Source organism: Acinetobacter sp. SFB (assembly GCF_001647545.1).
Lineage (GTDB): Bacteria > Pseudomonadota > Gammaproteobacteria > Pseudomonadales > Moraxellaceae > Acinetobacter.
The window spans coordinates 403,699-461,369 of the sequence record NZ_LSZH01000011.1; the positions used below are offsets into that span (position 1 = coordinate 403,699).

A 57,671-nucleotide genomic window follows, 5' to 3' on the forward strand; every position below is an offset into this window, starting at 1 on the left:
ATTAGGCTCGACCAACAAGGTCTGCGACACAAAGCCATAACATACGCGTTGCACATTTAAACTTATCCGTTTGAGCTGTTCAGCATCTTCAATAAAAGGCGCAAGAATGCTTTGCCACATCTGTAGCATCATTTCATAACTCTTGCGATAACTCTCAATATTCGAAATCTGCCGTTCCAGCAAAAAGGTCTGTGCCCAGAGAAACTGCTGTGCCTGAATCTGCTTAAGCTGATAATGCATCACTTGTTTTAAATAATCATCCAAAGCCAAATTTGTGGATAACTGGTTCAGGCTATGTGCATACTTTTTTAAGTCCGCGGCATTGTTTTTTACCTGTCGGTGAATGGTCAGCGCAATCAAATCTTCCTTTTTGGAAAAATACTCATAGAACGTACCCAAGCCTACACCGGCCAAATCGGTGATGTCCCGAATGGTAATGTCATGTGCAGCGCGCTCATGCAAAAGCCGAACAAAACTTTCCTGCAAGGCTTCTTGGGTGAGCTTAGCCCTTGATTGGCGGGGCTTACGCCGTACTTGAATGTCTGAAATTTTCATCTAGGAAAGCCGAACATCCTGGGTTTACTTTTTCTTTATACTGAAGTGAAACGCCAAGAACAACAAGTAGGAAATATAGACCATGAATACATGGACAACCCATCAGATCAGCAACCAGTTTGATGAACTGCAAGATTACAACCTGTTTACAACAGATCAGGTGTTACAGGAAATTCTTTCCCATTATGGTAGTCAAGATCAGGCCACCTTGTCGCAGATGGGTAAAGTGGTGGGATCAGCTGAATATTATCAATATGCCGATTTAGCCAATCAACACACGCCCATTTTGCATGCTTTTGATGCGCGCGGACGCCGTAAAGATTTTGTGGAATTTCATCCTGCATGGCATCAATGGATGGCGTTCAACCGTGAGTTTAATAGCCATGCTCATCCTTTCAATCATCCCAATTCATCCTCGAAATGGGTAGAGTGGGCAGCGCGTTTTTACTTAAGCGGGCAGGTCGAATGTGGCAGTCTGTGCCCAACTTCAATGACCCTCGGCAGTATTCCACTCATTCAGCGTGAACCTGAACTGTGGGCTAAAGTGGGGACTAAACTTCTGTCCAGTGAGTACGATGAACGTGACTTGCCGATTGCTGAGAAGAAATCAATCTGGCTAGGGATGGGCATGACCGAAAAACAGGGTGGCTCAGACGTGCGTGCCAATGAAACTCTGGCTATTCCTGTGGCCGAATCAGGTCGTGGTAAAGCCTATTTGCTGACAGGACATAAATGGTTTTTCTCGGCACCGATGTGCGATGCGCATTTGGTCGTTGCCAAAACCGAGCAGGATGGTTTGGCCTGCTTCTTTGTGCCGCGCTGGTTAGAGGATGGCACGAAAAACAAGATTTACATTCAGCAGCTCAAAGATAAAGTCGGCAACCGCAGTAACTCCAGTTCAGAAGTAGAGTTTCAAGAAGCTTGGGGCATAATGATTGGGGAAGCAGGACGTGGCATTCCGACCATTATTGAAATGGCCAATTACACCCGTCTGACTTGTTCTGTCGGCAGTACCGCCATGCTGCGTCAGGCCTTGGTGCAATGTATTGCTTATACCCGTCAGCGCAAGGCTTTTGGTAAACATCTGGCCGAACAGCCTTTGATGCGTGCGGTGTTGGTTGATTTAGCTTTGGAAACAGAAGCAGCGATGCATTTAAGTTTTCATTTAGCCCATTGTTATGAATCAGATGATGCGTTGTCTTTGGCATGGAAACGCATCATGACTCCAGCCTCCAAGTTCTGGATTTGCAAGCGCGCAGTTGAGTTGACGGGTGAAATGATGGAGGTCTTTGGTGGAAATGGCTATGTCGACACGGGCATCATGGCACGCATTTTCAAAGAAGCACCAGTCAATACCATTTGGGAAGGTTCCGGCAATGTCATGTGCTTAGATGTATTACGTGCTATTCAACGTGAACCTGAATCTATTGAACTGCTGTTTCAAGATTTAGCTTCTACGGCCATGCAAGATGAAACCTTGCAAAATGAATTGCAGAATCTATTCAAGTTGTTCCAGCAATCAGCTGATGATTTGCAGTTTATGGGGCGGGGTCTGGTGAGCCGTCTGGTGATTTTGGCACAAGCAGTTTTGTTGAAACGGCATGCACCTGATTTTGTCACCAATGGATTTATTCAGTCCCGTTATCGTGCTTTTCATGGGCAAGTGGTGGGTATGCTCAACCCTAAGGATGTTGATGTGGAGCAATTGTTGGATAGGGCATTGGCGGTGTAATTGTGTTCTTGCTCCCTCTGGGATGAAAATATATTTCGCAACAGAGGGAGGATTTAAAAACGATCAATTGGGGTTGATATTTAAATTTGTTGTACGCTTAAAAGCACTTGAAATTTGTACCCATTAGCGCAATATAGGCTTCACATCCACTCGATGTGAAAACCTAACAGCAGGTGACTAAAATGGCGAAACAAAAACCACAGCCAGCGGTTGTGATCAATAACTTTGTGGCAAAACACATGCATGAGGTCAACAAAAGCCAAGTCTTTGTAGACCGAAAGAAAAATGCAAAACGTGGCTACGACAAGCACAAAAAAGGGAGATACTCAAATGACTATCTCCCTTTTTCTTGCCCGGTATTTGCTGTTTTATAACCCTGTTTTAAGCACCGACAATCCGTGTTGCAGATTTCACCATATCCGCCAGACCATGGGTCTTAAAGTAATACTCCATCCAGCTTTTCACGATTAATGGATTATCCATTTTCAATACATGTTCCAGCTGTTGTACTGCCTCGGTCATCGGAACATGACAAATCGCTTTTCGTACCCGCAAAATATTACTCGAACTCATCGACAGGGTATTGAAGCCCATTGCCATCAACAAAACTGCAGCCAGTGGATCACCGGCCATTTCGCCGCAAATGCTGACCGGTTTATCGTATTTATGACATTCTTTGACCAGACGGGTTAAAGCACGTAATACCGCCGGATGGAAATGCGAATAGACGTTGGCAACCCGTGGATTGTTGCGGTCAACCGCCAGTAAATACTGGGTTAAGTCATTCGAACCTACCGAGAAGAAATCGACTAGCTCGGAAAATTCTTCAATTTGTAAAAGTACGCTGGGTACTTCGACCATAATACCAATTTTTGGCTTGGTGATTTTAACCTGTTCTTCTTCTTGAACTGCTGTCCAATCGCGTTCCAGCAAATACAAAGCCTCTTCAACTTCGCTGACACTGGTCACCATCGGCAACAAGATGTGCAGGTTATTTAGACCGATACTGGCTTTTAACATGGCACGAATTTGTGATGAGAAAATTTCCGGATGATCCAAGGTAAAGCGGATGCCGCGCCAACCGAGCGCCGAGTTTTCTTCTTCAATAGAGAAATAAGGCAGATCTTTATCGGCACCAATATCCAACGTGCGCATCACCACCGGTTTGTTGGCAAAGTGACTCAGCTGCTGACGGTAAATGGCACGTTGTTCTTCTTCGCCCGGGAAGCGGTCACGCAGCATAAATGGAATTTCAGAGCGGTACAGCCCGACGCCTTTAGCACCCCGCTGTACCCCGCGGACCACATCAATCATTAAACCGGTATTAACGAACAGTTTAACCGAAACCCCATCCGGGGTAATCGCATCTTTGGTTTCGTACTGTTTTAAATCTTTGGCCAGTTGTTCTTCTTCTTTCTGAATTTCTTTATAGCGGGTACGCAAGCGCCGCGGTGGATTGATAAAGACCCGGCCCTGATGTGCATCGACAATCATCTCGACATCATCAAGTGTGTTAACCGGCAGTTCAGTTACACCGACCACGGTTGGAATGCCGAGTGCACGCGCTACAATCACCATGTGCGAGTTCATCGCGCCTTCAGTGGTGACAATGGCGGCAATTTTATCCACCGGTAATTCAACCAGCGCCGCGGTGGAAATTTCCTCACCAATCAGAATGCTTTCATCGGTTAATTCTCGATGACTGGCATCGGCTTCTTGCAAGGAGGCCAAAATACGTCGACCGAGATCTTTGAGATCTGAAACGCGTTCGCGTAGATAGCCATCTTCCATTTGTGCAAACAGGGCAATATGCTTGTCGATCACAATACGAACCGCACCTTGTGCCCAGTTGCCATCTCGAATTTCGGCTTTAATTTCGGCAGGAAGTGCATTTTCATCCAGCATGCGTAAGAACACACTAAACAGAGCACGTTCATCTGCCATTAAGGCCTCTTGCATTTTGTCATCAAGAGATTTAATTTCTTCACGTACAGAACCAATCGCGTGATCCAACAGTCCCAGTTCTTCACTGATATCATCGGCTTCACGATCCGGTACAGAAGACAAATCGGCAGGAGGATATAGGATTACAGCACGACCTAAGGCAATGCCCCCAGAACCAGACACGCCCTGGAAAGTTTTATATGCTGGCAGATTGTTGGGTTTGCGGAACACATCAATATTTCCGACCGCATGTGCGTGGGCAATCACCCCAGAAAGCTGTGCACACAAGGTGACGAGGAAAGATTCCGCCGCTTCACTAAAATCTTGCGATTCTTTATTTTGAACGACCAATACACCCATCACCTTACGGCGGTACATCACCGGAACACCCAAAAAAGAGTTGTAAATTTCTTCCCCTGTTTCAGGTAGAAATAAAAAGCGTTCGTGCTTGGGTGCATTGTCCAAGTTGACGATTTCCTCACGTTGCCCCACCAGACCGACCAAGCCTTCGCCGGTATGCAGTGAAACGTGTCCAACAGATTCTGCCTTTAAACCTTTAGAGGCCATGAGCAGGTAACGCTGGTTACGTTCGTCCAGCAGATAAATGGAGCAGACATCAACATGCATGGCATTTGCCACCTGATTGACCATAATATCGAGTGATTCATGCAAACTGGTGGACGCATTGATTTCTTGTACAATGCGTCTTAAGGTGTCCAGTTGCATATTCGACATTAAATTTGCTCCAAAAAAAGTATAAATCTGTTTTATTTATAACAACATGCTATTAAAAAATCTGCATTTTCATACGATTTTTTTATGCTTATATGGAGGGTAACTGGTTACACAGTTCCACCATCGCTTTTCGGTATACATCGCGTTTAAAATTCACGACCTGTCCTAATGGATACCAATAACTTACCCATTGCCACTGGTCAAACTCGGGTGGGTCGGACAAATCCAGCTGAATGTTTTTTACTGGCGCGGTCAGTTTGAGCAAAAACCACTTTTGTTTTTGACCAATGCACACCGGGTCTGAATCCGAGCGTATATATCGTTGAGGCAAACGATAACGTAGCCAATTTTTTGTTTGCGCTACGATTTGAACATGTTCGGGCAATAAGCCAACTTCTTCTCTCAGCTCACGATAAAGTGCCTGTTCAGGGGTTTCTCCATACTGGATACCTCCTTGTGGAAATTGCCAAGCATTGTGTCCAATGCGTTTTGCCCATAAAACTTGTCCAACATCGTTTGCCAAAATGATCCCGACATTCGGTCGGAAACCTTCTGAGTCGATCATTTGGCTACCTAAATCATATGTAATGTGTGGCTTTATATTCGGGGATTGTTATTTCTATATCCATCTCGAAAAAAAACACAGCTTAAATGTTAAAAATTGCTATGATCTTAACGAATTTCTATCGACTAGCGGAGATAGATTTACAAATTTTTTCTTAAATTACAGTTTTTACGAGTATTTTCATGAAATTGGCTTTATTTGACCTCGATCACACCTTGTTAAACACCGATTCGGATTATTCATGGGGTGAGTTTTTAGTTAACGAAGGTTTAGTCGATCCAATCCGACATCGTCAAATGAATGACAAGTTTTATCAAGACTATAAAGCAGGTCAACTTGACCCGATTGCCTATAACGAATTTGTATTTGAATTTTTAACCCAGCATAACAATGATTATTTGTCTGAATTACATGAATTATTCATGAAAAAAGTGATTCGTCCACAAATGCGTCCCAAAGGATTCGCTGCGATTCAAAAACATAAACAGGCAGGGCATGCACTGGTCGGTATTACGGCCACTTCTGATTTTATTACGGCTCCTATTTTTCATGAGTTTGGCATTACTGAAATTATTGCCACCAATGCAGAAGTGGTTGACGGTAAATATACCGGTAAAGTCATCAATACCGCGTGTTACCAAAAAGGCAAACTGGTTCGTTTAGAACAATGGCTTTCAGGACGAAATGTAGCAGAATCCTGGGCGTATTCTGATTCAATTAATGACCGTTTTTTGCTGGAAGATGCCGACCATGCGATCGCGGTCAATCCGGATGAGCGTTTAGCGGTTTTGGCCAAAGAGCAAAATTGGGAAATTCAGGACTGGTCAATTTAATTCGATTTTAAATCTTTTTTAAAATAAATACTTAAAGCATGGCTGATGAAAAGATGAGTCATGCTTTTTTAATAGGAAATAAATGGTTAAGCTCTAGTTGCTTAAATTGATTTCACGCCTTTTAAAGATTTTTAATAATGCTATGCTGATTTGAACAACCAATAATCAGTAGAGGGATGAGAATGAGTAATGTAAGACCACGAATGACTCATCTTTTTGAGCAACTTGGACTCGATTCAAGTGATGAAGCCATTGCACAGTTCATTGCCAGCCATCAGCTCAGTGCCGAGACCAAAATTACCCAAGCGAGTTACTGGACGGAATCACAACACCAGTTATTATCAGAAAAACTTAAATCAGATGGTTCTTGGGCGATTGTTGTGGATCAGTTGAATGAATCGTTGCATGAAGATTCAGTAACTCAATAAAGATCAAAGTTAAAAAGCCAATCCACAGATTGGCTTTCTTGAGAAAATGCTTTATTTAATCCGCTTCCACAGCGTGACTTGAGACAGGGTATGCTGGTATTTACGTGCTGTTTCACGAATTACGAAAGCGACATCCTGAGGTTCAGCCAGCATTTCAAAATGCGCTTTTAACAGCTCAGTAACACCATCTAACGTGCTAAAGTTTTCTCCATCTTTTTTAAAGCCACCCAGCCATTCACTACGTGCAGTATGTTCCTCTAACCAGGTATAAGGGGAGCTCAGCATTAAAATCCCGCCCAAGGTTAAGCGCTGGTGAATTTCGGCCAAAAAATCTTTTGGATGATGCAGGCGATCAATTAAATTCGCCGCCAGAATAAAATTGTAATTGGTAAAATGAGGATTTAAATTACAGGCATCGGCCTGATAAAAATCGACTCGATCTGCATGCGCATCCAAACCGAATTCTTTCAAGTTGCAGGCTTTATATTCGACCAGTTCACCTTCGATGGGCAGGGTATAACGTAACGTTTCACCTTGTGCTAACTGTACCGCTTGCTGAATAAAGCGCGCGGAAAAATCCAGTCCTGTGACCTGATCAAAATAAGCCGCCAGTTCAAAGCTGGCCCGCCCCGTGGCACAACCGAGATCCATGGCCTTATGTGTAGCAAGCTCTTTAAAATAAGGGCGTGCAATGTTCATCAGGCTGTGGACAAAATTGGGTACATTAAAATATTCGGCACCGTACTGAAATTCTAAATACTGGGAAATCAGCTGGTCAGTTTCATAGTGGGAGTGAATCTGTTTTAATTCTTGTGATGCAGCGACGTAGCGGAATCCGGCATGCTGGAAAAAATGTCGGCGGAAGGCATAACGTGCACTATGCAAAGCCTCATGGCCGGCAGAAATCCAAGAGCCGCCTTTGATTAAATTATGTTGGCCGTCAAAGGTCGGGGTGCTGAAATCATCATAGATGGGATGCACCTGAAAACCTTCAAAAGGATAAATCGGGGTTTCAGTCCATTGCCAGACATTGCCTTGAATATCAAAAAAATCACCCTGCTGAAAATGATTGACCGGACAAGGACTGGTTCCATACTTCAGTTCAATGTTGGCATGTTCCGGACTGGGCAGATCAGAATCTAAACCTGCCACATCATAGAGCCGGTACCACTCGTCTTCTGTAGGCAAGCGTATACTTTGACCGGTTTTCTCGGCTTTCCAGTTACAAAAAGCTTTGGCTTCAAGGTAATTCACTTCTACTGGCCAATCCCAAGGCATCGGAATTTCTTCCAGCATCAGACGGAGTGACCAGCTTGAATCTGTTTTTCGCCAAAAGTGGGGATGCGTTGCTTGAGAAAATTTCAGCCAGTTCCATCCTTCTGCGGTCCAGTAGCGGTCCGTTGAATAACCATTATTTTCAACAAAACTTAAGAATTCCTGATTGGACACCAGATATTGCGAGGCTGAAAAATTGGCTACTTCAGCTTGGTGTTGACCATATTCATTGTCCCAGCCATAAAAGTGACGGTCTAAACCCTTATTTAAGCTGATTTGCCCTTCAGGAACGGCAATTAAGGTGTTTTTCGGCGCAATACCGGTGATGATCTTGGCGCGCCATTGCGGATGATTTTGGACATGTTCCAGTTGCTGCTGACGAATCAATACCGATGAGGTTTCGAGATGAATCCGTTCATGTTCAATCCCCATGATGATAGACCACCATGGATTGTTCCAGTTCAAAGGTAAAGTGAGTGCTGCATGTTCAATCACGTTTAGCACTTCTGAACGAACCCGATGCCGATAAGCGCGGACCTGTTCTACACTTGGCCACTCATAATGGGCATCATTCAAATCATCCCAGCTCATTTCATCGACACCCACCGCAAAAATACTTTCTAGCTGCGGATTCACACGTTCACTGATCAGTTTGCTTAATAGCAGCTTGTTGATAAAAAAAGTCGCCGTATGACCAAAATAGAAAATCAGTGGATGCCGTAAATTAATGGGTCTGAGGGAATACGCTTCCTGATCTTTCAGGCATTCAAACAACAGTTCATAGCTGTCAAACGTATTCAGGAAATACTCACGTAATGTACGCCGTGCAGTTGCTTCGTCTGGGAAATTTAGATTCGGGGTAGGCAGTAGGGAGACATGGGCAGTTTGCCAAAGACCGGGAGTGCGCTGTGAGCTTGAAGCTAGGTTTTTCTTGCAAGTTACAGATAATGAATCCATCAACATATGGCCATACTCCGTTGAGTTTTCTTTCTAGATTTGAAACTACATTTTTGATGTGCTCTGTCTAAAAGTACTCGAAAGTAAGCTGTTTGTTCTAAGGATTTAGGTAACAAAATGCTGCATCAGCTTGGATGCAGCAATAGTAATTTAGATTTAAATCGATTGTTGCATCATGGCAACCAGTTCCTGTACTGCACGTGACTGGGTGCGTCCAGGATGCCAAACCATACCCAATTGACGGTTCATTTCAAGGTTAATATCCAGTTGTTTTAAATCATGATTGACCAGCGTTTTGGGTAATACCGACCAGCCCAGTCCAATCGAGACCAGCATCCGAATGGATTCAAGCGGATTGTTGCTCATGGTGATTTTCGGTTTAACGCCTTGCTTTTCAAACTCGGCCAGCGTGATTTGTGTGGTATAGGTTTGTGCCGCCGGCAATAGGCTTGGATATTGAATCAGATCTTGCAGTTGCAAATCTTTCCGATTGGCCAAGGGATGAAAAGGCGCTGCCACAAAAACCAGAGGATCATTCCAGATGGTGACATAACTGAGACGAGCATCGCCCTGAGGAGGAAGAGTCAAAAATGCCAGTTCCAAGTCACCGGCAAGCACTTTTTCATGTGCCTGTTCAGAATCGACAAAGTGCACATCTAGCGTTACATTCGGAAATTCCTGAACATAATGAAGCAAGTGGCTGGGTAAATGATGCAAACCAATATGATGACTGGTGCCAATTTTGAGTTTGCCCTGAACTTGTCCTTGTTCATGACTTAAGGTGTGGTGAATATCACCCAGTTCATTCAACCAGTTTTTAACTTTGGGTAAGAGCGAATGAGCGGCATGAGTCGCTTGAACGCCACGACCCGCAGATTCAAACAATTTAACTCCAAAATATTCTTCTAGACTATGAATTCGTTTGGTCACTGCCGGTTGGGTAATAAATAACAGATCGGCAGCCAGTGAAATAGAGCCGGTTTCCATGACTTTAACAAACGCTTCAAAAGCAGCAAGATTCATAGTAATAGTCTGGTTATACAATATTAAGATAATTATAAAATATTATTATATTAATAGTGAATCTAATCCTAAAATATATACATAAAAATGTATAAAGATGTAAATTTGAATCGTGGAAATAAAAAATTACTCTATAAAGGAGAGTGATTTTAATAAAGCAGAGCATACCTAAACCCAAGACTCATATAGTTTAACTTGCGTTTAACTGATTATATTCCTGCTGTCTGGTATTTTTGGCTGCTTTTGCTTCCCACACTTTTTCATGGAAAAAGAAGGCAAAGGCCTGAATGGTGGGTTCAAGTAAGCTTAGGGTTAAAGCCATCCAGATACTTCCTGTCACGAAATAGCCTACCAACATGGCAATGGTGATGTGCATAATGTAATAGCTAAAGGTTTTCTTAAACATACGCTGGTTGTTGTCAACGAATTTTTGAATATAAGCCATGGGTTAAGTCCTCAATCTTTACTCGGGATATGGCTAAATGATAATCAGTCTTATTTAATTTGTAAAAACGAATATATTGAATTTTTCAATCGGTTTTACAAATTGGAAAGTGAGTCAATTATAAAAACAAGTGCACAGTATCAATTACTGATGCATTTCTAGCAGGAGATAAATCATGGACATTAAACATATTAAATACTTGTTGGATATATTCGAGGAAGCGGTAGAAAAAAGGATGGGTGTCTACGAGCTTGCAGATGATGAAGGTGATGAAAACAGAGCCGCTGCTGAGTGTAATCAGGCTAGGGCTGAATTAGTCAAGGCGATTGAGCAACTGGCACAGAGCAAAGAGCATTCTTCTAAATAGGTGCTTGGTTAACTACGGACAAGTTTTGAAATTATTCAGTGGGTAGGTAAATTGAAGTTGCCTATGCAGCATAGACTCGATCATTTTATGCAAAGTTGAGGCTGCTCGGTAACGAAATAATCGATCTTGAGGAGTTCAAAAACCATGCGTAAATAGCGTCTTGATTTGAAAAGTATGCAGATAAAATTTTGCAAAAATGCAGCTTTATATAGACCAAGAACTAATTCCAAAAAGTTTTCAAACTAATAAAAATGATAAATTAGATTTATGCGAATACGTGGTTATAATCGAAGTTAATAAAAGCATTACCCAGTTCTATGGAGCGCGTCGACATGGCAGGCAATACCCCAAAAGCAAAGACTTTGTATGACAAATTGTGGGATGACCATTTAGTAAAACAACGAGATGATGGCTCAGCCTTACTTTATATCGATCGTCATTTATTGCATGAAGTAACCTCACCCCAAGCTTTTGAAGGTTTGCAGCTTGCAGGTCGTAAACCTTGGCGTTTAAGTGCCAATGTCGCCACTCCAGACCATAATGTACCGACCTCAAAAGCTGAACGTGATCAAGGTATTGCCGGTATTGAAGATGAAACTTCACGTATTCAGGTACAAACTTTGGATGACAACTGTGAAGCGTTCAATATCGTCGAATTTAAAATCAATGATATCCGTCAAGGGATTGCGCACGTGGTCGGCCCTGAACAGGGTTTGACTTTGCCCGGTATGACCGTGGTATGCGGTGATTCACATACGGCGACGCATGGTGCATTTGGTTGCTTGGCACACGGGATTGGTACTTCAGAAGTTGAACATGTATTGGCGACTCAATGCTTGATTCAAAAGAAAATGAAGAACATGTTGGTACGTGTTGACGGAAAGTTGGGTCAAGGCGTCACTTCAAAAGATGTGGTGTTAGCGATCATTGGTAAAATTGGTACGGCGGGTGGTACAGGTCACGCGATTGAATTCGGTGGTCAGGTATTCCGTGACATGTCAATCGAAGGTCGTATGACTGTGTGTAACATGGCGATTGAAGCCGGTGCACGTGTGGGTATGGTCGCTGTCGATGACAAAACGATTGAATATGTCAAAGGTCGTAACTACGCACCAAAAGCTGAGCAGTGGGATCAGGCAGTTGAATACTGGAATACCTTGCATTCGGATGAAGATGCACACTTTGACACTATCGTGGTGTTGCAAGGTGAAGCGATTGAACCGCAAGTGTCTTGGGGAACTTCTCCTGAGATGGTCATTCCAGTGTCTCAAGCAGTGCCAACATTGGGACAAGCTAAAGACGACGTTCAACGTAATGACTGGACACGTGCTTATAAGTACATGGGTTTGAATGAGGGTCAGGCATTGGCAGATATCCAATTAGACCGTGTGTTTATTGGTTCGTGTACCAACTCACGTATTGAAGATATTCGTGCTGCTGCTGAAGTAATTAAAGGCCGTAAAGTTGCCGGTTCAATTAAACAGGCGATGGTGGTTCCGGGTTCCGGTTTGGTGAAACAGCAAGCTGAAGCGGAAGGCTTGGATCAAGTATTTTTGGACGCTGGTTTTGAATGGCGTGAACCGGGTTGCTCCATGTGTTTGGCCATGAATGCCGACAAATTGCAACCGGGTGAACACTGTGCCTCAACCTCAAACCGTAACTTCGAAGGTCGTCAGGGTAATGGCGGTCGTACTCATTTGGTGAGCCCAGCCATGGCAGCAGCAGCAGCCATAGCCGGTCACTTTGTTGATGTACGTACGTTTTAATTTCGGCTAATAGGAGCAAAGACATGAAAAAATATACCGTTGAACAAGGTATCGTTGCACCATTAGACCGTGCCAATGTCGATACAGATTTAATTATTCCAAAACAGTTTTTAAAATCAATTAAGCGTACTGGTTTTGGCGAAAACTTGTTTGATGAATTGCGCTATCTGGATGAAGGTTATTTGGGTTTAGATAATTCTAAACGTCCAAAAAATCCAGATTTTGCTTTAAACCAGCCGCGTTACCAAGGTGCTTCAATCTTGATTTCACGTGCCAATTTTGGTTGTGGTTCAAGCCGTGAGCATGCGCCGTGGGCACTTGAAGAATACGGTTTCCGTACTGTGATTGCGCCAAGTTATGCAGATATTTTCTTTAACAACAGCTTTAAAAACGGCATGTTGCCTGTGATCTTATCTGAACAGATTGTGGATCAATTGTTTAAAGAGTGTGCTGCAACTGAAGGCTATCAACTGACGATTGACTTGCAAGCCCAAGAAGTACGTACGCCATCGGGTGAAAGCTTTAAATTTGAAGTCGATCCGTTTCGTAAACATTGTTTGTTGAATGGTTTGGATGATATTGGTTTAACCCTTCAGGCAGCAGATGATATTCGTGCCTATGAAGAAAAAACCAAGCAATCGCGTCCTTGGGTATTTCAGGAAATTCATGCTTAATTGCTTGAATTTTCAGCCCTAGTAGTATCGGAGCCTAACTCTTGCTAATATCGAGTCCATAAAAATATCTCGTTGGCTTTAATTGGTGAGGGGGACTCGAACAATGGCAAAGGTTAATGCTCGGCTTGCTGTACTTGGTTTTATGGTCGCATCATTAAGTGCATGCCAAACCATTGATACTGCACGTATTAAAAATGTGAAAGAAACAGAATCGACAGAATTGAATGCGTTGATTTTCTGTTCGGGAACAGAACAATGTGAATTTGAGCGTTTGGATCAAATTCACATTGTCGATGCACAAAGTCATCGGGTGAGTCGTGAAGCCATTCAAGAAGGTCTTGTTCGTTTAAAAGCGAAGTCGTTGAATGAGTCTAATCCTCTATTTTTGTCTGTACCGACAGGGCAGCATGAAATAGTAATTCGCTTCTATCCGATATCAAAAGATCGCGCTGAAACGCTGCATGTATTCCATAATTTTACTTCGCAGAAAACTTATACCTTTAAGATGTATCGTGACCGAATCAATCATAAAGGTAATTTGTTGAATGCTTCTGCACCTGATCCACTGTGTGTTGAGCTTCAACAAGAACAAAAAACCATTCGGCGTTTCTGCAAACCCTATAATGTCCTGAATGGCTTAGGCGAGTTTGTAGAACAAAAAAATCTAAAATCCCCATCAGTCAAATGACTGAATTGAAAAATGGAAAACCTCATGTCTAAACATATTTTGATTTTAGCTGGTGACGGCATCGGTCCTGAAATTGTTAAAGCCGCAGAGCAAGTACTCACACGAGTAAATGAAAAATTCAATTTAGGTTTGACTTGGGAACAAGGTTTATTGGGTGGTGCGGCGATTGATGCGCATGGTGCGCCATATCCTGAACAGACATCCGAACAGGCAAAAAAAGCAGATGCGATTTTACTCGGTGCGGTCGGTGGTCCTAAATGGGATACGATTGAACGTTCAATCCGTCCGGAACGCGGTCTATTGAAATTACGCAGTGAACTTAATCTTTTTGCCAACTTGCGTCCTGCAATTTTGTATCCGCAATTGGCCGATGCTTCGAGCTTAAAACCGGAAATCGTATCTGGCTTGGATATTCTGATCGTTCGTGAATTGACGGGTGGGATCTACTTCGGTCAACCTCGTGGTATTCGTGAATTAGAAAACGGTGAAAAACAAGGCTTTAATACCGACGTTTATTCAGAATCTGAAATCAAGCGTATTGCCAAAGTAGCATTTGAGCTTGCAGCTCTTCGTGGCGGCAAAGTATGTTCTGTCGATAAAGCCAATGTGCTTGAAGTGACTGAACTGTGGAAACAAACCGTGACTGCAATGAAAGAAGCGGAATATCCAGAGATTAACTTGTCACACATGTATGTTGACAATGCCGCTATGCAATTGGTACGTGCGCCTAAACAGTTTGACGTAATTGTAACCTCTAACTTGTTTGGGGACATTTTGTCGGATGAAGCAGCGATGTTGACCGGTTCAATCGGTATGCTGCCTTCTGCATCTTTAGATGAAAATGCTAAGGGCATGTATGAACCTTGCCATGGTTCGGCACCCGATATCGCAGGTCAAAACCTGGCAAACCCACTAGCAACGATTCTTTCTGTTGCGATGATGCTTCGTTATACATTCCGTGAAGAGACTGCAGCACAAGCCATTGAAGCTGCTGTAGGTAACGTATTAGATCAAGGTTTGCGTACTGCAGATATTATGTCTGAAGGCATGAACAAAGTCGGGACTGTTGAAATGGGCCAAGCTGTAGTAACAGCATTGAATTAAGCTATTGGTTTAAATAGAAAACGCAGCCAAAGAGCTGCGTTTTTTTATGGATATTTAGGTCTGATTTAGCAGGTCCGACCTGTGTAATAAACAGACTTGGCAATATTGTTTTCTAAACGAAAAACAATTTTACATTGCAAGTTCACATCATAGCTTTGTGCGCTAGGCGTAATCGGGATCGGGATAGCACCCGAATCGAGATCAGCCGGATTTTGTGCTATGGGTGCCGGAATGCTAATAGGGCGAATCACCGTATAAGTGAGTGTCTGATTATCTCGAGTCGGTGAGAAAGCTTGCTGATAACCGATACTGCTCAAATCTAGGTTTGCTTCAATACTTTGGCTGCTCTTCCCAATGAATTGCTGTAAATAGGCATCACGCTGCATAGTCGTTGTCATAGGGGTAGTGGTACACGCGGTAACTAAAGCAAAAGCGGTACAGCATCCCAAAATCAGTGTGAATTTCATGAGTTATCCTCACACCAAATAAAAACCAGTTTAAGCAAATTTCCGGCAGAAATACTGTTGTAATTTGATACACGGTACAGATGGGTCGTCATGATGAGATCAGATCTGATCATTTAAAACTTGTCACAGGATATTCTTGCTGTTTAACAAGCTCTACCGGTATAGCGAATGGATTGAACAATCTCATCTTTCAAATTAAACCATACCTGACATTTCATCTCGATGTTATACCCACCATTTGAGGGAGTCGGCATTGGTGCACCCATCGAGATACTGTGACTAATATTAGGGGTGCCCATCGGAATATTCATATCACGAAAAATGGTGTAGCCAAGCAATTCTGCTGTCTGAGTCGGTTGTTGCGTGGTTTTAAATCCCATTTTACTTAGATCAAGTTGGCTACGAACCTGATCTGCAGTTTGGCCTACATATTGTTGTAGAGACTGATCAAGACGATGATTACCACCTGTTGCGCATGCTGTGAGGAATAAGCTGGAAATCAGGGTTAAATGCTGTAGTTTTATCATTTTTTAAAAGTATCTATTTAATTTTAATTCAATAGATAGTCATGAATTTTTCGACCTCTGTCAAATTTATTTTATTGAATAATAAAAAATTAAGGCAATAAAAAAGCCACTGTAAAGTGGCTTTTGCTTTCGCTAAAACTTAGCGTGCACGATAAGTAATACGACCCTTGGTCAAATCATAAGGAGTCATTTCTACTTTAACACTGTCGCCAGTTAAAATACGAATATAGTGTTTACGCATTTTACCAGAGATGTGAGCAATCACTTCATGGCCGTTTTCTAAACGTACACGGAACATAGTATTAGGAAGCGTTTCGGTGACAACGCCTTCGAACTCGATGAGTTCCTCTTTATTGGCCATAGCCTACCTGAATGAATAAATTGGAAAGGCGCAAATTATAGTCAATTTTTTTGCATAAAACAAGGCACAATGCGGCTTTGCCCGATTATCTGTCAGTTAAATAGGCGAACCATCGGTTTAAATTATTTCTACAAAAAAGCGTATTGTTCTGTTGTCAGTTTGGTCAATCGCAGTTAATCTAAAATTAATCTTTTTAACTATAAATGAATAATATATAAGGAAGGTCTTTGCGTGGGTCAGTTAACTGATGCATCGGTTGTTTTGCGATTGGGCTACCAAGCCATTCGTCGTGCAGGTTTGCCAACTGAAGAAATTTTAACGAAAGCTGGTGTGGCCTTAAATCAGGTCGAAACGAATGATCGTACTCCGCTCAGTGCCCAATATGCATTTTGGGTGGCTGCAGAGGAGGTAAGTAAAGATCCTGACATTGGTTTGCATTTAGGTGAACACCTGCCTTTATATCGCGGACAGGTGATTGAACATCTGTTTATTTCCAGTGAAAACTTTGGGGAAGGGCTAAAACGGGCCTTGGCCTATCAACGACTGATCAGTGATGCATTTCATGCCAAACTGATTATTGAAGATGATCGTTGCTATCTCACCAATGGTGAGCAGGGCGCCTGGGCGGACAATTTGGTCAATCGTCATTTTTCTGAATGTGCGATGACTGGGGTATTGCGCTTCTTTAAATTTATTACTGAAGGGCGTTTTCAGCCCATTTATATTGATTTTAATTTTAACGAAGGTGCTTTTGACGAGGAGTATTTCCGGGTTTACGAATGTCCGGTGAGTTTAGGTCAAAAGGAAACCCGTTTATATTTTGATCCTGCTATTTTGGATTATCAGTTATGGCAAGCTGAGCCGGAGCTATTGCAGTTGCATGAGCAATTGGCGCTTGAAAAGCTGCAAGAACTTGCACGCTATGATTTGGTCGGTGAAGTTCGCCGTGCCATCGGTTCAACTTTAGAAAGTGGTGAAACCACTTTAGAAACCGTTGCAACGCATTTAAATATTACACCGCGCCGTTTGCGTACCCAGCTGAGTGAAGCCAATACCAGTTTTCAGCAGATTCTTTCAGATTATCGTTGTCGTTTGGCAAAAAAATTACTGGCCAATACTGCCGAAAGTGTGGAACGGATTGTATATCTCACCGGGTTTTCTGAGCCGAGTACTTTCTATCGTGCCTTTAAGCGCTGGACCAATGAAACGCCAGTGGAATATCGGAAGCGGAAGCAGCGTTAAATTACTAATATTATAAATTCCTCCTAAAAGGAGGAATTTTTCATTGTAATGCTTTCTAGTCCGAGTAATTTTCCGTTTTACAGGAAGGGTTAGGGGGAAGATAGAAATGCCCTTTAAAAGAAGGATTTTTATTCCAAGAAATTTTAACTATTCCGGCATATTTAACCAGTGTGGTCCAAGTGGGGCTTGGGGTAAATCAAACTGTTCTGGATAATGTGCTTGAATGAAATACAAACCATCGGGTGGGGCTGTAATGCCTGCCGCTTTACGGTCTTCAGCGGCAAAAATATGGTCAATATGCTCAATCTCGTACATGCCCTGACCAATTTCCAGCAAGCATCCCATGATGTTGCGCACCATATGGTGTAAAAAACCATCTGCCTGAATATCCAAGACTAAATAGCAGCCGTGACGGATTAAACGGCAATGGCTGACATGACGCACCGGTTGTTTCGATTGACAGGATGCAGCCCGAAAGCTTTCAAAACTATGTGTGCCTTCGAATTTCTTCGCGGCCTCAATCATCTTGTCGACATCAAGCGGGGTATATACGTGCGTCACTTGTTTATAGAGCAGTGCAGGGCGACTGGGTGAATTGTAGATGACATAGCGGTAACGGCGCGATTGCGCTTTAAAACGGGCATGGAAGTCCGTATCCATCTCTTTAATCCACTGGATGGCAATGTCTTTGGGCAACATGCTATTTGCACCCATCAGCCAGCCAAGCAGTGGACGAATGGCAGAGCTGTCAAAATGTGCCACCATATTGGTGGCATGTACGCCAGCATCTGTACGTCCAGCGCCCTGTAAAATAATGGCTTCGTTGGCAATTTTACTCAGGACGGTTTCAATGGTTTCTTGAACGCTACGCACGCCAGTTTTCTGGGTTTGCCATCCTCGATACTCAACCCCAGAAAACTCGATACCGATCGCAAAACGCTGCATATTTACCTCTATTTACACTGAATCATGCCAGTGGGCATGCCACTGATCTACGCTGTCGTATTGTAAATACATTTTCAGTGCTTTTGCATAAAGATCTGCATGTCCTAGGCAATCACTTATCATAATATGGGCATGTTGTGTCCATTCACTTACCGCATAGCGTTGATCAATCGCGCCAAAAGGGACTTGAGTGGTGAGAATAATGGCGCAGCCTTGTGTATGAATTTCATGCAGCGTATCAATGAATTCTTGATTGACCGCTAAATTGCCTGTACCAAAGCCCTGTAAAATCAGAACATGAGGTGTGTCTTGTTGCAAATTTTTTAAGTTTTTAATTTGCTGTTCTATGGCTATGGGTTGTGCCATTAAGCTTAAAAAGTTAAATGAGTGTGCCTTTTCAATATCATGTTCATGCACGACATAGCTTTGCTGATGTGTGATTAGATTCTCTTTGGCACTTAATCCAACGAATGCATCTAAATTGGTCGTATGTCGTTTCAATGCTGTTTGGGCGTGAATAAGCTGGTGATGAAAAGCTAGATATACGCCCCCAGCACTTTTTAATACCGCATCGAGGGCAAAATTAAGGTTATCGATGGCATCGGTAAATTCACGGGTATTCGTTCCATTTACGTTCAGTAACGGATATTGACTACCAGTGAGTACAACATGTGCGGATTGTCCCAGAAACCGTGCAAGTGTTGCACTGGCATAGCTGAGGGTATCAGTACCGTGAATCACGACAAAATGTTGATAATTTTTAAGTTGTAAGCCTTGGATCATCTGAATGAGTTGCAGCCAGTCAGTGGCAGTACTGGCACTGCTGTCTTTTATACTGGGTGCAATAAAACATTCGATATGAAGATGCAAAGGAAGAACGCGTTGTAATTGGGGAATAAAATTTTCAGCAGGCATGGGACTCAGTGGCTCGCCAATGCAGCCAAATGTTCCCCCCATATAAATTAAAGCTATTTTTTTCATAATAAAAAAGCAGTCAATGATGACTGCTTTATAGTAGAGCGAAATATCTTAAGAAGCTATCTGATTGCGTAACTGATCGGCCTGTTGGCGTTGTTCAGCCGTATATTCAGCTTCTTGCTCTGCTAATAATTCACGCGCCGACTCAAAAGCACCGAGTTGAATATATTGCTGGGCAAGATCTAAATTCAGGCTAATTTCATTAACTTCTATAAGTTCAGGGAAGGATTGAACCAGTGGGTCATTTTGATCTGCTTTAGATGCAGATGAGCTGATATTGCTAATATCAAAACTTACCCCTGAAGCTTTCGCTGGAACTAGCTCTACAGGCGGTTGCTCAGTTGTGGTTGGTACTACTAGATTAAAATCTAAACTTGGTCTGGTTTCCTCAACTGCAATTTTTGCTTCAGTCGGTGCAACAGTTTCTGTCGCTGAAAAATCAAAATTAAACTCAGGTTTCTCATCAAGTACAGGTTCAACAGTAATAGCTGTATCAGCTGTTGTCGTTGTTTGCTCTGCTAGAGGAGTATCTAAACTAAAAGAGAAATCTAAGGGTTTGATTTCATCTGCTAAAGGAGTCGCTTCTTGCTTGGCAGTGCTTGCTGCAGGACTCGGGTCTAAAGACAGTGTACTGAAGTCTAAAGGTTTGATTTCTTCCACAGTCGGGGCAGGTGTTTCAACTTTTATTGTGGTGTCTAAAGTAAAGGTATTAAAATCTAAGGGCTGAATTTCTTCAACTGCTTGTGCTTTCGTGGAAAGTGATTCTTGCTGCAATTGATCTAAAGATTGATGAGGTGCTGTTGCAGAGGGTGCAGCAGTATTCATGAGTGCATCAAAATCAGCCGTATTTTTTTGTGCAGTCGGTGCGGTATAAGGAGGTGTTGGAACTAAAGATTCTGGTTTGAAATCAATGGTATCTCTAGAACTTTCGATTTTATTGTCATGAACTGCTTTTTTAGCAAGCGCTTGTTCTAAAATATCGTCCAGTTCTAATGAACGCAGATGATTAATCAGTTGGCTAATTGCAAACTCATCTTTTTGTAAGATATGAATATCCAGCAACAGTAAATACAACTCATGCTGTGAATTGTCTTTATTTAAGGCCTGATTAATCTGTGCTTCAGCAGAGAAAAAGTTACGCTCAACGATGAGTGCTTCAATTTTATTGCGCACATCAGCAGATAAAGGGGTGGTTTTTTTCTTCTCAACAACCGTATTTGCCACAACTTGGGTTTTTTGTGGGGACTTTTTCGTTGAGATTGTTTTTTTAGCTTTTGCCTTGGATGTTGACGTTTGCTCTGCCTGTTTATTGGTGTCACGCTTTTTTAATACAATTGCGATCACTAATAATAATATAAACGGAATCACATAAAGCAGCATGTTGTTACCCCTTGCAGGATTGAGTTTTTATCAATGAAACTCATCCAAAAAAATCAAATTGTATAACACCTTAGTGTGTTGGCTTTTTCTCTACTTGTTGTGCTTTCAATTGTTGTTGCAATTGGGCAAGACGAGTATTCAATAATTGAATTCTGTGATCCTTGTGACGTAATGCCAATTCTAACTGTGTTACGTTTCGCTGTAATTTAACGGTTTTTTCACGTGATGTCATAACTTTTAATGACAACTCGTTCGATGTTTGGTTTTTTTCTGTGTTCTTTTTAGCAGAACCGCTGGCTGAATCTTGTTCTTTCTCTGCAACCAGACTCATCTCTGCTTGATTCAGGCGGTATTTGGCTTTGCCCGATTGGTTGGACGGTGTTTTTGCCAAGTTTACTACACTGACTTTGTTCTCTTCTTTTTGGCTATTGTTGATATTTAAATTTAATGCCGCACCACGACGTAAGCGATTCACATCGCCTTGAATAAAGGCGTGTTCATTGTTGGCCTTGATCTGTTTCATGATCTCGCCAACTGGGCGATTTTGCTCCGTTGCTACACGTGATGCGATGGCCCAAAGTGATTCATTGGATTGCACCACATGTTGAGTGGTTTGTGTTGCAGCCACAGCCTCATTTTGCTGTTTGGGTGGCTTAGGGGTAGGGGAAGGCACTTCCGATTTAGTTTTTGCAGCAGCTTGTTCTGCCGGTTTATTCGCTATTTTATTTTCGGCTATTTTTTGATTCGGTGAGGCTGCATATTTTTTCACTAACGGATCTGCAGAAAAAGCTGCACTGGCAGTCGTTTTATTCGACGTAAGAGGAGTGTCTTTGATTTCATTCTTTGTCGATATTTCTTTTGATGCAGATGTTCTAAGTTCAGTTAATGCAGTCTTATTCGCTTGTGCTGACGGCATATTCATTGATGAGATGACCACAGGTGCAGGAGCCATAGCACTTAAGCGAGGTGGCGCTGCTTTTTGTACATTTAATGGAGCTTCAAAAGATTGATACGCCGCCGATTGTGCTTTTGCAAGCTGATATTGAGTACTTTCCGGCAAGTGCAAGGCAATATCTTTTTCACTGACAATGCTGATAGGTGCTAAAGGTTTTTCGTTGCTTGCAATACGGGCCTGAGTATTGGTGTTGCCACGGGGTAGCGGTGTTTTAATATGTTGTAAACGCGTTGCATTCCCTTCCTGAATTTTAATAATAATATTCAGTTCCGCTTCAGTCAGCGGACGGGAAGAAGTGATGGTGATTACCCCATTACCCGAACCATCACGACGGGTAAAAAAATTAAGATGTCCAGGGGGTTGATGGGCTACGCCTAAAGTGGTGAGGTCTTCTGCACTGGCTAAACTGGCCTGTATTTGTGCATTGGGATCAGCTTGGCGGAAATTCATTTCCGCATAGAGTAATTCACCCGGTGCAGACTGGATTTGAATAGGATCAATAGTAATCGCATAAATAGGTTGTGAAGCGATAATGGCTAAAATGGCAATCTTTAATTTGTTATATGCGGTCATCTTAATTTTTAGCTCGGTCTTGTATCGCACTGCGAAAGTTAGAGATTAACGAGATGTTGAATAATTGTAAAATACTAACATAAAGGATACATAAAAAAGCCGATCAATTGTGACCGGCTTTTCGTTTTCTTAATTTAAAAATTAAGAATTTTTATATTCAATGAGGATGCGAAGCATACGACGTAAAGGCTCTGCAGCGCCCCAAAGCAGCTGGTCACCAACAGTGAACGCGCCCAGGTATTCTTTACCCATATTGAGTTTACGCAAACGACCGACAGGAACAGTTAAGGTACCTGTTACCGCGACAGGAGTCAGGTCAGTCATTGACGCTTCACGGGTATTTGGAACCACTTTCGCCCATGGGTTAGATTGACCAATCATGTCTTCAATTTCATCCAAAGGTACGTCTTTCTTAAGCTTTAAAGTTAAAGCTTGAGAATGACAACGCATTGCACCAATACGCACACAATGACCATCAATCGGAACGATTTGTTGGTTGCCTAGAATCTTGTTAGTTTCAACCTGTGCTTTCCACTCTTCTTTCGACTGACCATTATCCAATTGCTTGTCGATATATGGAATCAGAGAACCGGCTAAAGGCACACCAAAGTTGGCAGCAGGGAAGCCTTCACCACGTTGCAAGTCCGCAATTTTAGAGTCAATGTCTAGAATTGGAGAGCGTGGATCATCTAACAGGTCTTTGGTATTGTTATATAAATAACCCATACCTGTAATCAGCTCACGCATGTTTTGTGCGCCTGCACCTGATGCTGCCTGATACGTCATGGCAGTCATCCACTCCACCAGATTGTTTTGGTAAAGCGCGCCCATGCTCATCAGCATCAAGGAAACGGTACAGTTACCACCGACAAATGTTTTAGTGCCATTCACTAAACCATCTTTAATCACGTGCATGTTGACCGGATCAAGCACAATGATCGCTTCATCATCCATACGCAGTGTAGAGGCCGCATCAATCCAGTAACCGTTCCAGTTTTCCGCTTTTAATTTAGGAAAAACTTCAGAGGTATAATCACCACCTTGGCAGGTAATAATGACATCCATTTGCTTCAGACTGCTAATATCTGATGCATCCATAAGTGCTGGGGCCGTCTTACCGCCAAACGCAGGCGCTTCACCACCGGCATTACTGGTAGAAAAATAGAATGGCTCAAAATGAGCAAAATCATTTTCTTCAACCATACGTTGCATAAGGACAGAACCAACCATCCCGCGCCAACCGACCAGACCTACTTTCATGTCGCTTTGCCTCGGTGCGTAAAAAAATAAAAGGGGGCTTGAGTGTATCAAAAGCGACCACAACTGCAAGTACTACACAATGAAAACATCAATATTATTGAGCGAAATATCTTGTTTATGTTACATAGAAAATTGATAAAGTTATTTCATCATAGAAAAACTAAAAGTAACACAAGAGCAGAGACTTATGATTTGGGTGGAGTTAATTTCGGTTTTTGTCATCTGGCTGACATTTTGGTCATTAATTCCGCGGGATGAATGGTGGATTCGAGGGGCCGATTTTCCACGCTTGCAAATTTTAGTGTTAGGACTGATTGCTTTTGTGCTGTTATTGCTCTGGGATCAGCCATGGGATCTATGGCGTGAAATTGTCTTTATTGGGTTGATTGCAGCACTGGCTTATCAATTAAAAATGGTACTGCCTTATACTTTTATTTGGAAAAAGCAGGTTAAAAAAGTCCGTCAGCATCAACTTAATCCAGATAAGAAAATTTCTGTGATTGTTAGCAATGTACTAACGCCAAATGATAAATACCATTTGTTGATTGACCAGATTCAGAAACATCAACCTGATTTGGTCCTGACATTGGAAACGGATCTAAACTGGCAAAAAGCACTTTCCGTGATTGAAAAAGATTATCCTTATCGCGTGCCTGTGCCTTTGGATAATCTGTATGGGATGCATCTCTACAGTAAACTTGAACTGAAAGATACTGAAGTGAAATTCATTTTAAGTGATGAAATTCCTTCCATTTATACCACAGTGATTTTACGTTCCGGTCAACCGGTTCAACTCTATTGCTTGCATCCTAAACCGCCAAGCCCAACCGAAGCCAAAGATTCCACCCTCCGGGATGCGGAACTTTTAATGGTGGGCGACCAGATTAAAGATTTAGATGAAAGCTGTATTGTGATGGGGGACTTGAATGATGTGGCATGGTCAAGAACCACGCGATTATTTCAGCGGATTAGCGGTTTGCTTGATCCGCGTGTAGGGCGGCATTATATCAATACCTTCCATGCTGATTATCCGTTATTACGCTGGTCGCTGGATCATATATTTCATAGTACCGATTTTGCTTTGGTTCATATGGAACGATTGCCGCATGTCGGTTCGGATCATTTCCCCGTGTATGTAATCTTACAAACCGGTCGTGTTTTTGAGCAAGTTCAAGATGAGCTAGAACAAACTGATGCCGATGAACAAGAAGCCCAGGAGGCGATTTGCGAAGGTATTCAAAAAGCTGAGAAGGAAGAAAAGTTAGTCACCGATAAAATTGCCCAGGTTTATAAAAGTGATCCTCAGGTACCTCAAGGTAATTAGGAGAAAAGTGTACGAAATGGCTTACACGGATAGAGGTCAATTGCGAATAGTTCTTTTTCCTATTTTTACTTAAGCTAGACTCATCAGCCAAGGAGTTGGGAAAGGAAAATCCCATTATGGAAGACGATGTAGGGCTGGTTGGTGAGTCATCACGGATAGGATGCAGGAATGGATAGCAATAACATAATAAAAATATGATTTGGAAAGCACAACCTTATATACCCGAGTTTTGCAGGATGCAGGACTCGGGTTATCATTTTATGCAATATTCTAAAAATAAAAGTTCAGTTATGTATTTATTTAAATTCTAAGAATTCAAAATATATATCATTAATTTTACTGATTTATCACGTGATGCTTAACAGATCTACGCTAGGCTATTACGGTGGTTTATTGTCGCCTTTTATTATCATCGTCAGTTGAAATCAAATTTTACCCCGGGTGATGATCTCAATTGAGGCAGAATTGTTTGATGCTCGCGATGATTTAATCAATTATCGACTTTGGCGTATGGGGGGCAGGATGCACGATATGATCAATACCATTTTCTGGGCTTTGATCATTTGGTTAATGGTGAGGTCTAAAGTTTGGAAGGGGGATTTATGCTTAGAGAACAGACCGAAAAGGAAAATCACGAAATTGTAAATCAGTTACAATGTTTTATTGATTTTTATGGAAGTTTATCTTTTACAGTAATGCATTTCATCCCGTTAGGTACTAAGGCTTTATTCAACTTCGATACCTATATTTATGAAGCGATGAAAGGAACTTTAGAGTCCATTTTAGTTTTAATTGAGAATGGGCGAGTTAATGATGCATATGCTTTACTACGTAAATTTTATGATATTTCTTTAATTAATGTTTATGTAAATTTATATTTAAAAAGAGAATTTGAAATAGACAAATTTGTTGTGGTTAAAATTCAGAATTGGTTATCTGGAAAAGAAAAAATTCCTGAATACAAGGAAATTAGACAGTATATTTCAACTAGTTTATTGGAACCTATCCAAAAAGAGTTGGCTAAACTCCCATATGAAGCTATTCGAAATCGTTGTAATGATCATATGCATTACAATTTTTTCAGTCATTTATTAATGAATACCCATGTGGTTGATATTAAAAGAAATGAGAAATTAGATCAGTTTTTAAAAGATATTCGTTATGTAGTTCTACTTAATTTAAGTTATATCTTATATTTGAATCCACACTATATGACTTCGGGAGATATTTTTGACTATCATGATAGTGGAATAATACCACCTGATAATTTACAGTATGAGGTGGCACCATGTGTACAGAATATGTTTGATAGTTTAATTAAAGTAGAAGTTCCTTTAATTGCTAAACTTATAAAAAATAATTGTTCAATGAATTTAAATTAGTATCTCTTTATACAAGTTAAGCGTCTGATCACACATCTCTTTTAAGCTAAATATCGTGACTGGCTCAACGTTTTGAGGCTGATCAATATGATGCTTGATTGCATTTAATAGTGCAGATTGGTCATCGACCTCAATTAAACCTTGTGGATATACAGACGATAAAATCTCTGCCACACCGCCACGGTTCCAGCCAATCACCGGTGTACCCACCGATAATGCTTCCAATGCGGTACGACCAAAGGTTTCCGCCTGATTTGAAAGAGAAAGAACCACATCACTAAACGCCAGCCACTCACGAATATCCGAACGATGACCGACAAAAGTGATTTTGTCGCGTAAACCTTTGCTCTGAATACTTTCTTGCATTTCTTGTAAGTAAGCAGCCTTTTTCGGATCTGCTCCGCCCACCACGACCGCATGCAGATTTGGATACTGGCTTTGCAATTGCTGCATGAGTTCAATTAAAGTTTCATGGCCTTTTAAACGGGTGATACGCCCCGGAAGGCACACTAAAAACTTGTTTTCCAGTTGAGGGAAATCTTTAAAGGTTCGATTGATCCATTGTGCAGACGGTTGATAGCCGTGAGGAAACTCTTGCGGTGAAATGCCGCGATAAATTCGCACGATATTTTCAGGCGGACAGTTTTGATAATGCTCGGTAATGTATTGCACCACACTGTCCGAGACGGCAATGACTTTTTCAGCTTGCGTCATAATGGCACTATAACGATTGGTTGAATAAAAGCCATGAACCGTTGAAATGAGATGTGGACGCTTATCTGCCGGAATGCCTTTTAAGGCGAAATGAGTCAGCCATGCGGGTACGCGTGAACGAACATGCACGATATCGGGTTGATGTTGTTCAATGAGTTTACGCAAAGGGCGTATTTGCCAAAGACTGGATAAAGATTTTTTATGAATCGCTAGAGTGAGGTGTTGTGAACCTTCCGCTTCAAGTTGTGCAACCAGACGTCCACCATTTGAAACCACTAAAGATTCATGACCATCTGCAACAAGCGCACGTGCAATTTCCAGTGTGCCACGTTCAACACCACCACTGTTCAATTCAGGAAGAAGCTGCATAATTTTCATCGGTGTGATCTTCATTATTTTAAAGGGTGGGAGCAATCAATAAATTTCGTCATAGCCTTCAGGGCGCGTTTTAAAGCGACGGTGAAACCACATATATTGAGTTGGGGCAATGCGCAGTTGATTTTCAATGATCTTGTTGACGCGAGTGGCATCGTCAATTTCATCCGCACTTGGCAAGTTGTCCACAGCCGGTTCAAGCAATACATGATAGCGCGGATCTTTAATATCGCCATCACGATAAAAATACAGCGGAATTGCGGCAGCTTTGGTCATTTTAATCAAACGGCGATGTGCGGTCATCGTTGCAGCAGGTATCCCAAAAAAGGGTGCCATTACGCCTTGTTTCAGGCCATAGTCTTGGTCAGGACTATACCAAATTGCACGGCCATTTTTTAAATGACGAATCAAGCCACGCATATCATCATGATCAATTTGATTGGCATAAATGGTGGCGCGGCAGCGGTAAATCAGCATATCTAACAGCGGATTATTTTGCGGACGGTAGACGACATCTGGCTCAAAATACTGGGCACACAAATAACCACCGGCATCGAGTAATGTTGAATGCGTGCCTAGCAATAAAATCCCTTTGCCCTCAGCTTGTGCTTTTTGGAGATGTTCTAAGCCTTCAATACTGACACGACCTTTAAACCACTGCGGGCAATACCACGCGTTCAAGGTTTCAAAAATCCCAATCATTTGATCGACAAAAACCTGTCGGGTATTTTCCCGAACCTGTTCGCTGGTCCATTCTGGAAAACAGAGCTCTAAATTCCGAATCGCTGTTTTACGACGCGATTTGAGCTGATTGAATGCGACATTGCCTATAACAGTGGCTAAACGATGCTGAATGGCCCACGGTAAAATTGCCAGAATCATTAAAAATATGATTCCAATCCAAATGCCCCAATATTGTGGAAGAAGGAAAGACCATTGAAACTCACCCGGTTTGTAGTCTGGCTGTTTACTCATAATGACCGTTTATACCAAAAGTTATCTGCAGTTTAACATGAAGTTATTTTGTAAATAAAAAAGCACCTGCAAAATACTTTACAGGTGCTTTTATAACGCGACTAAATTAATCGCCTTTGCTAAGATTGTCTAATTCTTCCCAGCGTTCTAATTTTTCAAGCAATTGCTCGTCAATTTCCGTAAGGCGATTAGAAAGTTTCATCGCTTGATCAGCATCTGAAGTAAATAAAGAACCATCAGCTAATTGTGCATTGATGTGGGCTTGTTCTTTCTCAAGTGCCTCCATTTCAGTCGGTAACTGCTCTAAAGCACGTTGATCCTTATAGCTGAGTTTTACTTTTTTCGGCACAGCTGCTTCGGCTTTAGCAAAGGCTTTCTTGGCATCACTTTTCAGACCGACAGCCGTTTGATCCGGGCGTTGCTCTAGATAGTCCTGATAACCACCGATGTATTCATCAATGTGACCTTTACCGTCAAACACCCATGTTGATGTCACGACATTGTCCATAAATGCACGGTCATGCGAGATCAAAAGTAATGTACCGGTATAACCACCGAGCATTTCTTCCAGTAGCTCCAGCGTCACCATATCCAAGTCATTGGTTGGCTCATCCATCACAATTAAATTCGATGGTTTAAGGAGTAGTTTGGCAAGAAGAATACGGTTACGTTCCCCGCCAGACAACGCTTTTACCGGAGTACGGGCACGTTCAGGCGAGAACAGAAAATCTTGAAGATAACTGTAGATATGACGACGACCACCGTTCACATCAACAAAGTCCGTACCTTCAGAAATGTTATCTTTAACCGATTTTTCTAAATCCAGCGCATTACGCAGCTGGTCGAAATAAGCCACTTCCAGCTGGGTACCGGTTTTTACTGTACCGCCATGCTCAAGCTCACCTAAAATGGCTTTGATCAGGGTAGTTTTACCTACACCATTGTCGCCGACCAAGCCAATACGGTCGCCACGAAGTACCAATGCAGAGAAGTCTTTGATGATGGGTTCTTGATCGCCGAAAGCAACACTTAAATGCTCAATATCAAACACCAATTTACCCGAGCGGTTGGCATCTTGCGTTGCCATGCTGACTTTGCCCTGTTGCGAGCGACGTGCTTTCGATTCTTCACGCAAATCTTTTAGTGCACGTACACGACCTTCGTTACGGGTACGACGTGCTTTAATGCCTTGACGAATCCAGACTTCTTCTTCAGCCAAACGTTTATCGAATAAAGCATTTTGCTTTTCTTCCGCTTCCATTTGCTGCGCTTTAAGCTCAAGGTAACGTGAATAGTTGCCTTCATAACTACGCAAAGTACCGCGATCGAGTTCGACAATACGTGTTGCAATGCTGTCGACAAATGAACGGTCATGCGAAATAAATAATAAGGTTAAGTTATTTTGATCGAGCAGGAATTTTTCTAACCATTCAATACTTTCAACGTCCAGGTGATTGGTTGGTTCGTCGAGTAAAAGTACATCGGGTTGAGTGAGTAGCGCACGTGCCAATAGCACACGACGTTTACGACCACCGGATAAGTCGGCTAAATCGGCATCTGGGTCTAAACCCATTTTGCTCAAAATAGAATTTACTTTGGTTTCCAAAGCCCAACCATCGACCTGATCGAGTTTGTGCTGCAGGTTGCCCATGCGGTCGCATGCTTCCATATCACCGAGTACGCAGGCATCACTGGCTTCGTGATAGGCTCTGAGTACAGTAGCCGCTTCACCTGCGCCGTCGGCAACGATGTCTGCGACTTTACCGGAATCCATGGGTACATCTTGAGCCAGCATGGAAATGGTGATGCCATTTTGTATAGAAACTTCACCACGATCTGGCAGTAAACTTCCCTCAATGAGTTTAAGTAAAGTAGACTTACCTTCACCGTTACGGCCAATCAAACAAACTCGTTCACCGCGTTCCAAATTGAAGTTCGCGCCGTCGAGCAGGGACGGTCCGCCAAACGCGAGTTGGACATCCCTTAACGTAATATAGGCCATACTGTTTCCTGAAATCCAAAATGAGGACTTAAAATGACTAAACAAAAAAATCTTAATGATCAGGCGTCATTTTCCGCACCCATAGAAGATTTGCAAGTGCGAATTACATTTTTAGATGATTTAGTTGAACAATTAAATGAACAGGTGTCTCTGCAGCATGCCGAAATAGCTGATTTGAAAAAACAAATGCAGTTTTTGTATCAACGCATTGAGTCTGCCGATTTATCCGATGGAATTGCCAATTTTGATCCAATGGCTGATCGACCACCGCATTATTGAGTCAATTTTCACGGGTCTTATTGCTGAATTGATTTGACCTTTCCATTCAGGCTCGCTCTAATGCGGGCTCAAAGTTCCCTTACTTGTCTATTGAGATTATGTCCAATAAAGTCGTTCTTCTTGATCTTGAAAAGAATATGCCTACCGCACAATTGCTGCGAGACATCATTCAACACTACGCTGTAATTTACCTATTTAACTGCCAAGGAAAGTTTGAATACTCACTTGAAGACTTAACCGAATTTTCAAGTTGGGTCAGTAGTGGACAAGTGGTCATTTTAGAAACTGCCGAGGTCGATCAAAAAGAATTTGAATATGCGGTTGTCGTCGGGCAACTGATTGCGTTGTTAGAAACTGACACCACGATTGAAGTCATTTCTGCCATGCCAAGCAGTGAAATTCTGCTGGATATGATGCAATCCTCGGACATGACCTGTAAGCTGATTCAAATTCAGGCAGAAGAATCTTCATTCAATTCAAAATATAAAATTCCAAGTATCGAAACCATTAAGCATAAACCAGAGTTATTGTTGGTCAAAAAATATTGTGACGCTTTAAGTAAAATGAAGGGCAAACCGAACTCGATTGAGAAACTTAAAAACTCGCTGAGTAACATTTTGCAAGTTGAAACTGATCAGGCTCAGCGGCTGATTGCTTTACTAATGAATCTCAAAATTGTGAAACGTTATGAGGAGCAAATTAACTTCCGTAAAAAACTGTTGAAACAATGGGCGGAACTTGATTTAGAACCAGCAATGCCTTTGGAAACAGCAAACAACATTTCCCCAATTTTTGCTCAATTACAGACAGAATCTTGCTCAAATGAAGAGCTGGAGCATTCCGATCCGATTCAGCATGCACAAAAAGAATTATTTAAAAACTTCTCTAAAATTGATCCTGTTCAGGTCATTGTCGCGCGTAAATTGCGCGAATTAAAATCGGACAAGCCTAAAGATATTTATGCCTTGCGTGATTTGCTGGAGCAGATGTTTCCGAAATCGGATGTGAGATTATTGCTTAAGGATTTGATTGAAAAAGGATATATTTACTGGAATGGCACTGAAGTGCTGTATAGCCACGAAATGTTCTTAAATTAATTTCATCGTTGTAACTTGCGTTTTATATTGCGCTTATGCAACTCTAATAAAGGAACAGACAAGGTTGTACTATGGAAAATACCGGTATTTGGGTCGTTGGCTTCATTATTGTATTTGTTTTGGGCTCAATTTTGGGTCTTCGCGTCAGTCCGCGAGAGAAAGCATTAGGCATAATGCGTGAGAAGGCACGAAAAATGGGGCTGCACCCACGTTTAGTGGCCGCTCCCGATTGGACAAAAATTCCAATGGCCTCCTCAAGTCGTGCCAGTATGGTGGCCTATTACAGCATACTGATTCCAGATGCTCGCCTGCCTTTAATGCGTGCGCGTGTTGAAGACCAAAAGCTAAAACTTGTGCAGGGTGATGATAAGTTTAACGATTTGCCCATTGCATTAAAGGGCATTTATGCTATTGATATGCAGGCAAACTGTGTAGGACTCTATTGGGAAGAAGAATCTGACCTGCGAGCAACACAGTTAGATGACATGAAAACCTATTTACAGTCTTTGGCTGAACTTTAATTTATATACCCAACAAACAGGATTAACGGTTAACTATGGCGAACGCTCCTCGGTCTACATCCAAAAGCACCACAGCAAAATCACCGAGTGCTGCGAAAAAGCGTGCCTTAGTGATTGTGGAGTCGCCTGCAAAAGCGAAAACAATCAATAAATACCTCGGCTCAGATTACATTGTGAAATCATCCGTCGGTCACGTGCGTGACTTGCCGACCGGTGGTTCTAAAAGTACAGAAAAAAAACCTGTATCACGTGCCAAACTGACCGATGAGCAAAAAGCTGAAAAAGCACAAACGGCCTTGGTTAATCGGATGGGCGTTGACCCTGAACACGACTGGGAAGCTCACTATGAAGTGCTTCCGGGTAAGGAACACGTCGTTGCTGAACTGAAAAAACTGGCATCACAAGTCGATGAAATCTATCTCGCAACGGATATGGACCGTGAAGGGGAAGCAATTGCCTGGCATTTAAAAGAAGTGATTGGTGGAGATGATTCACGTTATCAACGTGTGGTCTTTAACGAAATTACCAAAAATGCGATTCAGGAAGCCTTTAAACAGCCATCACGCTTAGATATTGATAAGGTTAATGCACAGCAAGCACGCCGTTTCTTGGACCGCGTAGTCGGCTTTATGATTTCGCCATTGCTGTGGGAAAAGATAGCCCGCGGTTTATCGGCAGGTCGTGTGCAATCGGTTGCGGTAAAATTGGTGGTAGAACGTGAACGTGAGATTCGCGCTTTTATTCCTGAAGAATACTGGCAAGTGTTCGCAGATACCAAATCTTCAAGCGATGAGATTCGTTTAGAAGCAGTCAAACAAGGTGGCAAAACCTTAAAACTGCAAAATAAAGCACAAACGGATGCTTTATTAAAAATTTTAAATACAGCTGAATATAAAGTTACCACGCGTGAAGATAAACCGACCAAGGTTAATCCAAGTGCGCCGTATATCACCTCGACCCTGCAACAGGCTGCAAGCACACGTTTAGGTTTCTCTGTAAAGAAAACCATGACCATGGCGCAGCGTTTGTATGAAGCAGGTTTTATCACCTATATGCGTACTGACTCAACTTTTTTAAGTAATGATGCAGTCAATATGGTTCGTAATCACATTGAACTTGAGTTCGGTGAAAAGTACTTACCTGTCAAGCCCAACCTTTATGGTAATAAAGCAGGCGCGCAAGAAGCCCATGAAGCGATTCGACCTTCAAATGTGGCTTTAAAAGGTGATCAATTAGTCGGTGTCGATCGTGATGCACAGCGTTTGTATGATCTGATTTGGCGCCAGTTTGTTGCTTGTCAAATGACATCGGCAGAATACCTGTCTTCAACCATCTTAGTCGATGCCAATGGCGTGGAACTTAAAGCCAAAGGTCGTACTTTAGTTTTTGACGGTTTTACCAAAGTTCGCGCTGCCAACAAAGCTGATGATGATATTTTACTACCGGCAGTTAAAGTGGGTGAAATTCTCCAACTTGAGAAGCTTGATCCATCTCAACATTTCACCAAGCCACCGGCTCGTTTTACCGAAGCTTCATTGGTGAAAGAACTAGAGAAAAAAGGTATCGGTCGTCCATCGACTTATGCAGCAATTATTTCAACCATTCAAGATCGTGGTTATGTAAAGCTCGACAATCGTCGTCTCTATGCTGAGAAGATGGGTGAAATCGTGACAGATCGTCTCGATGAAAACTTTAACAATCTGATGAATTACGCTTTTACCGCGGATCTTGAAGGTCAGCTCGATAAAGTGGCTGACGGACAGCGTAACTGGAAAGAATTACTGGATAATTTCTACGGCGACTTTAAAAAACGCTTAACCACAGCACAGGGCGAAAACGGCATGCGTCGTAATCAACCTGTTGAAGTTGAAGCCGTACATTGTCCTGAATGTTCACGTCCAATGCAGATTCGTACCGGTACCACGGGCGTATTCTTGGGATGTTCAGGCTACAACTTACCGCCAAAAGAGCGTTGCAAGGGCACTTTGAACCTGACGCCGGTAGAGTCGCTTGCAGCTTTATCTGACGATGATGCAGCAGAAACTGCCGATTTAATGTCGAAAAAACGTTGCCCGATTTGTGAAACGGCAATGGACAGTTATGTGATTGATGGTGGTCGTAAATTGCATGTCTGTGGGAATAACCCGGACTGTGCCGGTTTTGAGCTTGAAGAAGGCGAGTTCAAAATTAAAGGTTACGATGGACCAACCATTCCATGTGACAAATGTGATGGTGAAATGCAGCTCAAGACCGGTCGTTTTGGACCCTATTTTGCCTGTACCAGCTGTGACAATACCCGTAAAGTGTTAAAGAGTGGTCAGCCTGCGCCTCCGCGTGTCGATCCAATTAGAATGGAACATTTACGTTCAACTAAACACGATGACTTTTTTGTCCTTCGTGATGGTGCAGCCGGCTTATTCCTGGCAGCCAGCAAATTTCCGAAAGTTCGTGAAACGCGTGCACCGAAAGTCGCTGAACTGCGTTCTGTAGCTGAACAGCTTGATCCGAAATATCAGTTTATTTTGCAAGCGCCAGATGTAGATCCTGAAGGTAATCCAGCATTGGTGAAATTCAGTCGTAAGAACCAGGCACAATATATTGGTTCTGAAAATGCTGAAGGCAAACAAACCAAGTGGAGTTTGGTTTACCAAGATGGAAAATGGGTTGAAGCCTAATTTTTAAGAAGTGAAAAAATGCTGACGAAAGTCGGCATTTTTTATGTGTTGATATTCCGTAGTTCAGCGGATTCTTCTCGGTATTCAATTTAATGCTTGGAGCTCATCTGTTACTTTGGTTTCGCCCAAATAAGAAACTTTAAAATATATTTTGAGTTCGCAAGAAAGGCATTTGTCATCCGCAAAACTCGTCAGATTTCTTATTTTATCTAAAAATTCGCAGAAACATTATCTATAATAATTCCGTCTGCCTCGGACAGTTACGGATGATTTTTTGTGTATCCAATTTTTGGATGGATTTTTAAAATTTTATTGCTTAATGATGAGAAGAATTAATGTGGAAAAAAATTCGGGTACTGTGTTTACTCATCATTTTATTCATCGTGGCAGTGAATGCTTACCGTGATCAAAATCAAGATTGGTCTAAGCCTATTATTGTCACGCTGCATCCTATTAATGCAGATGGGCAGGCTGTTACCCAAAACTATATTCAGTCTTTAAATTTGTCTGAATTGACTAGTGCACAAGAATACTTGAAACAGATGTCGGCAGAATATCGCGGACAACCTATTTCCATTTATTTTCAAATGGGTCGTGAACTCAAAAAGACACCTCCGAAAGTGCCTGAGCATGCAAGCATGCTGGATACCATTCTATGGAGTTTAAAGTTCCGTTTCTATGCATGGAAACAGCATGCAAGCAAAGATGGATCACCCAGTGTGACTTTGTTTTTAAACTATTATGACCCTGCACAAACGAAAGAATTAAAACATTCAACGGCCTTGCAAAAAGGGCGGATTGGTTCGGTCAATTTATTTGCGTCTAAAAAACAGTCGGAACAAAATAAAATTGTACTGGTACATGAATTACTACATGCTTTCGGTGCCACCGATAAATATGACTTGGCGACAGGACAACCGTTGTATCCAATAGGTTATGCGCACCCCAATCAAAAGCCTTTATTTCCTCAAGCCAAAGCAGAGTTAATGGCAGGACATATTCCTGTGTCACTGGATAAAAGTAAAATGCCGGATACTTTGCAACAGACATTAATTAATCAAATTACCGCGATTGAATTGGGCTGGAAAAAATAAAAAAATGTGGATAACGCTTAATTTATCCACAGCCCAACTTGCTGATGTGGATAAAAAAGTCGCATATTCATAACAGACATCTGTTTTAAAATATTGAAAAATAAACCTGTTCCTAAACAAAAGACTTGAGAATAAACATGAAAACAGTAGGAAATGATTTGATTCGACATCAACTGCATGAAAATCGAAAATGGTATTTAGGTCTGGGCATTCTGCTCATCATCTTTGGGATTGTGTTACTGGCATCTTTACCATTTGCGACTTTGTCGGTGGTCTTCCTGTTTGGTGTGCTGATGATGATCGGTGGCGTTCTACATTTCATTGCAGCATTTAAAATCTTTGATGGGGGATATCGTTGGTTGTGGGCATTGTTCGGCTTGCTTTATCTGACGGCAGGATATTATGCATTTACCACTCCTGTAAAAACGGCAATTGTTCTGACCAATATTTTAGCCATTGTTTTGATTATTGCCGGTGTGATTCGGGTGTTTAGTGCCCTGATGTTCAAGGCATATCGGGGATGGGGTTGGACACTATTTTCAGGTATTTTAACCTTGCTGACGGGGATTATTATTTTGATGTCACCCGATGCGCCGTTCTGGGTGCTGGGTCTATTCCTGGCAGTAGATATTCTGTTTCAGGGTATTAATTATCTCACTTTAGCTTCTTATATCAAACATGATGTGCCCAAAAGTTCTGCTGATGTTTAAACCCAATTCGAATAAAGAGCGCTAGATGCGCTCTTTTTTAATGTATAAAAGATTTATTCATTTCATTTTTGACAATCATGCCTAAAATTTTTGTTCTCGCTCCCGACTCCTTTAAAGAAAGCATGACTGCTGAACAAGCTTGTCAGGCAATGCAGCGTGGTATCCAGAAAGTATTTGCAGATGCACATTTTATTCATGTGCCGATGGCAGATGGTGGTGAGGGAACAGTCGAGGCCTTGGTTTCTTGCTTAAATGGACAAATAGTTGATTGTGAAGTCACAGGGCCTTTATCCACTCAAAAAGTGAAAACTTATTTTGGCTTAGTTGATAATGGTCAAACCGCTGTGATTGAAATGGCAAAAGCCAATGGCATTCATTTGCTCGATCCATCCCAGCGAAATCCCTTGCTGACGACCACTTTCGGTACAGGAGAGATGATTAAAGTGGCACTGGATTTAGGCGTGTCTAAAATCATTATAGGTTTGGGTGGCAGTGTGACCAATGATGCAGGTGCAGGTATGGCACAGGCATTGGGAGCAAAATTTTTAAATGCAGCAGATGAAACAATTCACGTCTGCGGTGGTCATTTAGATCAAATTCAAACGATTGATATTTCAGGTTTGGATCCGCGTTTAAAGCAAGTTGAAATCATAATTGCCAGTGATGTAAATAATGCTCTGATGGGAGTAAATGGGGCATCGCATGTATTTGGACCTCAAAAAGGGGCCACAGCTGCAATGGTACAACAGCTTGATCAGAACCTTTCCTATTTTGCTGAACTGGTTTCCAAACAATTAAATATAGATGCAAAAGATATTGCCGGTGCAGGTGCCGCAGGTGGATTAGGTTTTGGCTTAATGGTATTTGCCGGTGCGGGTATTCGTTCAGGTGCAGAACTGGTAATTGAACAAACTAAATTGACAGAGAAAATTGCCCAAGCTGACTATGTATTTACCGGTGAAGGCGGGATTGATTTTCAGACCAAATGGGGTAAAACCCCTTTTGGTGTAGCACAAGTGGCGAAGCGATTGAATAAACCCGTGATTGCCTGTGCAGGCCATATTGGTGATGGGGTAGAAGAACTTTATGATGCAGGCTTTAGCGCAATTTTTGGAATTATAGAGGGAGCGTGTGATTTACCAACAGCATTAGAAAATGGCGAAAAGAATCTGGAAAGAACCTGTGAAGCGATTGCTCGGACATTAGCGCTAAATTTATAACCATCACGACCAGATGCATCGAGGTAAATTTAAATATTTTTGCGTAGGTAATATCTTATTTTTCAAGGATTAAAGGGAGCACATATCCTGTGTTGAACTAATTGAATGCTAATGTTGCACAGTTCAACAGCTGACACCCATGTCGCCTTTCGGGATGACCAATATATAGGATTAGATTCAATTTTTAATCAGACCCATCTCAGATGTATGGTCAGCTCTGCTAAACTATCGCTATCCCCAAGTAGATTAGAGATTATGAGTTTAGCCGCCCTGATTGATGAATTAAACCCTCAACAAAAGCAAGCCGCAACCACCGAATCTAAGCACAGTTTGGTTCTTGCAGGCGCAGGCTGTGGCAAAACCAAAACCATTGTGGCACGTGCAGCTTATCTGATTGATCAAGGTGTACCGGCCAATCAAATCCAGATTTTGACCTTTACCCGACGTTCCGCCAGTGAAATTGTGGCACGGGTGGAGCTTGCACTGGGTGAACAGGCCAAAGGGCTTCGTGCATCGACTTTTCATACCTTCTGTATGTACTTGCTGCGTCGTATTCCCAAAGCATTTGGTCTGGAACAATTCTCGATTATTGACCGCGATGATCAGTTGATGATGTTCCGACTGATTCGGGGTAAAGATGACAAGAAAAATCCCAATACACTGCCAAAACCAAAAGAACTCTGTGATCTCTATTCTTTTGCTCGAAATACGCGGCAAAAATTAAGTCTGGCTTTAGAAAAGCAAATGCCGGAATTTCTGGAATATAAAGACCTGATTGCCGAAATCATGAAAGAGTATGAAGTCCGAAAACAGGCACGTAGCTTTCTGGATTATGATGATATTTTGGCTGTGGTGGCTTCAGCACTGGCACAATCTGAAGGTTTGGTCGATTACGTGTCTTCTATCTGTCAGCATATGCTGGTAGATGAAATGCAGGATACCAATCCATTGCAATGGGCGTTGCTTGAACCACTGAAAGATAAAACCAGCCTGTTCTGTGTCGGTGATGATGCGCAGTCCATTTACGGTTTTCGCGGTGCTGACTTTGAAAATATTCACCATTTTAAAGAGCGTGTACCCAATGCACAGATTTTTAAACTGGAAAAAAATTACCGTTCTACGCAAGAAATTCTGGATTTATCCAACTGGTTACTTGATCAAAGCCCGATTCAATATGACAAGCATTTAGACGCTTATCGGGGTGAGGGGATCAAACCACGCATGCATATTTTCCCGAATGAATTTGATGAAGCGAAATGGATAGCGATTGATATTAAAGAGCGACATTTACTGGAAGGTTCCGCATGGCATGAACATATGGTCTTGGTGCGTTCAAGTTTTGCCGCGCGGCATATTGAAGCTGCCTTCATTCAAGCCAATGTTCCTTACCGTTTTATTGGTGGCATGAAATTGCTCGAGACTGCCCATGTAAAGGATCTGCTGAGTTTGCTGCGTGTAGTTGCTAACCCATTGGATGATATTGCCTGGATGCGCTTTCTGACGTTATGGAATGGTGTGGGGGATGTTGGAGCAAGTAAACTGGCTCAACAGCTATTACTTGAGCCGGAAACTGATCGCATTTTTGAAAATTTAGAAAAATTTGGCCGTATTCCGGACAATACTTTGCTGATCATGAAACAAATGCTGGTGTTGAAAGATCAGGTACAAGCTTGTGTATCGCTGGGTATCGAGGCGTTAAAAGATCAACTTGAAGAAAATTACGCTAAAAAAGACTGGTCAAAACGCTTGGGTGATTTTGATCTGGTCAAACAATTGGCCTCGAAACACGATCAACTGAGTGAGTTTTTGGAAGAATACGTGCTCGATCCGGTGTCGATCAGTGAAATTCAAAGACAGTCACAGGATGATGTGGTTACACTCATTACCATCCATTCTGCCAAAGGTACTGAACAGAAAGTCTGTTATGTGGCGAATGTCTCGGCGGGGCAATATCCGCATGCACGGGCACAGGGTAACTTCGATGAAGTTGAAGAAGAACGCCGTGTTCTGTATGTGGCGTTAACCCGTGCCAAAAATGAATTGATTTTAACCAAGCAGAATTTGAATTTATGGGCGCGCGATCAGGTCGATGATCAGGGGCGCAAGATTGAAAGTTATTTTCTCAATGAATTAACCCGAAATTTATGTATTACCGAAACCCATTACAAGCCACGCCAACAAACCGTGAAAAGCGCTTTAATAGAACGACAGTCGATTAATTTAGATTTTGGCATTGATCTCGATTAAACTATAGCAATTGCGTTATTTTGTTTTTTATTGCGAAGTTCAAAAAGTCGAGTAGGCGAGTGCTTTTTGATGATTTTGCCTATTTTAAGGTTGTAAGATGAAAATTTTAGTTCGTAGTTTAGAACGTACAGTAACAGAAGCTGAATTGTTGAAACTATTTCAAGACTTTGGCACAGTTGAGTCATGCAAGTTGGTGCTTGATGCAACGACAGGTAAATCGAAAGGTTTTGCTTTTGTGGAAATGCCACATGCCCGTGAAGCGATCAAAGCCATTAAAGGCTTAAATACCCTTCGTTTGCACGGCCATGGTATTCGTGTAAAACAGGCTGATGATAAGCCTGAAACTGAAGGCAAAGCTGAAAAAAAATAATCAAAGGAGCGAAAGCTCCTTTTTTTTAGGGATAAAAATGAAATGAAATTTTTAGGTCCTAAATCTATTCAATTGAAATGGATCATGCATAATTTTTATTGTGAATTGACCAAAATAAAGTTTAAGCTTAAGTATGTAACAAACGCCAAAATTTAGGAATATCGCTATGTCTCGTGTTGCTCGCTTCCATGCTGACCGTACCAATCAGAAACTGTATTTTGCACGTCTTTCATGCCAACAAGCTGAGCAAACTGACAATATTCAACAGGTACAGGCACATCGTGAAGCTGCTGTATTCCATTTACATGGTGCAGTGTTGGCATTTCTACAGGAACTGGTGCGTTACTATCGTTTAAATGACTTTATGCCGACACTCAAGTCAATTGAAGACAACATGGCGGAAAAGGGACAAGTCTCTCCTGAAGTCACCGTGATGCAGCAATTGTCAAAACAAGGCTTTATTGCGGAACTAAAACGTGCCTATCGCATGTGCCAGTATGCACCGGAGCCAAGTGCACCAGAACCAGAAAATGAAACCTCATCTAACCTGATTATTAAAGTGACTCAAACGCCTCAAGCATGGTTGCCGGATACAAAAATTTTGCGAGACTGGCATCGTGATTTAACCCAGCTGATTGATGGCTTTCGTAACGAGATGGTTGAGTTTTAATCTTTTTTCTGCGCTCTTGAAGTTTTCATCATCGGCCTTATATAAATAGTCTACGTAATGCAAAGTGCAACTGCCTTTGCCACCATGTTGAACATGGAGGAACTATGTCTATAGAACAATTGAAAGAATTATTTGGTAATCAAGAAGCTATTTTAGAATTGGTTCAACTTGAAGGTGGCGAGTTGGCATTGCGAAATGCAGACTCTCAAAAAGAACCCTTGGTTAAAATTCAGTTTAATGATGAAGTGAAGTCATTATTGGGTGATCAAATGCCTGAAATTGCACAACATATGGTGCAAGCCGCTTTGTTTGCCATGATGGAAAAACAGGTCAATGAATGGCAGGCAGAGATTGTAGATGATCAACCTAAGTATTTGAGCTGATCTGTTCACAATAAAAAAACGCACTCATGAGTGCGTTTTTTTACGATGCAAGATTAATGCGTCGGTTCTTGTTGATGAGCAATCTGGATTTGATTGAGAATATGATTGGTCATATTCTTCGCCATTTCCTCTTTGGCAAAATAGACTTCGCCAATACCGTCACGACGAATCACTTCAGCTTCTTCCTTGCTTTCCGCACAGACTAAAACCTGAATTTGCGGATTCAGTGTTTTGGCAATATCCACAATTTTATGAATGTCTAAAATATCCATGGGTGACAGAACTAAGAGCCGCGCATGTTGAATATGTGCTTGAATTAATACACTCGGTTCGGTGGCATGACCGGAAACCGCTGCAATCCCTTTTTGTCGCAGTCTTTCTACGATTTCACGGTTTTCTTCGGCAATCACCACCTTAATATTTTGCGCCATTAACTCTTTGGTAATACGACGACCGACTTCACCATGTCCTACCAGCACCACTTGATCACGTAAATACTCTTGGGAGACTTCATCGGGCAGCATGGAAAGAGGATCACCGCTTCGTTCCAGTAAACGCGCCAGATGCGAGCGTTCACGAATCCATTTTTGCACCGGTTCAATAGCGGAGAATACAAATGAATTTAGTGTAATTGAAATAAGCGCACCTGCCAGAATCAGGTTTTGCCCTTCTATCGAGAGTAAATTGAGTGAGAGGCCCAAAGTAGCCAGAATAAAAGAAAACTCGCCAATTTGTGCAAGGCTGGCCCCGACCGTTAACGCAGTGTTAATCGGATAACGGAAGAACAGCACCAAAGCCATCGCTGCAATGGTCTTGCCAATCATGATGATGCCAACCACCGCAAGTACATGTAAGGGTTGTTCAATCAAAATGCGGGGGTCAAACAGCATACCAACAGAAACAAAGAATAAAATCGAAAAAATTTCACGTAATGGTAAAGTTTCTTCTTCTGCACGGTGACTGAAATCAGATTCTTTGACCACCATCCCGGCAAAGAATGCACCCAGTGCCATCGATACACCAAAGATTTTATAAGCACCAAAAGCAATGGATACTGCAGCCGCAACTACGGTCAAGGTAAACAGTTCACGCGAACCCAGCCGCGCCACAACCTGCATGATCCAGGGAACCAAGCGTTTCCCGACAATCAACATAAAGGCAATAAAGCCGGTAACTTTAAGCAGAGTCACACCTAAAGTGAGCCAGATGTTTGCATCTGGATCTGTTCCGGCAATGGGTGTACCACCCAGTAAAACTGCCGTAGCAGGGAGTAGAACCAGAACCAAGACCATGACCAGATCTTCAACCAACAGCCAACCCACGGCAATTTTACCGTTGACGGAATTCAGTAAACCGCGGTCACCTAAAGCTTTAAGTAAAACTACGGTACTGGCACAGGACAGGCTTAAGCCAAACACCAGTGCAGAACCAAAATCCCAGCCCCAGATCATGGAAACGCCTATTCCCAGTAAGGTTGCGACAGCAATTTGTAAAACCGCACCTGGTAAAGCAATTCGACGTACTTGCATCAAATCATTGAGGGAGAAGTGCATCCCAACACCAAACATCAGGAACATGACCCCGAGTTCAGCCAGTTGGTTGGCAAGATGAATATCTGCGACCACACCGGGGGTGTTCGGGCTAATCACGATTCCGGCAACGAGATAGCCGATCAGAGGGGGAAGGCGTATACGAGCTGCAATATAGCCAAAAACAAGCGCCAGTCCAAAGCCAACGGCTAATAGTATGATGAGATCTACGTCATGAGGCACTAAAAACTCCTTAAGCCTAGTTAAGGGTAAAAATACAAAAGCACAAAGAATGCCAAAAAAGTAGCTAAAGTGTAGCAAGCGGGATAAAAAAAATGCAAAAAAAAACGACCCAGAAGGTCGTTTTTTTAAGAAGGCAAAATTATTTAATTTTAGCTTCTTTAAAAATTACGTGTTGACGGATTTTTGGATCAAATTTTTTGATTTCCATTTTTTCCGGCATAGTACGTTTGTTCTTAGTGGTGGTATAGAAATAACCTGTACCAGCTGAAGAAACTAGACGAATTTTATCACGCATGATTCGAACTCCTTAGATCTTTTGACCTTGAGCACGAAGGTCAGCAACAACCTTTTCAATACCCAATTTGTCGATAATACGCATACCTTTAGTGGTTAAACGAAGACGTACGAAACGTTTTTCGGTTTCTAACCAGAAACGGTGGTGATGCAGGTTCGGCTCGAACCGGCGTTTGGTTTTGTTATTGGCGTGCGAGACGTTGTTGCCAACGACTGGACGCTTGCCGGTAACTTGGCAAACCTTAGACATGGTGAACTCCATTGCTAGACAGCACCAATTGTGCGACTAGTCATTAAAAGTAAACGGATGAAATCATTCAAGGGGCGTTTTATATCAAAAATGCGCTTAAAAGACAAGCGAATTTAATAAAAACCCGGCATGAACACGTACAATAGCTCATGCCTTGATCAGTTAGCGAAGAAGGGCCTTCGAAATCAATTTATGAATCGGCTTGTTAAATGGTGGGAGAATGAATTTTAAGCTATAGAGCTTAGGATTCGACATCACCGACCGTTCATGAGACAAACTGAAGAACCCTTCCGGACCATGATACTTGCCCATGCCTGAAGCACCTACGCCACCAAATGGTAAATCGTCTTGTGCAACATGGGTTAATACCGTGTTTTGCCCGAAATGCCCTGAATGAGTATGCTGTGCGACATAGTCAGCACGCGCCTGATCAAAGTCGAAATAGTATAAAGCAAGTGGACGCGGACGGCTATTAATAAAGTCAATAACATCGTCAATTTGATCATATTCTAGAATTGGCAGGATTGGTCCAAAGATTTCTTCTTTCATAATCCGCATTTCAGTGGTTACACCGGTTAATAAAGTCGGCGCAATTTTTCGAAGGGCAGTTAAATCTTCATGTTCAGGATTGATTTCGATGATTTTGGCGCCCTGACTACGCGCATTTTCCAAATAACCTTGCAGGCGATTATACTGTTTGTCATTAATAATTGAGGTGTAATCTTGATTATAGGCAAGATTTGGATACATCTCTTCCACATAGGCCCTAAACTGCTCGATGAATTCGGCCGTTTTACCTTTAGGCAGGAACATATAGTCAGGTGCCACACAGGTTTGACCTGCATTCCACAGTTTACCGGCAGCCAGACGTTGAGCAACATCTTGTAAATCAATAGACGGGTGAACCAGAACCGGGGACTTTCCGCCCAATTCTAAAATCACCGGCACTAAGTTTTCTGATGCAGCCGCCATCACAGTTTTACCAACTTCTGTAGAACCGGTGAAAATGATTTTATCAAAGGCTAAATGGCTAAATGCATCAGAAATCGGACCACCACCATTAATGACTGCAACCAATTCGATCGGAAAGGCTTCACTCAAGGCTTTTTCAAGGGCACGGCCAAAATTGCTCGATGCGCTGGAAATCTTAATCATGGCATTGTTGCCGGCAGCAATTGCACAAATCAGTGGACCAACCGACAATAATAAAGGATAGTTCCAGGGAGCAATAATTCCAACCACACCGAGCGGTTGATATTGAACCCAGGCTTTTGCCGGTTGATGAATAATTCCGACATGGCGTTTGGAAGGTTTCATCCAATGGGTCAAATGCTTGCTATAATATTTAATCTGTTCAAGACAGGTGAGTAATTCACCGATTTTGGTTTCGCTAATAGAACGGTTACCATAGTCTTGGTTAATTGCTTCGGCAAATTGATCTTGATATTTAACTAAGATGCGCTTTAAACGTGCTAAACGATCAATACGTTCCTTTGCTGTTGGTAAAGGATGGCGTTGATAGGCATGTTTTTGCTGTTCCAGCACATCGTGTAAGTGCGGAATATCGAAAGAATGTGGTGTCATTGAAGTTGTTTTTGTTTGACTATTCATGACCTGCTACCATTAAATAAAAGCGATTAATTTATTTTTTAGAGTAAAAGCTCTAAATAGTCAAGTTACTTTATGTGTTAGCTAGCTAACCTATTGAATGAATGGTTACTTTAGGATGTCTCACGCCAAAACGGTAAAAACCAAAGAACGTATTCTACAGCTCAGCTTACAGTTGTTTAATGAGCGCGGTGAGCGTTCAGTTACAACCAATCATATTGCAGCTGAACTGAATATGAGTCCGGGTAATTTGTATTACCACTTTCGTAATAAAAACGAAATTATCAAAGAGTTGATGGAGCAGTATCAAAAAGAAACTCTGGAAATGCTTGCATTGCCGGATGATCGCTTGCTTGATGCCAATGATAAGATTCGTTATTTCCAAGTACTGAGCAGCCAGCTTTGGGCTTATCGATTTTTGCATCGTGATGTTTATCATCTGGTTGAAAATAATGATGATTTTCGGAAAATGTATCCACGTTTTGCCGGTCAGGTGATGCAGCAAGGGCAGAAAATTTATAAAGCCTTTGTGAATGCAGGGTTAATGCACATGACGGACTCGGAAATTGAGGCCCTGATTATTAACTTGTGGATTGTGTTGACCAACTGGACCAACTTCTTATATATGTCGGGTCATATTACCGACTCAAATACTTTAGAAGAAAAGTGGGTCTGGCAGGCATTACGTCAAATGGTATTCCTGGAAGGGGCATATTTGCGTGGTGAAAGTCGTCAAACCTATGAACACCTGCTTGAAACGCTGGGGCCTTCAGAACTTTTTGAGAGTCTGTCTTCAAGTAAAAATCACGATGCGACCTAGCCTATTTAGAAAGCCTTAAAAAAGCGTTAGAATGCTCGGCTTGTTTTTCAATTTAACTGATTAGTGATATAAACCAACATGAATATGACCACTGCCAACACAGCACGCTTACTGATTACTTGCGAGGATAAACCAGGAATCGTGCAAGCTGTATCGAGCTTTTTGTATCATCAGGGAGCAAATATTACCGCACTTGATCAATACGCGACTCAAGCGCAGGGCGGGCGTTATTTCATGCGTGTTGAGTTTGAACTGGACAACTTGCAAAGCCGTAAAGAAAATTTGACTCAAACTTTTGCGACCAATGTTGCAGAGCGCTATACCATGAATTGGCGTTTGGCTTTGGTGAGCGATGTTAAAAAAGTCGGTATTCTGGTGTCTAAAGTCGATCATGCCTTGCTTGAGTTATTGTGGCGTCATGCACGTGGTGGTTTGCCTTGTGAAATTACCAAAGTAGTGTCCAATCATGAAGATTTACGTGAGTCGGTGGAGAACTTCGGTATTCCATTTGAAGTCGTGCCGGTCAATAAAGAAAACAAACGTGAAGCCTATGCAAAAATTGATGAATTAATGCAAGGTAATGATTTGTTAGTTCTTGCACGTTATATGCAAATTCTGGATGAAGAATTTGTTAAAAAATGGGAAATGAAAGTGATTAATATTCACCACTCATTCTTGCCTGCATTTGTCGGTGCAAACCCTTATAAGCAAGCTTATGAAAAAGGTGTGAAACTGATCGGTGCTACAGCGCATTATGTGACTGCGGATCTTGATCAGGGACCGATCATTGAGCAAGATGTAGAACGGGTAAATCACGATTTTACAGTCGATCAACTGCGTGAACTTGGACAAGACGTCGAACGAAACGTGTTGGCTCGTGCGGTAAAATGGCATCTTGAAGATCGTATTATTGTGGATGGCAACAAAACGGTTGTTTTCCAATAATAATTGTTAAAATAATTCATTCAAAAGGCGTGCTTTAGGCATGCCTTTTTTGTTTTCGATTCAAAAAACTCATCAAAACTTACGATTTAATAGTTGCAAATGAAAACACTTCTCATTTATTATTGCGTTGCTTTAATTGTACTAACCGATGAGCTTGATTGCTTAAATCTGTATGGATCTGCAATCGCTTTAATTAGGTAACTGATGTTAATGAGTCACTCTCCCGCTCTAAATATGCAAACTCCCAATCCGATGAAAAAGAAAATTATCACGGCGCTTATAGCCGTTGTCATCGGTCATATGGGTGTGTTGTGGGCGGTGGGAGAAATGAAAACCCCAGAACTCAAACCGATTGAAAAACAGCCTTTAAAAGTTCGTTTTGTTAAAATTCAAGAACCGCCAAAACCTTTGCCGCCGAAGCCAAAAGCTGAACCGAAAAAAGAGCAGCCAAAGCCTAAAGAAGTGAAAAAAGTTGAAATTGTAGAAAAACAACTTCCACCACCGCCGAAAAAGGTAGAGAAGGTTCAACAAGTTAAGAAAGCAGACACACCCAAATCTGTAGTAAAACCGGTTGAAGCCCCACCTAAACCGGCTGTCACTACCACGATTTCTGAAACTAAAGTTGTGAAACCGGCACCGGTAACGCCACCCGCTCCGCCAGCGCCAGTAACACCACCGGCACCTGCTGCACCGCCATCGCCAAAAAGTGTATCAATTGGTGGTTCAGGCGTGCAATGGAGTCGTTCGCCAAAACCTTCTTATAATAATAATGATTTACAAGGGCAGACGCGAACTATCGTGGTTCATATTGAAGCGAATGAAAAAGGGGTGATTACCTCAGTGCGTATTTCGCGTTCGAGTGGTGTGCCTGCTTTAGATGACAAAATTTTACGCTCAGTGCGTAGTTCCAAATTCAAACCGTACAAAGAAAATGGCGTGGCTTATCCAATTAGTGCTGACCAACCATTTGAATTGACATTGAATCCACGCGGCTAACATTTTTTAGGAGTTCGAGTATGAACTTTTCAGTTTATTGGCAACACGCCGATGCAGTGAGTAAAACACTGTATTTCGTGTTATTGGCAATGTCGATCACGACATGGACAATCTTCGTTTTACGTTTAATGGGGACTCGCCAACTGAAGCAACAAGCTTATGCTCAACTTTCTCAAGCGTTAAGCAAATTAAAGGCCAAATTGGCCCCACTCAGTTTTGAACAGCGTAAAGCTGTTGCAGAACAAGCGTTATTACGCCAAATTTCTGCTGAAAAATCGAGTGCGGAGAAAGGTGTAGCAGTTCTCGGTACTATTGCTTCACTTGCACCATTTGTGGGTTTGTTCGGTACAGTTTGGGGCATTTTCCACGCCTTGGTCGCAGTCGGGAAAAGTGGTCAAGCCGGTTTGGCACAAGTTGCGACCCCTGTGGGTGAAGCCTTGATCATGACCGGTTTAGGTTTGGCCGTGGCCATTCCTGCAGTATTGGCTTATAACATTTGTACCCGTGTAAACCGTGGTTTATCGCATGAGTTACAAGACAAGGCACACAGTCTGTTAATTGATACCATGTTGCAACAAGATAGCGCGGCTCAAGTGACTGACGCTAAAGCAACCTCGAATCATTTGGTTGGAGGTCAAGCTTAATGGGCTTTCAATTGGGCGAAGACAACGATGTAGGCATGAATGAGATGAATCTCATTCCACTGATCGATATTATGTTGGTATTGATGATCATCTTTTTGGTGACAGCTACCGTCGCTAACCCATCAATTCCATTAACCTTACCAAAAACCACGGCAGATATTATTGATTTGCCTCCTAAAAATGTCACCATCAGTATTAATGCAGATGGAAAAGTTGCCTGGAATGGCAATGTGCTCACGCTTGACGAGCTACAGACAAAATTTAACGAAGCAGGTCAGGAACAGCGTCAGCCGACCATTGTGCTGAAAGCAGATAAAGATTCACGTTATGACGCTGTTGCACAAGTGATGTCTCGTGCGAGCGAAGCCGGGCTCAGCGATATTGCTTTTGCAACTGATAACTAAGCTAAAATATAAAAAAAGCGACCGTGAGAGTCGCTTTTTTTATGTCTAAAGTTTGCTGAAAAGTAGCGTTATTCAGATTTAAGCAAATCTTGAAACTTGCTGCGTAATTTCATCAGTTTCGGTGGAATGGAAAAATTACAGTAACCTTGGGATTGGTTCCGTGCAAAGAAATTCTGGTGATATTCTTCAGCTGGGTAGAACTTGGGTGCAGGACTCAGCTCAGTCACAATATTCAGGCCTTCTGCCTTCAAATGATCAATGGCCTGTTGTGCTTGCTGTTGCTGTTCATCATTCAGGTAATAAATTACGGAACGATATTGAGTACCAATGTCATTGCCTTGACGGTTTAACGTAGTTGGATCATGCGTAGTGAAAAACACATCCAACAGCTGATCAAAGCTAATTTGTGTTTCATCATAATCAATTAAAATGACTTCTGCGTGGTTGGTGTCGCCACGGCAAATATCGTCATAACTTGGATTGTCGGTGCGGCCACCTGCATAACCACTGACCACTTTTACTACACCTTTCAGCTGTAAAAATATAGCTTCAACACACCAAAAACATCCACCACCAAATAATGCCTGTTGCATGGTTCTATCCTGTATTTGTTTATTGTTTTTAATATAGGGGCTTTTTATGAAGCTACAATGTATTTATTTAGACATTTTAAACACTAAAGCCTGAGATTTCAGGCTTTTTATTTAAGCGCTTTAACGGGGTTGAACCGGACTGGTAAATTGGATCAGAAGATTGCCATGACGATCAAGTAGCTTTAGGGTTTTGCCAAAGACTTGATAGTTTGCCACTTTGGTTAGTGCTTCATTAAATTGTGGCGATACATTGTTGCTATCCAGACATGCCATCTTGGTGCCTGCCATTGGGCCAAGAACCAAGGTATCTCGTCCCGCTTCATAGCTGCCCATAATACGATTACAACCATCTGCACCACTGACACGTTTGCTCGCAGCATCAAATTGCAAGCTTGGAATATTATGTGCACTGGCTGCGGTCTTAATTTCAGTATTGCCAATATGGGTTGCAATCCAGGTACGGTTTTGCAGTTGTACTAAATTTGCAGTTTCAATCGTCGTAGATGCGCTTGGGGTGGTTTCACAACCGCTAAAAGCAATCGTTGCACCGATAATGCCAACAGCAAATAATTTTTTTAATATCATATTGGTATTCCCATTCTTGATTTACCTTGGGTCTATATAAACAAAAAAACAGCCATTTAACTAGTTCTAAATGTATGTTTTATATATTTTTACATTTTAAATTATGGCGATTTTTGTAGTATGGGTTTAGGGAGGCCTTTGCGAATGAGGGTTGAATATTGAGTGCTGGAGATATTATTTAAGCCACTGACCCGTGGGTTGATATAGGCAACTTCATACCACTGTTTTATCGTCAAATCATGCGAAAGGGCATTTAAGTCATACAGATAATTGGGTAAATAGCCTGAAGCAAACAGGCGGTAATCGGTAGGCAAATGCCTTTTAGATATCGCTTGCCCCATATCAAAAACCAGCGTGGTGCAGTTACTGGTGAGGCTGTTATACCATTTCGGCTGATTCTTTAATTCATCGGCTTTACGCAGATATTCTTCAAACAAGGCACGTCTTTCTGCTTTGGGCATATTGATCGGAAAGAAATAGACCTGTTCGTGACGGACATTACTGCGGGTATAAATCAGATCCTTTTCATCTGCTGCAATCAGGCTGAGTTCATATTTTCTAAAAAAACCACCATAAGTGGAAAATTCTTCATTTTTTTGTTTGCGAACTTCAATCGAGAAGGTCAATGGCTTGCTATTGGCAAAATCAAAGCTGACCAAGGTATGTGCAATTTGTGGTCCCATCCAATAGGAGGTGATGATATTTACGCCAGTGATCTGATTTAAATCAAACTTGCGGGATTCCCAGCGTTCATCATAACTCCCATCTGTATGCCAATTAAAATTACGCACATTGTGCAAGGTGATCTGGTCGCCATTTTGTTCATAGGACAGCACTTGGGCCACTTCTGGATTCCATTCACGATCTTGTTTGGCTTCCAGGTTGAAATACCAAAATAAGCCCAGGAGAAAAACCAGAATATAAATCAGCACATCCGTATGGCGGTTAAAGAAATGCTGGGTGATATAAATCCCGAGAATACTTAAAGCAAACACAATCCAGATACCAATCAGTACGCGGGTCAATAACCAGCCAAAAGGTTCCTGAAACCACAAGGCAAGACACAGCCAAATAGAGGACAAAATAACGAAAATACTGAACATGGAATGGAGTAAAGTCATGCCCAGCGCAGCGAAAAATTCCCTTTTTCCAATATTATGCATATTTGACTTTATCAGTAATTATTGTCTTTATTTTCGGTAAGTTGCGAACTCAAAAGCAATCCCAGTTTTGTCGTCAATATGTTGTTCAGAGGCGACTTTTTTAAATTCGGCTGGAATTTCTGGATAATAGGCATCGCCTTGAACATCAAGCTCGACATGGGTCAATTCCAAACGGTCGGCAATGTTCATGGTCTGTTTAAAGATTTCGCCGCCACCAATTACAAAGATCGAATCTGGTTTTTCTGAAGCTTGTACATCAGTAACAGCTTGAACCAAAGCATCTTCAATAGAATTGGCCACTTTAGTCCCTTCAAATAACCAATCAGTGTCACGGGTAATGACCCAATTGACACGTTTCGGCAAGGTGCGTCCCATCGACTCTAAAGTCTTGCGTCCCATAACCACAACACCACCTTGGGTGATTTCTTTAAAATGCTTGAGGTCAGCAGAAATGTGCCAAGGCAAGTCATTATTTTTACCAATACAGCGCTGCTGATCCATGGCCACAACATGTACAACTTCTAGATTCTGGAAGGTCATAAAATTTTCCCTGTATTTTTTATATTCAGATACGCTTTCCGCCTTTAGAAAAGGCGGGAATTAAAGGGGGGATTTTAGAAATTAAACCGCAACAGGCGCTTTGATCCCTGGATGAGATTCATAGCCGACAATTTCGATATCTTCAAATTTAAAATTGAAGATATCTTTAATTTCAGGATTTAATTTAAGCTGGCAAAGTTGCATTGGCTCACGACTGAGTTGCAATTTGGCTTGTTCAAAATGGTTGACATATAAATGGGTATCACCACCCGTCCAGACAAAATCCCCTACATCCAGATCACAGACTTGCGCGATCATATGCGTGAGCAGGGCATAACTGGCAATATTGAATGGAACGCCCAAAAATACGTCCGCACTGCGTTGATACAACTGACAAGACAGTTTGCCGTTTTGGACAAAAAACTGGAACAGTGTATGGCAAGGTGGAAGGGCAACATTTCCCGCTTCATTCGGGTTCCAACCAGATACGATTAAACGACGTGAGTTTGGATTGGTTTTAATTTCATTAATCAACCATTGAATCTGGTCAAAACCATCTTGTTCATATAAGCCATTATCTTTTTTGCTTGCACCAAAGTTACGCCACTGGTGACCATAGACCGGACCCAGTTCACCCTCAGGACGACGAAAACGTGCGGTTTGTTCTGCAGTAGCCCATTCATCCCAAATTGAAACTTTGTTGTCCTGTAGATATTTAACGTTGGTATCACCTTTTAAAAACCACAACAGTTCAATTACGATGGAGCGAAAATGAACTTTTTTGGTGGTCAATAAAGGGAAACCTTTGGAAAGATCAAAGCGCATTTGATGACCGAACACTGAACGCGTCCCTGTACCGGTACGGTCGCCCTTGTCGCCACCGTTGTCGAGGATGTGTTGTAAAAGGTCTAAATACTGACGCATGTCTCTCTCATAATATTGTGAATTTCTTGTGGCACATATTAGCCTTTTTTTTACAGTGATGAAACCACAGCTTACTCAGTATAAAGAAACGGGATTAACCTGAATTTTATATTTAAACACATGAAAATTAAATAAATTTTAATGATTAGGGTAGCTGTTGAACCTATATGGGATTTCATGAGATTAAGGTTTGCGTTAAAAATTATAAGGGTAAAGAAAATGGTTAATTTTTTTCTTTCAGTATTTCTGAATTGAATAAAGCACATCGAGAATAAATTGCAAAGTATGCAATTTTCTCGATTTTCAATTTCTCAGGTTGCATATCAACAAGTCATGAATAGCGTTTGCAAGGAAATAGGCGTTTGCTGCTTATCTATGCAGCAGCGATTGAATTTATCAGCTACATGCAATTATAAAAAATAACAAAAAATAATCACTTAACTTAAGAATAAGAGATTCATTTATATTTAATTACATTTTTTACATGAAAAGTCACATATTTCAAGTTACTATCTCCGCCGTCGAAATGAGTGAAAAGCCCGTGGTTTAAGGGTTAGGAGTAGTTGTAAAGAATGGCTTATGATTATAATGTACACATGAATGAGATGTATGCACCTGTTCAGACTAATATCGTAATTCGTTCTCAATCTGGTAAAAATTCTACAAAAAATACAGCATCCAAGTCCGTTCAAAGCAGCCCAAAAAACAACATCATTGCAAGCAATGGACAGCGGATTGATATTAATAAATTCACCAATTTCTTGCAGGATATTAGCTCATATCGCAGTTCACAAAAGTGTGCCAAAAGTATCCGGCTTGCTTTGGAGTCAGCAGGGGCAAAATTTCAAAGTCATCCTGTTGCTGCGGCAGACTGGGGCAATACTTTAACGAAAATTGGTTATCGACAAATTAATCCTAAATTCGATTCCCCTAAAGAAGGTGATATTTATATCATTGATCGAACCGGCAAACATGTGTATGGACATATTGCCGGGTTTAATGGCCAGCAATGGGTATCTGACTTTAAGCAAAAAAGTTATGACGTTTATAATGAAAAAGGTCTGACCTATAAATATTACCGTCCGGGCTTTTAAAGTTAAAAAAACTTAAAACCGCCCAACATAAAATTTCATCAGAAATGTTTCTCATAAAAAAAGATGCCCGAGCGGCATCTTTTTTTATTTCACTTTTTAGCTTAAGGCAGTTGCTTAATCGGACTACCCCCTAAAGCTTGCATTAAGGTGACATAAGCATTGTATTGGCTTTGCTTGGTTTGAATTAAAGCCAGTCGTGCATTACGTGTGGTTTCTTGTGCATCTAACAGGTTTTTAAGTGCAATTGCACCGTTGCGGTAACGCACCTCAGTTAAACGTTCGGTTTTCTCGGCCAGTTGTACATTACGCTCTTGCAAAGCCACCTGTTTGTTTAATTCGGTACGTGCCGAGAGTGCATTTTCCACATCGGCAAAAGCCTGATACAGGGTTTGACGGTATTGAATAATCGATTTTTCATAATCCAGATCACTGATCGCCAAATCTTTCTTCATATCGTTATATTGCAAGAATGGCAGGCTAAGACTTGCACCCAAGGTTAAAGCCGGGTTTTGCAATAGATTGGTTAACGATGTGCTGGAAGAGCCTAAATTTCCGGTCAAGTTAATTGAAGGATAGTAACCGGCTTTGGTGGCATCTTTGTTGGCCAAAGCTTTACGCAAACGTAATTCCGAGGCCTGCAAATCTGGACGACGTGACAGCAAATCTGCCGGTAAGCCTGCTGCAATGCTCGGCAAGGCAATACGCGGTAAACGCTGCGGTTCGGCTATATTCAGTTGCTGTACAGGTTGATTCATCAAAACAGCTAAAGCCGTTCTGGTTTCCACTTTTTGCTGCTCAATCTGGCTTAATGTCGCTCTTTGACTCTGAATCGATTGTTCTGCCTGAGTTAAATCCAGTCCAGAAACTGCGCCCGCACGGTATTGCACTCGCACTAGATCATAGGTTTTTTGCGCCGTTGCCAGATTTTGCTGTACCACATTCAATCGTTCATTCAAATAGGCCAATTGCCAATAAAGCTGTGCTGTCGTTCCAATCAGACTCTGGGCAGTAGCTTGTAAATCCTGTTCAGTCGCCAAAGCTTCCCAACGAGATGCTTCAGTCTGCCGCGCCAGTCTTCCGAATAAATCCAGTTCATAACTCACACCACCACTTACAGACAAGCCACGTGAGGAGTCATCACCTGAATTTAAGTCAATCGTATGACCAGTCGATACACTGGAGCTGACACGTGGACCTTGCTGATTTTTAGCTAAACCGGCCTTTAAACGTGCTTGCTGCAAATTAATTCCGGCAACTGCCAAATCAGTATTGTTGGCCAAAACTTGCTTGACCAATTGATTCAGCTGCGTATCGCCAAATAAAGTCCACCATTGGTCGGCATAGACATCAGCATACACTTGCTGGCTCATGGCTGTACTGTTTTGGAAGTTGTTTGGAATGTTGACACTGGGTTGTTGATACGGTGTTTTCACCACCGCAGCACAACCGAACAGCGATCCACTTAAAATAAGGGCAGTGGCAAGTTTGGTAAAATTCATTTGCATTCTAGGTATCCTTATTCGCGAGAAAGTGCATCAACAGGATTGAGCTGTGCTGCATTACGGGCAGGGATAAAGCCAAAGATAATCCCAATCATGCTGGAACAGACAAAGGCGGCAATAATTGAGGTGGTTGAATAAGCCATCTGGAAAGTACTGCCGGCAAAATGACCAATCAGCTGTCCAATGCCCAAAGACAGAAGTACCCCCAAGACACCGCCTAAAATACACACCAATACCGCTTCAATCAGGAACTGCTGCAAGATGTCACTTTGACGTGCACCGACAGCCATGCGTACCCCAATTTCCTGAGTTCGTTCAGTTACCGAAACCAGCATGATGTTCATGACCCCAATACCTCCGACAATCAGTGAAATTACTGCAATCGCAGATACTAACAGGGTCATGGTTTGCGTGGTTTGTTGAATTGTTTCACGAATACTGTCTGAGTTTTGGGTAAAGACATCTTGTGCGCCGTGGCGTTGCACCAATAAATTTAAAATGGCATTTTCAGCGGCAGCACTCGGATATTCATCTTTAATCCGGACGATGATATTACGCACATTGGATTGTCCCAGCATACGGCTCATGACCGTCGAGTAGGGCAGGTAAACATTCAGGCTGTCTGAGTTACCCATCATCGATTTTTGCGCTTCAATCACACCAATAATACGACTTGGCACACTACCCAATAGAATGACCTGACCCACCGGATTGGTGCCATCGCTAAAGAAGGTGTTTTTGGTATTGTCATCAATCACCACATCTTGGGCACGTTCAGTCACACCTTCTTTGTCAAACGCTTGCCCAGATTCGAAGGTCATACCTTTGACATAGAAGAAGTCTTCACTCACGCCATTGACGGTGGCTGAGGCTTCAGTATCTTTAAACCGCGCAGTAACACTGCTAGTGACTGACGGACTGACGCCATCGACATAGGGTTGTTCAGCCAAAGCTTCAGCATCGGCAGGAACCAGTGTTTTGACTTGTGCGGTTTTGGAGTTGTCACCAAAGCCACGACCCTGATAAACCGTAATGGTATTGGTACCCAGACTACTGATATTTTCCAGAATTTGTTTCTGTGAACCATTCCCTAAAGCGACCACCGATACCACCGATGCAATCCCGATAATGATCCCGAGCATGGTCAGAAAGGTACGCATACGATGGGCATTCATGGCCAGCAGAGCCATGCGGAAAGCTTCACCCAGTCGGTCGGCTGCAGAACGCCAAGAAGGCGTTTTCTTTTGTGGGGTGCGGTCAAGCTGCTGCTTTTCCAGTATGTCACCATCCGTTTCAGGTACATTGGCCCGATCCGAAATGATATTGCCGTCACTAATTTCAATAATGCGCGAGGCATTTTTAGCCACGTTCATATCATGGGTAACAAGAATGATGGTATGACCTTTGGCATTCAGTTCACGTAAAATACGCATCACTTCAATACCACTGTTTTTATCCAATGCACCGGTCGGTTCATCGGCCAGAATCACATCACCCCCGTTCATCAGGGCACGGGCAATCGACACACGCTGCTGTTGACCACCGGAAAGTTGGCTGGGACGGTTCTGGGTTTTTTCAGCCAAACCTAAATCTGAAAGCAGTTGGGTCGAACGTTGCTGACGCGCTGAGGCATCCACACCTGCATAAATCGCCGGAACTTCAACGTTACCTGCGGCAGTTAAATCACCCAATAAATGGTAGCGCTGAAAAATAAAACCAA

At 42.1% G+C, this 57,671-nt stretch carries 57 protein-coding genes (2 of these 57 only partly in view); 29 read left to right on the plus strand and 28 right to left on the minus strand.

Annotation, left to right across the window (positions count from 1 at the left end):
* Positions 1–555, minus strand: partial view of a TetR/AcrR family transcriptional regulator gene (locus AY606_RS06400; protein ID WP_067866280.1) — the 5' portion only. The gene continues 81 nt to the left of window position 1, outside the view; 555 of the gene's 636 nt are visible here — the first part of the coding sequence; its start codon is at positions 553–555; its stop codon lies off the left edge, out of view.
* Between the two features lie 82 nt (positions 556–637).
* Between AY606_RS06400 and AY606_RS06405 the strand changes: the two genes are divergently transcribed.
* Both AY606_RS06405 and AY606_RS06410 read left to right on the plus strand, forming a co-directional pair.
* A complete protein-coding gene (locus tag AY606_RS06405; RefSeq protein ID WP_067866283.1) occupies positions 638–2,287 on the plus strand; it encodes an acyl-CoA dehydrogenase family protein in 1,650 nt (549 codons plus the stop codon).
* Positions 2,288–2,469: 182 nt separating this feature from the next.
* Complete coding sequence (locus AY606_RS06410) at positions 2,470–2,661, plus strand: DUF7230 family protein (protein WP_067866285.1); 192 nt, start codon at positions 2,470–2,472, stop codon at positions 2,659–2,661.
* Positions 2,662–2,668: 7 nt separating this feature from the next.
* Here the strand turns inward: AY606_RS06410 and ptsP are convergent, their stop codons facing one another.
* On the minus strand, positions 2,669–4,966 hold the full coding sequence (gene ptsP, locus AY606_RS06415; protein ID WP_067866287.1) for a phosphoenolpyruvate--protein phosphotransferase: 2,298 nt from the start codon (positions 4,964–4,966) through the stop codon (positions 2,669–2,671).
* A gap of 88 nt (positions 4,967–5,054) precedes the next feature.
* Entirely contained in the window at positions 5,055–5,531 is a 477-nt protein-coding gene (locus tag AY606_RS06420; RefSeq protein WP_067866288.1) for an RNA pyrophosphohydrolase, read from the minus strand.
* 182 nt (positions 5,532–5,713) lie between these two features.
* Here AY606_RS06420 and AY606_RS06425 point away from each other — a divergent pair, with 182 nt between their 5' ends.
* Together AY606_RS06425 and AY606_RS06430 are read left to right on the plus strand one after the other, a co-directional pair.
* Positions 5,714–6,364: an HAD family hydrolase gene (locus AY606_RS06425; RefSeq protein ID WP_067866291.1), complete on the plus strand. Its 651-nt coding sequence runs from the start codon at positions 5,714–5,716 to the stop codon at positions 6,362–6,364.
* Between the two features lie 182 nt (positions 6,365–6,546).
* Positions 6,547–6,792: a DUF2789 family protein gene (locus tag AY606_RS06430; RefSeq protein WP_067866293.1), complete on the plus strand. Its 246-nt coding sequence runs from the start codon at positions 6,547–6,549 to the stop codon at positions 6,790–6,792.
* A gap of 51 nt (positions 6,793–6,843) precedes the next feature.
* On the opposite strand, the gene ovoA is transcribed toward AY606_RS06430, so the two are convergent.
* From ovoA to AY606_RS06445, 3 genes are all read right to left on the minus strand, one after another.
* Positions 6,844–9,030, minus strand: a complete 2,187-nt coding sequence (gene ovoA, locus AY606_RS06435) for a 5-histidylcysteine sulfoxide synthase (protein WP_067866295.1) — start codon at positions 9,028–9,030, stop codon at positions 6,844–6,846.
* A 150-nt stretch (positions 9,031–9,180) separates the two neighbouring features.
* Positions 9,181–10,047: a LysR family transcriptional regulator gene (locus AY606_RS06440; protein WP_067866297.1), complete on the minus strand. Its 867-nt coding sequence runs from the start codon at positions 10,045–10,047 to the stop codon at positions 9,181–9,183.
* 190 nt (positions 10,048–10,237) lie between these two features.
* Positions 10,238–10,492, minus strand: a complete 255-nt coding sequence (locus AY606_RS06445; RefSeq protein ID WP_067866299.1) for a DUF2061 domain-containing protein — start codon at positions 10,490–10,492, stop codon at positions 10,238–10,240.
* 175 nt (positions 10,493–10,667) lie between these two features.
* Between AY606_RS06445 and AY606_RS06450 the strand changes: the two genes are divergently transcribed.
* The 5 genes from AY606_RS06450 (at position 10,668) to leuB (ending at position 15,091) form a co-directional block, all read left to right on the plus strand.
* A complete protein-coding gene (locus AY606_RS06450; protein ID WP_067866301.1) occupies positions 10,668–10,859 on the plus strand; it encodes a hypothetical protein in 192 nt (63 codons plus the stop codon).
* A gap of 332 nt (positions 10,860–11,191) precedes the next feature.
* Positions 11,192–12,625 carry a 3-isopropylmalate dehydratase large subunit gene (gene leuC / locus AY606_RS06455; RefSeq protein WP_067866302.1) on the plus strand — a complete coding sequence of 478 codons (1,434 nt, stop codon included), beginning with the start codon at positions 11,192–11,194 and terminating at the stop codon, positions 12,623–12,625.
* A 23-nt stretch (positions 12,626–12,648) separates the two neighbouring features.
* A complete protein-coding gene (leuD, locus tag AY606_RS06460) occupies positions 12,649–13,299 on the plus strand; it encodes a 3-isopropylmalate dehydratase small subunit (RefSeq protein ID WP_067866304.1) in 651 nt (216 codons plus the stop codon).
* A gap of 103 nt (positions 13,300–13,402) precedes the next feature.
* The gene (locus tag AY606_RS06465) at positions 13,403–13,987 is read left to right on the plus strand and encodes a hypothetical protein (protein ID WP_067866306.1); all 585 of its coding nucleotides are present in this window, start codon (positions 13,403–13,405) and stop codon (positions 13,985–13,987) included.
* A 24-nt stretch (positions 13,988–14,011) separates the two neighbouring features.
* Positions 14,012–15,091 (plus strand): 3-isopropylmalate dehydrogenase, encoded by a 1,080-nt coding sequence (leuB, locus tag AY606_RS06470; protein ID WP_067866307.1) that lies wholly within the window; start codon positions 14,012–14,014, stop codon positions 15,089–15,091.
* A gap of 65 nt (positions 15,092–15,156) precedes the next feature.
* On the opposite strand, the gene AY606_RS06475 is transcribed toward leuB, so the two are convergent.
* From AY606_RS06475 to infA, 3 genes are all read right to left on the minus strand, one after another.
* Entirely contained in the window at positions 15,157–15,558 is a 402-nt protein-coding gene (locus tag AY606_RS06475) for a hypothetical protein (protein ID WP_067866309.1), read from the minus strand.
* 143 nt (positions 15,559–15,701) lie between these two features.
* Entirely contained in the window at positions 15,702–16,085 is a 384-nt protein-coding gene (locus AY606_RS06480) for a hypothetical protein (RefSeq protein ID WP_502692112.1), read from the minus strand.
* Positions 16,086–16,224: 139 nt separating this feature from the next.
* Positions 16,225–16,446, minus strand: coding sequence for a translation initiation factor IF-1 (gene infA / locus AY606_RS06485; RefSeq protein WP_001284370.1), 222 nt, complete (start codon positions 16,444–16,446; stop codon positions 16,225–16,227).
* Positions 16,447–16,677: 231 nt separating this feature from the next.
* On the opposite strand from infA, the gene AY606_RS06490 reads away from it, so the two are divergent.
* Positions 16,678–17,688 (plus strand): AraC family transcriptional regulator, encoded by a 1,011-nt coding sequence (locus AY606_RS06490; protein WP_067866311.1) that lies wholly within the window; start codon positions 16,678–16,680, stop codon positions 17,686–17,688.
* Between the two features lie 147 nt (positions 17,689–17,835).
* On the opposite strand, the gene truA is transcribed toward AY606_RS06490, so the two are convergent.
* The 5 genes from truA to asd all read right to left on the minus strand — a co-directional run bounded on the left by truA (position 17,836) and on the right by asd (position 23,779).
* Positions 17,836–18,633, minus strand: a complete 798-nt coding sequence (truA, locus tag AY606_RS06495) for a tRNA pseudouridine(38-40) synthase TruA (RefSeq protein ID WP_067866313.1) — start codon at positions 18,631–18,633, stop codon at positions 17,836–17,838.
* A gap of 12 nt (positions 18,634–18,645) precedes the next feature.
* Positions 18,646–19,614 carry an asparaginase gene (locus AY606_RS06500; RefSeq protein ID WP_067866315.1) on the minus strand — a complete coding sequence of 323 codons (969 nt, stop codon included), beginning with the start codon at positions 19,612–19,614 and terminating at the stop codon, positions 18,646–18,648.
* A 48-nt stretch (positions 19,615–19,662) separates the two neighbouring features.
* Complete coding sequence (gene fimV / locus AY606_RS06505) at positions 19,663–20,991, minus strand: T4P machinery localization factor FimV (protein ID WP_067866317.1); 1,329 nt, start codon at positions 20,989–20,991, stop codon at positions 19,663–19,665.
* 70 nt (positions 20,992–21,061) lie between these two features.
* The gene (locus AY606_RS06510; protein ID WP_067866319.1) at positions 21,062–22,519 is read right to left on the minus strand and encodes a type IV pilus assembly protein FimV; all 1,458 of its coding nucleotides are present in this window, start codon (positions 22,517–22,519) and stop codon (positions 21,062–21,064) included.
* A 141-nt stretch (positions 22,520–22,660) separates the two neighbouring features.
* Positions 22,661–23,779 carry an aspartate-semialdehyde dehydrogenase gene (gene asd / locus AY606_RS06515; RefSeq protein WP_067866321.1) on the minus strand — a complete coding sequence of 373 codons (1,119 nt, stop codon included), beginning with the start codon at positions 23,777–23,779 and terminating at the stop codon, positions 22,661–22,663.
* A 187-nt stretch (positions 23,780–23,966) separates the two neighbouring features.
* Between asd and AY606_RS06520 the strand changes: the two genes are divergently transcribed.
* Together AY606_RS06520 and AY606_RS06525 are read left to right on the plus strand one after the other, a co-directional pair.
* On the plus strand, positions 23,967–25,103 hold the full coding sequence (locus AY606_RS06520) for an endonuclease/exonuclease/phosphatase family protein (RefSeq protein WP_067866322.1): 1,137 nt from the start codon (positions 23,967–23,969) through the stop codon (positions 25,101–25,103).
* A gap of 602 nt (positions 25,104–25,705) precedes the next feature.
* Positions 25,706–26,485 (plus strand): hypothetical protein, encoded by a 780-nt coding sequence (locus AY606_RS06525; protein WP_067866324.1) that lies wholly within the window; start codon positions 25,706–25,708, stop codon positions 26,483–26,485.
* Here the strand turns inward: AY606_RS06525 and AY606_RS06530 are convergent.
* The 3 genes from AY606_RS06530 to AY606_RS06540 form a co-directional block, all read right to left on the minus strand.
* Positions 26,477–27,577, minus strand: coding sequence for a glycosyltransferase family 4 protein (locus AY606_RS06530; protein ID WP_067866326.1), 1,101 nt, complete (start codon positions 27,575–27,577; stop codon positions 26,477–26,479). The two genes, AY606_RS06525 and AY606_RS06530, sit on opposite strands and share 9 nt — an antisense overlap.
* Before the next feature lie 36 nt (positions 27,578–27,613).
* The gene (lpxL, locus tag AY606_RS06535; protein WP_067866327.1) at positions 27,614–28,549 is read right to left on the minus strand and encodes an LpxL/LpxP family Kdo(2)-lipid IV(A) lauroyl/palmitoleoyl acyltransferase; all 936 of its coding nucleotides are present in this window, start codon (positions 28,547–28,549) and stop codon (positions 27,614–27,616) included.
* A gap of 106 nt (positions 28,550–28,655) precedes the next feature.
* Complete coding sequence (locus AY606_RS06540) at positions 28,656–30,551, minus strand: ATP-binding cassette domain-containing protein (RefSeq protein ID WP_067866329.1); 1,896 nt, start codon at positions 30,549–30,551, stop codon at positions 28,656–28,658.
* Between the two features lie 33 nt (positions 30,552–30,584).
* On the opposite strand from AY606_RS06540, the gene AY606_RS06545 reads away from it, so the two are divergent.
* The 11 genes from AY606_RS06545 (at position 30,585) to AY606_RS06595 (ending at position 41,817) form a co-directional block, all read left to right on the plus strand.
* The gene (locus tag AY606_RS06545; RefSeq protein WP_067866331.1) at positions 30,585–30,830 is read left to right on the plus strand and encodes a SlyX family protein; all 246 of its coding nucleotides are present in this window, start codon (positions 30,585–30,587) and stop codon (positions 30,828–30,830) included.
* A gap of 98 nt (positions 30,831–30,928) precedes the next feature.
* On the plus strand, positions 30,929–31,927 hold the full coding sequence (locus AY606_RS06550; protein WP_067866333.1) for a hypothetical protein: 999 nt from the start codon (positions 30,929–30,931) through the stop codon (positions 31,925–31,927).
* A gap of 71 nt (positions 31,928–31,998) precedes the next feature.
* The gene (locus AY606_RS06555; RefSeq protein ID WP_067866335.1) at positions 31,999–32,448 is read left to right on the plus strand and encodes an ammonium transporter; all 450 of its coding nucleotides are present in this window, start codon (positions 31,999–32,001) and stop codon (positions 32,446–32,448) included.
* A gap of 35 nt (positions 32,449–32,483) precedes the next feature.
* Positions 32,484–35,123, plus strand: coding sequence for a type I DNA topoisomerase (gene topA, locus AY606_RS06560; protein WP_067866337.1), 2,640 nt, complete (start codon positions 32,484–32,486; stop codon positions 35,121–35,123).
* 335 nt (positions 35,124–35,458) lie between these two features.
* Positions 35,459–36,217, plus strand: coding sequence for a hypothetical protein (locus tag AY606_RS06565; RefSeq protein ID WP_067866339.1), 759 nt, complete (start codon positions 35,459–35,461; stop codon positions 36,215–36,217).
* A 137-nt stretch (positions 36,218–36,354) separates the two neighbouring features.
* Complete coding sequence (locus AY606_RS06570; RefSeq protein ID WP_067866341.1) at positions 36,355–36,927, plus strand: HdeD family acid-resistance protein; 573 nt, start codon at positions 36,355–36,357, stop codon at positions 36,925–36,927.
* 77 nt (positions 36,928–37,004) lie between these two features.
* On the plus strand, positions 37,005–38,147 hold the full coding sequence (locus AY606_RS06575) for a glycerate kinase family protein (RefSeq protein WP_067866343.1): 1,143 nt from the start codon (positions 37,005–37,007) through the stop codon (positions 38,145–38,147).
* A gap of 255 nt (positions 38,148–38,402) precedes the next feature.
* Entirely contained in the window at positions 38,403–40,394 is a 1,992-nt protein-coding gene (locus AY606_RS06580) for an ATP-dependent helicase (protein WP_067866345.1), read from the plus strand.
* Between the two features lie 97 nt (positions 40,395–40,491).
* Complete coding sequence (locus tag AY606_RS06585) at positions 40,492–40,764, plus strand: RNA recognition motif domain-containing protein (protein WP_067866347.1); 273 nt, start codon at positions 40,492–40,494, stop codon at positions 40,762–40,764.
* A gap of 166 nt (positions 40,765–40,930) precedes the next feature.
* Positions 40,931–41,434, plus strand: a complete 504-nt coding sequence (locus tag AY606_RS06590) for a DUF6586 family protein (protein WP_067866348.1) — start codon at positions 40,931–40,933, stop codon at positions 41,432–41,434.
* A 104-nt stretch (positions 41,435–41,538) separates the two neighbouring features.
* Positions 41,539–41,817, plus strand: coding sequence for a hypothetical protein (locus AY606_RS06595; protein WP_067866350.1), 279 nt, complete (start codon positions 41,539–41,541; stop codon positions 41,815–41,817).
* Positions 41,818–41,870: 53 nt separating this feature from the next.
* Here the strand turns inward: AY606_RS06595 and AY606_RS06600 are convergent, their stop codons facing one another.
* The 4 genes from AY606_RS06600 to AY606_RS06615 form a co-directional block, all read right to left on the minus strand.
* Positions 41,871–43,589 (minus strand): cation:proton antiporter, encoded by a 1,719-nt coding sequence (locus AY606_RS06600; protein WP_067866352.1) that lies wholly within the window; start codon positions 43,587–43,589, stop codon positions 41,871–41,873.
* A 139-nt stretch (positions 43,590–43,728) separates the two neighbouring features.
* Positions 43,729–43,884 (minus strand): 50S ribosomal protein L33, encoded by a 156-nt coding sequence (gene rpmG, locus AY606_RS06605; RefSeq protein ID WP_001205031.1) that lies wholly within the window; start codon positions 43,882–43,884, stop codon positions 43,729–43,731.
* 12 nt (positions 43,885–43,896) lie between these two features.
* Positions 43,897–44,133, minus strand: coding sequence for a 50S ribosomal protein L28 (gene rpmB, locus AY606_RS06610; protein ID WP_053578814.1), 237 nt, complete (start codon positions 44,131–44,133; stop codon positions 43,897–43,899).
* A gap of 162 nt (positions 44,134–44,295) precedes the next feature.
* Positions 44,296–45,744: a coniferyl aldehyde dehydrogenase gene (locus AY606_RS06615; protein ID WP_067866354.1), complete on the minus strand. Its 1,449-nt coding sequence runs from the start codon at positions 45,742–45,744 to the stop codon at positions 44,296–44,298.
* 115 nt (positions 45,745–45,859) lie between these two features.
* Between AY606_RS06615 and AY606_RS06620 the strand changes: the two genes are divergently transcribed.
* The 5 genes from AY606_RS06620 to AY606_RS06640 all read left to right on the plus strand — a co-directional run bounded on the left by AY606_RS06620 (position 45,860) and on the right by AY606_RS06640 (position 49,550).
* Complete coding sequence (locus AY606_RS06620) at positions 45,860–46,561, plus strand: TetR/AcrR family transcriptional regulator (protein ID WP_067866356.1); 702 nt, start codon at positions 45,860–45,862, stop codon at positions 46,559–46,561.
* Positions 46,562–46,639: 78 nt separating this feature from the next.
* The gene (purU, locus tag AY606_RS06625) at positions 46,640–47,506 is read left to right on the plus strand and encodes a formyltetrahydrofolate deformylase (protein WP_067866358.1); all 867 of its coding nucleotides are present in this window, start codon (positions 46,640–46,642) and stop codon (positions 47,504–47,506) included.
* A 210-nt stretch (positions 47,507–47,716) separates the two neighbouring features.
* Complete coding sequence (locus AY606_RS06630; RefSeq protein WP_067866359.1) at positions 47,717–48,502, plus strand: TonB family protein; 786 nt, start codon at positions 47,717–47,719, stop codon at positions 48,500–48,502.
* Between the two features lie 20 nt (positions 48,503–48,522).
* Positions 48,523–49,146 (plus strand): MotA/TolQ/ExbB proton channel family protein, encoded by a 624-nt coding sequence (locus tag AY606_RS06635; RefSeq protein WP_067866361.1) that lies wholly within the window; start codon positions 48,523–48,525, stop codon positions 49,144–49,146.
* Positions 49,146–49,550 carry an ExbD/TolR family protein gene (locus tag AY606_RS06640; protein WP_067866363.1) on the plus strand — a complete coding sequence of 135 codons (405 nt, stop codon included), beginning with the start codon at positions 49,146–49,148 and terminating at the stop codon, positions 49,548–49,550. The genes AY606_RS06635 and AY606_RS06640 overlap by 1 nt, the downstream gene beginning before the upstream one ends.
* 68 nt (positions 49,551–49,618) lie before the next feature.
* On the opposite strand, the gene msrA is transcribed toward AY606_RS06640, so the two are convergent.
* From msrA to thyA, 5 genes are all read right to left on the minus strand, one after another.
* The gene (msrA, locus tag AY606_RS06645) at positions 49,619–50,143 is read right to left on the minus strand and encodes a peptide-methionine (S)-S-oxide reductase MsrA (protein ID WP_067866365.1); all 525 of its coding nucleotides are present in this window, start codon (positions 50,141–50,143) and stop codon (positions 49,619–49,621) included.
* Positions 50,144–50,263: 120 nt separating this feature from the next.
* A complete protein-coding gene (locus tag AY606_RS06650; RefSeq protein ID WP_067866630.1) occupies positions 50,264–50,725 on the minus strand; it encodes an META domain-containing protein in 462 nt (153 codons plus the stop codon).
* 104 nt (positions 50,726–50,829) lie between these two features.
* Positions 50,830–51,891, minus strand: a complete 1,062-nt coding sequence (locus AY606_RS06655; RefSeq protein WP_067866367.1) for an Lnb N-terminal periplasmic domain-containing protein — start codon at positions 51,889–51,891, stop codon at positions 50,830–50,832.
* Positions 51,892–51,918: 27 nt separating this feature from the next.
* Complete coding sequence (locus AY606_RS06660; RefSeq protein WP_067866369.1) at positions 51,919–52,431, minus strand: dihydrofolate reductase; 513 nt, start codon at positions 52,429–52,431, stop codon at positions 51,919–51,921.
* An 81-nt stretch (positions 52,432–52,512) separates the two neighbouring features.
* Positions 52,513–53,355: a thymidylate synthase gene (thyA, locus tag AY606_RS06665; protein ID WP_067866371.1), complete on the minus strand. Its 843-nt coding sequence runs from the start codon at positions 53,353–53,355 to the stop codon at positions 52,513–52,515.
* 572 nt (positions 53,356–53,927) lie between these two features.
* On the opposite strand from thyA, the gene AY606_RS06670 reads away from it, so the two are divergent.
* Positions 53,928–54,449, plus strand: a complete 522-nt coding sequence (locus tag AY606_RS06670) for a hypothetical protein (protein ID WP_067866373.1) — start codon at positions 53,928–53,930, stop codon at positions 54,447–54,449.
* 101 nt (positions 54,450–54,550) lie between these two features.
* On the opposite strand, the gene AY606_RS06675 is transcribed toward AY606_RS06670, so the two are convergent.
* Positions 54,551–55,954, minus strand: coding sequence for an efflux transporter outer membrane subunit (locus AY606_RS06675; protein ID WP_067866375.1), 1,404 nt, complete (start codon positions 55,952–55,954; stop codon positions 54,551–54,553).
* Positions 55,955–55,965: 11 nt separating this feature from the next.
* Positions 55,966–57,671: the 3' portion of a MacB family efflux pump subunit gene (locus tag AY606_RS06680; protein WP_067866631.1), read on the minus strand. It continues 274 nt past the right edge of the window; the window shows 1,706 of its 1,980 coding nt (coding positions 275–1,980); its start codon lies off the right edge, out of view; its stop codon occupies positions 55,966–55,968.

Excerpts from the sequence above, each read along its gene's own strand:
- AY606_RS06580 (WP_067866345.1), top strand. The coding sequence starts at position 38,403 with ATGAGTTTAGCCGCCCTGATTGATGAATTAAACCCTCAACAAAAGCAA.
- AY606_RS06660 (WP_067866369.1), bottom strand. The coding sequence starts at position 52,431 with ATGACCTTCCAGAATCTAGAAGTTGTACATGTTGTGGCCATGGATCAG.
- AY606_RS06620 (WP_067866356.1), top strand. The coding sequence starts at position 45,860 with ATGTCTCACGCCAAAACGGTAAAAACCAAAGAACGTATTCTACAGCTC.
- ptsP (WP_067866287.1), bottom strand. The coding sequence starts at position 4,966 with ATGTCGAATATGCAACTGGACACCTTAAGACGCATTGTACAAGAAATC.
- AY606_RS06510 (WP_067866319.1), bottom strand. The coding sequence starts at position 22,519 with ATGACCGCATATAACAAATTAAAGATTGCCATTTTAGCCATTATCGCT.
- ovoA (WP_067866295.1), bottom strand. The coding sequence starts at position 9,030 with ATGTTGATGGATTCATTATCTGTAACTTGCAAGAAAAACCTAGCTTCA.
- AY606_RS06410 (WP_067866285.1), top strand. The coding sequence starts at position 2,470 with ATGGCGAAACAAAAACCACAGCCAGCGGTTGTGATCAATAACTTTGTG.
- AY606_RS06555 (WP_067866335.1), top strand. The coding sequence starts at position 31,999 with ATGGAAAATACCGGTATTTGGGTCGTTGGCTTCATTATTGTATTTGTT.
- AY606_RS06475 (WP_067866309.1), bottom strand. The coding sequence starts at position 15,558 with ATGAAATTCACACTGATTTTGGGATGCTGTACCGCTTTTGCTTTAGTT.
- leuB (WP_067866307.1), top strand. The coding sequence starts at position 14,012 with ATGTCTAAACATATTTTGATTTTAGCTGGTGACGGCATCGGTCCTGAA.
- AY606_RS06440 (WP_067866297.1), bottom strand. The coding sequence starts at position 10,047 with ATGAATCTTGCTGCTTTTGAAGCGTTTGTTAAAGTCATGGAAACCGGC.
- msrA (WP_067866365.1), bottom strand. The coding sequence starts at position 50,143 with ATGCAACAGGCATTATTTGGTGGTGGATGTTTTTGGTGTGTTGAAGCT.
- AY606_RS06595 (WP_067866350.1), top strand. The coding sequence starts at position 41,539 with ATGTCTATAGAACAATTGAAAGAATTATTTGGTAATCAAGAAGCTATT.
- AY606_RS06550 (WP_067866333.1), top strand. The coding sequence starts at position 30,929 with ATGTCCAATAAAGTCGTTCTTCTTGATCTTGAAAAGAATATGCCTACC.
- rpmB (WP_053578814.1), bottom strand. The coding sequence starts at position 44,133 with ATGTCTAAGGTTTGCCAAGTTACCGGCAAGCGTCCAGTCGTTGGCAAC.
- AY606_RS06425 (WP_067866291.1), top strand. The coding sequence starts at position 5,714 with ATGAAATTGGCTTTATTTGACCTCGATCACACCTTGTTAAACACCGAT.
- AY606_RS06540 (WP_067866329.1), bottom strand. The coding sequence starts at position 30,551 with ATGGCCTATATTACGTTAAGGGATGTCCAACTCGCGTTTGGCGGACCG.
- AY606_RS06520 (WP_067866322.1), top strand. The coding sequence starts at position 23,967 with ATGATTTGGGTGGAGTTAATTTCGGTTTTTGTCATCTGGCTGACATTT.
- AY606_RS06480 (WP_502692112.1), bottom strand. The coding sequence starts at position 16,085 with ATGATAAAACTACAGCATTTAACCCTGATTTCCAGCTTATTCCTCACA.
- AY606_RS06445 (WP_067866299.1), bottom strand. The coding sequence starts at position 10,492 with ATGGCTTATATTCAAAAATTCGTTGACAACAACCAGCGTATGTTTAAG.
- AY606_RS06430 (WP_067866293.1), top strand. The coding sequence starts at position 6,547 with ATGAGTAATGTAAGACCACGAATGACTCATCTTTTTGAGCAACTTGGA.
- truA (WP_067866313.1), bottom strand. The coding sequence starts at position 18,633 with ATGCAGCGTTTTGCGATCGGTATCGAGTTTTCTGGGGTTGAGTATCGA.
- rpmG (WP_001205031.1), bottom strand. The coding sequence starts at position 43,884 with ATGCGTGATAAAATTCGTCTAGTTTCTTCAGCTGGTACAGGTTATTTC.
- AY606_RS06590 (WP_067866348.1), top strand. The coding sequence starts at position 40,931 with ATGTCTCGTGTTGCTCGCTTCCATGCTGACCGTACCAATCAGAAACTG.
- AY606_RS06675 (WP_067866375.1), bottom strand. The coding sequence starts at position 55,954 with ATGCAAATGAATTTTACCAAACTTGCCACTGCCCTTATTTTAAGTGGA.
- AY606_RS06570 (WP_067866341.1), top strand. The coding sequence starts at position 36,355 with ATGAAAACAGTAGGAAATGATTTGATTCGACATCAACTGCATGAAAAT.
- AY606_RS06575 (WP_067866343.1), top strand. The coding sequence starts at position 37,005 with ATGCCTAAAATTTTTGTTCTCGCTCCCGACTCCTTTAAAGAAAGCATG.
- AY606_RS06655 (WP_067866367.1), bottom strand. The coding sequence starts at position 51,891 with ATGCATAATATTGGAAAAAGGGAATTTTTCGCTGCGCTGGGCATGACT.
- AY606_RS06420 (WP_067866288.1), bottom strand. The coding sequence starts at position 5,531 with ATGATCGACTCAGAAGGTTTCCGACCGAATGTCGGGATCATTTTGGCA.
- AY606_RS06630 (WP_067866359.1), top strand. The coding sequence starts at position 47,717 with ATGAGTCACTCTCCCGCTCTAAATATGCAAACTCCCAATCCGATGAAA.
- AY606_RS06545 (WP_067866331.1), top strand. The coding sequence starts at position 30,585 with ATGACTAAACAAAAAAATCTTAATGATCAGGCGTCATTTTCCGCACCC.
- infA (WP_001284370.1), bottom strand. The coding sequence starts at position 16,446 with ATGGCCAATAAAGAGGAACTCATCGAGTTCGAAGGCGTTGTCACCGAA.
- AY606_RS06525 (WP_067866324.1), top strand. The coding sequence starts at position 25,706 with ATGCTTAGAGAACAGACCGAAAAGGAAAATCACGAAATTGTAAATCAG.
- AY606_RS06405 (WP_067866283.1), top strand. The coding sequence starts at position 638 with ATGAATACATGGACAACCCATCAGATCAGCAACCAGTTTGATGAACTG.
- AY606_RS06640 (WP_067866363.1), top strand. The coding sequence starts at position 49,146 with ATGGGCTTTCAATTGGGCGAAGACAACGATGTAGGCATGAATGAGATG.
- asd (WP_067866321.1), bottom strand. The coding sequence starts at position 23,779 with ATGAAAGTAGGTCTGGTCGGTTGGCGCGGGATGGTTGGTTCTGTCCTT.
- leuC (WP_067866302.1), top strand. The coding sequence starts at position 11,192 with ATGGCAGGCAATACCCCAAAAGCAAAGACTTTGTATGACAAATTGTGG.
- AY606_RS06465 (WP_067866306.1), top strand. The coding sequence starts at position 13,403 with ATGGCAAAGGTTAATGCTCGGCTTGCTGTACTTGGTTTTATGGTCGCA.
- thyA (WP_067866371.1), bottom strand. The coding sequence starts at position 53,355 with ATGCGTCAGTATTTAGACCTTTTACAACACATCCTCGACAACGGTGGC.
- AY606_RS06635 (WP_067866361.1), top strand. The coding sequence starts at position 48,523 with ATGAACTTTTCAGTTTATTGGCAACACGCCGATGCAGTGAGTAAAACA.
- AY606_RS06615 (WP_067866354.1), bottom strand. The coding sequence starts at position 45,744 with ATGAATAGTCAAACAAAAACAACTTCAATGACACCACATTCTTTCGAT.
- AY606_RS06500 (WP_067866315.1), bottom strand. The coding sequence starts at position 19,614 with ATGAAAAAAATAGCTTTAATTTATATGGGGGGAACATTTGGCTGCATT.
- AY606_RS06530 (WP_067866326.1), bottom strand. The coding sequence starts at position 27,577 with ATGAAAATTATGCAGCTTCTTCCTGAATTGAACAGTGGTGGTGTTGAA.
- topA (WP_067866337.1), top strand. The coding sequence starts at position 32,484 with ATGGCGAACGCTCCTCGGTCTACATCCAAAAGCACCACAGCAAAATCA.
- AY606_RS06565 (WP_067866339.1), top strand. The coding sequence starts at position 35,459 with ATGTGGAAAAAAATTCGGGTACTGTGTTTACTCATCATTTTATTCATC.
- AY606_RS06450 (WP_067866301.1), top strand. The coding sequence starts at position 10,668 with ATGGACATTAAACATATTAAATACTTGTTGGATATATTCGAGGAAGCG.
- AY606_RS06670 (WP_067866373.1), top strand. The coding sequence starts at position 53,928 with ATGGCTTATGATTATAATGTACACATGAATGAGATGTATGCACCTGTT.
- lpxL (WP_067866327.1), bottom strand. The coding sequence starts at position 28,549 with ATGAGTAAACAGCCAGACTACAAACCGGGTGAGTTTCAATGGTCTTTC.
- leuD (WP_067866304.1), top strand. The coding sequence starts at position 12,649 with ATGAAAAAATATACCGTTGAACAAGGTATCGTTGCACCATTAGACCGT.
- fimV (WP_067866317.1), bottom strand. The coding sequence starts at position 20,991 with ATGCTGCTTTATGTGATTCCGTTTATATTATTATTAGTGATCGCAATT.
- purU (WP_067866358.1), top strand. The coding sequence starts at position 46,640 with ATGAATATGACCACTGCCAACACAGCACGCTTACTGATTACTTGCGAG.
- AY606_RS06585 (WP_067866347.1), top strand. The coding sequence starts at position 40,492 with ATGAAAATTTTAGTTCGTAGTTTAGAACGTACAGTAACAGAAGCTGAA.